The sequence below is a fragment of the Bradyrhizobium sp. HKCCYLS1011 genome (assembly GCF_051167795.1).
Classification (GTDB): Bacteria; Pseudomonadota; Alphaproteobacteria; order Rhizobiales; family Xanthobacteraceae; genus Bradyrhizobium.
Genome location: NZ_JBNPTT010000009.1, coordinates 1 through 57,671, shown reverse-complemented (window position 1 = coordinate 57,671; position 57,671 = coordinate 1). Strand labels below are relative to the sequence as shown.

Here is a 57,671-nt window from a genome sequence, read left to right as displayed (position 1 = left end):
GCGACGCCCGGCGGCGCCAAGGTCGGAGGCGGTTATCTCACCATTGAGAACAAGGGCAGCGCTCCGGACCGGCTGGTCGCAGTGTCCGGTGACATCGCCGGCAAGATCGAAATCCACGAGATGGCGGTCACCAACGGCGTCATGACGATGCGTCCGCTGGAGCAGGGGCTTGCGATCGAGCCCGGCAAGACGGTGACGCTCGCGCCGGGCGGCTATCACCTGATGATGATGGAGCTCAAGAGTCCCTTGAAGCAGGGCGACAAGCTGCCGCTGACACTTGAGTTCGAGAAGGCCGGCAAGGTCGCGGTCACGCTCGATGTTCAGGCCGTTGGAGCGAAGGGGCCCGGTGGCGAGGGCGGCAGCATGATGAACATGAAGAAAATGCCGGACCATTCGGGAATGAAGATGTAGCTCGGCCGTTCTCTTCCGGAGAGCGGAGGACTCCATGAAATGCCACGTCACCACCCGTGCGCTGGATGCTGCCTGTGGCAGCCGCCGTCGACGTGCAGGTGGTGTCGTCGCGTTGCGCTCATCCATGGAGCGTTTGCTGCCGATCGCGCTGCTTGCACTGCTGCTGCAGGTCCTCGCGCCCGTTGGCGCGTCCTGGATGGCGGCGGCTGCGATGGCCGATCCGCTTGGGCGCGCGGAGATCTGCCATACCGATGCTGGATCGCCCGCGCCCGATCATGGCAGCGATCGCGATGCCTGCAACCTCGATTGTCTGCTGTGCTGCGTGCTGCATGCGGGCGGCGCGCTTGATGTTCCTGCAGCGGCTGCTGCCGCTGCCCCACGACTCCAGACGACGCCGGTTACGTGGTGCGAGGCTGATCTCGGCCTTGTCTATGGCAAGCCCAACTCGATTGCCCAGGCGCGCGGACCTCCCATCCCCTTCCTGATCTGATCGTTGTCGGCGGTGCGGGCTCAGCCCGCGCCGTCAATCTCGTCAATCATTGATCTCAGGAAGACCGGCCGTCGTGCCGGCAATGGGAAGATTCAACCATGTTTGGTCGTCATGCGCTCGCGGGGACGAGCGTGATTGCTGTCGAGCTCGTGCTGATGCAACCGGCCGCAGTGTTCGCAGAGGACAGCAAGGAACTGCCGGCAGTCACGATCGACGCGCCGCGCACAACGGCGCACCGTGCCGTCCGCAAGCAAAGCCTGCCCGCGCAGCCGGCTGTTGCGCGTCGCTCCACGGCGGCCCAACTCGCCGCTGGTTCCGGCCCTGCGCAGGCCCAACCCGAGACGGGGCGGGGGACTGCGGGCGAGGCGCGGGCCAGGATCGATCAGGCCCCGACTGGCCAGACTGCGACCACGATCGACCGAAGCCGGTTCGAGGACAGGCCGGTGTTCTCGGTGAACGACATCCTGCGGGATAGTCCCGGCATTTCACTGAAGCAGGGCAACGGCCCGCGCGACTTTGGTATCTCGATCCGCGGATCGAATGCGCGTAACGGCTTCGCAATCCGCAACATCGTCGTGTTCGATGACGGCTTTCCCGTCACGCAGCCCGACGGCCTGTCGCGGACCGATCTGATCGACCCGCATGCCTATGGCGCAGTCGACGTGATCCGAGGGCCGTCCTCGGCGCTGTATGGCAACTACGCTACCGGCGGCGCGATCAATTTCCGCACCCGTCCGGGCGGGACCATCGACGGCGTCGAGATCGGCAGCGAGGGCGGCAGCTTCGGCTATCTCAGCAACTATCTCACCGCAGGGAAGAAGGTCGGCAATTTCGAAGCCTCGCTGTTTGCCAGCGACGCGCGAGGCGACGGCTTTCTCGGCAACGGCTGGTTCAACACCCAGACTGTCAATTTCCTGGGGACCTATCGCGCCACGCCGGACGATCGTTTCACGGTCAAGATCATCAACAATGATCTGGCCGCCCGGCTGCCGATCCGCTCGTCGTTGAACCAGTATTATCAGAATCCGTACCAGCTGGGCTGCACCAACGGGACGTCGCTGGCCGCGGGCTGCGGCACCGTCAAGCTGTTCAACAACGGGTTCAACGCGGCTGGCGGCACCGATACGGAGACGGCGCTCCAGGCCGGGCTTGGCCGTAACGATCGCCGCACCATCGTCGGTGGCCGTTGGGAGCACGATTTTGACAACACGATGACCTGGCGCAATCAGTTCGTGTTCGACGATCGCAACATCAGTCAGCCGACTGGATCGACCAGTGCGATCGGGGACTATCCGTCCTACAACTACATGAGCGACATCACCAAGCGCGGTGAGATCTTCGGCCTGGAATCAACCTCGTTTTTCGGGGCCTTCTACAATACGCTGGTCTCATCCGGCGATACCCGCAACGTGATGCCCGGCGGGAATGCGACGCTCGGCCGTCTCTCGAGCAACCTGTTCAGCGTCACCATGAACTACGGTCTGCGCGCCCGTGAAGAACTCAAGCTGACATCGGCGTTGACCGCCGTTGCTGGGGTGGGTTGGGAGACCACGCATCTCAGAGGGACGAATACCGCCTACACCTATTCGGGCCTGGCCGGTGTCGCGAGCACGGCGCTGACCTCGGCAGACCGCGCCTTCCAGAACACCGCGCCGGAGCTTTCGCTGCTCTACAAGGTCGACAGCGACTGGCTGCTGCGCGCCCGCGTCGCGACCGGCTACGGAACGCCGCAGGTCTCCAATTTGTTCGTGCTGCCGAACGGCGCCTCCGGCAACAACACGGGTCTGAATGCACAGACCAATCTCGGCTACGATCTCGGCGTCGACTGGACGCCGAACCGCACGCTGACGCTCAGTGCCACCGGATTCTACGAGTTCTTCCGCAACGAGATCGTCAATCAGGCAACCGCCATCTCTGGCGTGACCTACTCATTCAACGCACCTCGGTCGGAGCATCGCGGCTTCGAGCTCGCTGCCGACTGGAAGTTCTCTCCCGGCTGGCAGTTCACGGCAGCCTATACCTACCTTGACGAGATCTACACGGAATATACGGAGAACCTCGCGAGCGGCGCGACCGTGTTCAGCTTCAACCGCATCGGCAACAAGATCCCCGGCATCTCGCCGAACGAGCTGACCGCACTGCTCGGTTATGACCAGGAGACGGGCCGGTTTGCGGGGCTTGGCGCCTTCGTCGAGGTGCAGTGGAAAGACGCCTTCTACATGGACAATGCGAATTTGCTGAAGGCACCGGGTTACGAACTGGTCAATCTCAATATTCACTACAAGACCGAGCTGCCCTCCGACACGTTCAAGACGCTCAACCTGTTCTTTGAGGTCAGGAACCTGTTCGACCATACCTATGTCGCTTCGGCGAACAACATCTCGGATTCCGTGACCGGAGCCGGGGTGCAGAACCCGGCGAGCGTTCTCGCCAATACGACCAACTCGATTTACGCGGGCTCGCCCCGCGCCTTCGTGGCCGGCATGAAGGTGGCATTCAAATGAGGACGCTTGCAATGATCCGATCGATTGTCGGCGCCGGTCTCGCGGTTGCCTTCGCAGCCGCGCTGCAATCGCCCGCCGAGGCGCAGATGAGCCACCAGCATGCTTCTGAGGCGGCCTGCGAGGGGACGGAGTTGAGATGCGCGACCAAGGTGACGCCGTTTTTCGCCGCCGATGGGACGCTATGGCTGACCTGGATGGCGGGCGGGCTTGTCTCGGTCGCGAACTCTCAAGATGCCGGCCGGACGTTCTCGCAGCCGGTGCCAGTGACGACGCAAAAGCTCAATCTCGACTGGGGACCGGATGCTCGTCCGGCGGTCGTGGTCGACCGCAAGGGCGGCATTGCGGTGGCGTTCGCGACCTTCCGCGATCAGGCCTTCAACGGCGAGGTGCTTTACACGCGCTCCGATGATGGCGGTAAGACGTTCGCGCCGGTGAAGCCGATCACCGCCAACACCGAGAGCCAGCGTTTCCAGGCACTGGCGCTCGATGAGGACGGGACGTTGTTTGCAGCCTGGCTCGACAAGCGCAACCGCGTCCCCGCCAAGGAGGCGGGCAAGGCCTATGACGGGGCAGGGCTGTTCTTCGCGTCATCGCGCGATGGCGGCGCGAGCTACACCGAGGCCAAGCTCGCTCAGGACAACACCTGCGAATGCTGCCGGCTCGGCCTCGCCTTTGCCGGCCCGGGCCGGCCGGTGGTGGTGTTCCGCAACATCTTCGATGGCGGCGTGCGCGATCATGCCATCGTGACCTTCAACGATCTTGCGACGCCCGGGGAAGTCTACCGCGTCAGCGAGGATGACTGGCAGATCAAGGCCTGTCCGCATCACGGACCGAGCCTCGCGGTCTCGCCGACTGGCGCCTATCACGTCGCCTGGTACACCAACGGCAAGACGCGCAAGGGATTGTTCTACGCCCACTCACGCGATGGCGGCCACACCTTCTCCGCGCCGATCCCGATCGGACAGGCGGAAAGAAATCCGACGCGGCCTTATGTCCTGTCGACCAAGGCCGTAGCCACGCTGGCGTGGAAGGAGTTTGATGGCGAGACCACGACCGTCATGGTCATGCAATCTCGCGACGACGGCGACACGTGGTCGAAGCCGAGCGCCGTCGCCAGCACCAAGGACGCGTCGGATCATCCGCTGCTCGTCGCGGACGGCGAGCACATCTATCTGTCCTGGATGACCAAGGCGGACGGCTATCGATTCCAGCTTATCGGAGATCAATCGTGAGACGCGTCCATCTCGGCATCGTCGCGCTGGCCGGGTTGATGCTCGGCCTGTCCGCCATCTTCGCCGCAACCTCGCCGTTGAAGCCGTTCGAGCGCGGCAGCTGGCGCGAGGTGTTGCGCGCGCATGCAGGACGTCCCACGCTGGTGCATTTCTGGGGCGTCACCTGCGGGCCGTGCAAGGTGGAGCTGCCGCAACTCGGCGAGTTCATGAAGGCGCATCCCCGCATCGACGTGGTGACCGTCAGCGCCGATCTTGTTCCGGACCTGCCGGCCGCAACGCAAGCCACGCTCGACAGAGCGGGCCTGTCTGCGGCCGAGAACTTCATCTTCAACGACGGCTATGCCGAACGTTTGCGCTTCGAGATCGATCCGTCATGGCAGGGCGACATTCCGCGCACCATGCTGATCGGCCGCGATGGCGCGATCTCCACAATTGAGGGCTCGGCCGATCTTGCCGAGCTGGACAAGTGGTCTGCCGAGCAATTGGCAGCGGGTGCGCACCATTGATCCGTGCCCGGGGTGCGGCATTGCCAGTCCTGAATTGAACCTCCGTCTCAGCCAAACCGGTAAAATGATTGAAAATCCGGCAGTTTAGCTGCTTTTTCTTGAGTGTGGCCTTGTGTTTTGCCGCGTGATCCGGTTTGACTGCCCGGGCCAAAAGCGAATCTTCAAGGCTTCATCTCATGCGTTTGACGCGGTTCTTCCTGCCCATCCTGAAAGAGAATCCGAAGGAAGCGGAAATCGTCTCGCACCGGCTGATGCTGCGGGCCGGCATGCTGCGGCAGGAGGCGGCCGGCATCTATGCCTGGCTGCCGCTCGGCTTCAAGGTCTTGAAGAAGATCGAGCAGATCGTGCGCGAGGAACAGAACCGCGCCGGCGCGCTGGAACTGTTGATGCCGACGCTACAGCTCGCCGATCTCTGGCGCGAGAGCGGGCGTTACGATGCCTACGGTCCGGAGATGCTGCGCATCAGCGACCGCCACAAGCGCGAGCTCCTGTACGGGCCGACCAACGAGGAAATGATCACCGAGATCTTCCGCGCTTACGTGAAGTCTTACCGGAGCCTGCCGCTCAATCTCTATCACATTCAATGGAAATTCCGCGACGAGCAGCGTCCGCGCTTCGGCGTGATGCGCGGCCGCGAATTCCTGATGAAGGATGCCTATTCCTTCGATCTCGACGAGGCCGGCGCGCGGCGCGCCTACAACAAGATGTTCGTGGCCTATTTGCGCACGTTCGCGCGGATGGGACTGAAGGGCATTCCGATGCGTGCCGAGACCGGGCCGATCGGCGGCGACCTCAGCCATGAATTCATCGTGCTCGCCGAGACCGGCGAGTCCGGCGTCTATTGCGACCGCAACGTGCTCGACCTGCCGATCCCGCCGGCGGACGTCGATTATGACGGCGATCTGACGCCGATCATCAAGCAGTGGACCTCGCTCTATGCCGCCACCGAGGACGTGCACGACGCCGCGCGCTTCGAAAACGAGGTGCCGGAGGAGCGCCGCGTCCACACCCGCGGCATCGAGGTCGGCCAGATCTTCTATTTCGGCACCAAGTATTCGCAGGCGATGCAGGCGCTGGTGGCCGGGCCCGACGGCGCCGAGGTGCCGATCCATGGCGGTTCCTATGGTGTCGGCGTGTCGCGCCTCGCGGGTGCGATCATCGAGGCCTGCCACGACGAGGCCGGCATCAAATGGCCGGAGGCGGTGGCGCCGTTCCGGGCTGTGATCATGAATCTCAAGCAGGGCGGCAGCGACACCGATGCGGCTTGCGAGCAGCTCTATCGGGAGCTCCAGGCCAAGGGCGTCGACGTGCTCTATGACGACACCGAGCAGCGCGCCGGCGCCAAATTCGCGACCGCCGATCTGATCGGCATTCCCTGGCAGATCATGGTTGGGCCGAAGAGCCTTGCCGAGGGCAAGGTGGAGGTCAAGACGCGCGCTGACGGCGCGCGCGAGATGATGTCGCCGGCTGACGTTGTGGCGCGGCTGACCGGCTGATCTCCCCGCTTCGAGGGGGATATCCACCAGCGAGCTCCGACAATCCGGCCAATCCAGCCACAATTGGCCCGAATCATGGGATTATCGAGCAATGGATGCCACCATGACCGAACTCTCGCAGACACCACCCTTTGCGCCATTCGAATGGATGCTGTCGGGGCGGTATTTGCGCGCGCGGCGGCGCGAAGGCTTCATCTCGGTGATCGCGGGCTTCTCGTTCCTCGGCATCATGCTGGGGGTCGCCACGCTGATCATCGTGATGGCGGTCATGAACGGCTTCCGCAAGGAACTGCTGGACAAGATCCTCGGTCTCAACGGCCACCTGCTGGTGCAGCCGCTTGAATCGCCGCTCACCGATTGGAAGGACGTGTCCGAGCGCATCAGCCAGGTTCAGGGCATCCGCCTCGCGGTGCCTGTGGTCGACGGGCAGGGCCTCGGCTCATCGCCGTTCAACGCGGCGGGCGTGTTCATCCGCGGCATCCGAGCCCAGGACCTCGCCAACCTCCCTTCAATCGCCAAGAACATCAAGCAGGGCTCGCTGGAAAATTTCGATGAGGGCCAGGGCGTCGCGATCGGCCGGCGTCTGGCTGACCAGCTCTCGCTGCACGCCGGCGACATGATCACGCTGGTGTCGCCGAAGGGCGCGGTGACCCCGATGGGCACCACGCCGCGCATCAAGCCCTACCGGATCGCAGCCGTGTTCGAAATCGGCATGTCGGAATACGATTCCGGTTTCGTCTTCATGCCGCTGACCGAGGCGCAGGCCTATTTCAACCGCAACAACGACGTGACGGCGATCGAGGTCTTCACCAGCAATCCCGATCGCATCGAGGCGTTTCGCAAGACCGTGACCGAGGCTGCAGGGCGGCCGGTGTTCCTGGTCGATTGGCGGCAGCGCAATTCGACCTTCTTCAACGCGCTTCAGGTCGAGCGCAACGTGATGTTCCTGATCCTCACTTTGATCGTGCTGGTCGCCGCGCTGAACATCGTCTCCGGCCTGATCATGCTGGTGAAGGACAAGGGCCAGGATATCGCCATTCTGCGCACCATGGGGGCCTCGCAAGGCTCGATCATGCGGATCTTCCTGATCACCGGCGCCTCGATCGGCGTGGTCGGGACCCTGACCGGGTTCATGGTGGGACTTCTGATCTGCGCGAATATCGAGGCGATCCGGCAGTTCCTGTCGTGGCTCACGGCCACCGAACTGTTCGATCCGACGCTCTACTTCCTTTCCAAACTGCCGGCCGAGGTGGATTTCGGCGAGACCGCAGCCGTCGTGATCATGGCGTTGACCTTGTCGTTTCTGGCCACCCTCTATCCATCCTGGCGCGCCGCACGGTTAGATCCGGTCGATGCGCTCCGCTACGAGTGAGGCGTCGATGGCTGAAGAGGGGGCGCAGGATGTCCCGGTCATCTATCTGCACGAGATCAAGCGCCAGTACATGCAGGGAGAGGTGCCGCTGACCATTCTGGACGGCGCCAAGCTCGCGCTGTGGGCCGGACAATCGGTCGCGCTGGTTGCGCCGTCAGGCTCGGGCAAGTCGACGCTGCTCCATATCGCGGGACTGCTGGAGAGCCCGGACCAGGGCGAGGTCTACGTTGCGGGCGCGCCGACCTCGCAATTGACCGACATCGAGCGCACCCAGCTTCGGCGCACCGATATCGGCTTCGTCTATCAGTCGCACCGGCTGCTGCCGGAATTCACGGCGCTTGAGAACGTGATGCTGCCGCAGATGATCCGCGGCCTGAAGCGGACGGAGACCGTGAAGCGCGCCACCGAGATTTTGGCCTATCTCGGGCTCGGCGAACGCATCAAGCATCGTCCGGCTGAGCTGTCCGGCGGCGAGCAGCAGCGCGTGGCGATTGCACGCGCGGTCGCAAACGCCCCGCGGGCCTTGCTGGCGGACGAGCCCACCGGCAATCTTGATCCCGCCACCGCCGACCACGTGTTTCACGCCCTGATGCAGCTGATCAAGGCGACGCGGGTCGCGATGCTGATCGCGACCCACAACATGGAGCTCGCCGGCCGCATGGACCGCCGCGTCTCGATCGTCGGCGGCAAGGTGGTCGAACTGGACTAATTGCTACGGCTTGATCACAGTCATCCTGAACGGACCCGCATGTGCCGCGGCATGCGCGACGGCTTCGTTGGCGTGCGCGAGATCGAACGTCGTCACGTCCGAATGGTCGAGACGCAGCAGACCGCCACGGACCAATCCCACCAGCTTGATGGTCGCATCCGGCGGATACATCCAGACGCCATGGATGGTGACGCAATTGCGCATGATCCACGGATAGGGCAGGTCGAGCCCGGCGCCACCGAGCATGCCGACGCCGCCCATCAGCACGGCGCGGCCGTATGGGCGCACGGTCATGATTGCCGCCCGCACGACGCTCGTCGCCACTGACGGCGGCATGATGTCGAGCACGCAATCGATCGGTCCGGGCGCCACACGCTTCATCCGCTCGCGATCGTCATCCTCATGGCCTGAGAGCCTGACGGTACGCACGCGGTCGCCGAAACGGCTCTCCAGGTCCGCGAGGACGGCCTCATTGCGACCGGGCGCAACGACACAGGCGGCGCCCATGGCGAGCGCGACGGCTACGGCTGCGCTGCCGAAATTGCCGGTGGCGCCGCTCACCAGCACGGTTTCGCCTGCTTGCAGATTGGCGGCGAGAAAGCCGCCATAGGGCACGAGCAGGGTGTTGATTGCGCACCAACGCGCGGCGTCACTCTCGCTGATCTCGCCGATGGGTTTGGCGTTCTCAGTGGGCACCAGCACCTTTTCCGCGAAGGCGCCGTCGCCGAAATGACGCTGCAGCTTCAATGCGCCTGGACCGCGGGCGCTCCAGCCCTGCAGCGTGATGTCGGGCGCGATGGCGTTGTCGCGGGAACGAATGGTCGGATCGCAGAATACCCAGTCGCCGATCTTCAGATGCGTTGCGTCGGGGCCGACCGCGCTCACACGGCCGATGCATCCGGGACCTGGAACCACCGGCAGTTCGAGCTGATAGTTGCGTTCACCGCTAAAGACCTCATTGGCGTAGGACAATACGCCGGTCGCCACGACGTCGACCACGATCTCGCCTGTGCCCAGCACGGGATCGGGAACGGTTTCGATCGCGAGCGGCGAGCCAAACGCTCTTAATACGGCAGCTTTCATCATGTCCTCCGTCTTGGATGGTACACACGACCATGCCGGGATATGCTGCAGCCAAGAAGGCCTGGTATTATCCTAGGACTATATGGACCCAGCCTTGCGGGCTTGGTTCGACCATGGGTCATCGGGAGCAAAGAGATGAATGATCCGCGTCGGGCCGAATTCGGCAATTTCCTGCGCTCACGGCGTGAAAAGCTGACGCCGAAGGCGGTCGGGCTCGCGGCCGGACGGCGGCGCCGCACCGCGGGCCTGCGGCGCGAGGAAGTGGCTGAGCTCGCCGGGATCGGCGTCGACTGGTACATCCGGCTGGAGCAGGGCCGCAGCGTGAACCCGTCGGCATCGACTATCGAAGCGCTGGCGCGCGCATTGCGGCTATCCAAGGCCGAGCATGCGCATCTCAAGGCGCTGGTGCGCGACGCCGACCGCAAGCCGTTCGTGCGCGAAGACGTGCCTGTGCATTTGCGCAAGCTGGTGGAGGGCCTCAATCAGCCGGCCTACATCACCGGGCGGCGCTGGGACGTGCTGGCATGGAATGCGGCAGCCGACGAGATCTTCGGTTTCTCAGGGCTTGCCGAGCCGGAGCGCAACACGTTGCTCCTGGTGCTCTGCACCCCACATGCGCGAAAACTGTTTGGCGCGGGCTGGAAGGAGCAGGCGAGGCGCATGGTCGCGCAATTCCGCGCCACGCATGATTTGTGGGCCGGCGATCCCGCTTTCGTCGATCTCATCGATCGGCTCAATCGCGGCAGCCGCGAATTCCAGAGCTTTTGGGCCGCCCATGATGTTCGCGGGCCTGCCGCGGGACAGAAATTACTCGAGCATCCAAAGAAGGGACGCTTGCGGCTGCAATATGCAAGCTTCCAAGCCAATGATGATCCCGCACTCAAGCTCACCATCTACGATACGCAGATGTAGTTGCCTCACAAGCAAGCCGTATCGACGTCAAGCGCGTCCATGATTGAGACGCGATCGTGCCGACATCGTGGTGCAATATGTTTGATCGCGGCCATGCAATGTGACCGACGAAAGGCGTGCGCCACGAGTCCTTCACACATGAGTGCGGCTTTTGCATCACAGCGCATGCAACCCCCGCAATTTAGAGGGATTCTGCGAATCCCAGAAAAGCCGGAAACGCAGATCAATTCTTCCGCGGAGTGCTGATCGCGTGAGCTTGGTTCTGCCGGCGTTACGGGCGCGCTGATAGTTGAGAGACCAGGGTTTGGGGACTTTGGATCGAATGTACGGAGTTCGACAATGAAGAAGCTCTTTCTTGCAACCGTGTCGCTTGGCGCTGTGGCGTCGGCGTCCGCGGTCGCTGCCGACCTTCCAGTCAAGGGGCGCGCCTACACCAAGGCTCCCCCGGCCGTCGTGGAGGCGGTGTATGATTGGAGCGGCTTCTACGGCGGTATCAACGCCGGTGGCGGCTCCAGCCGCAATTGCTGGAATCTCCTGCAGAATGCCGGCGTCGCCGTCAATCCGGCGATGAATCGCGAGGGCTGCAGCGGTGGCGGCGGGGCGGCGGTTGGCGGCCAGATCGGCTATCGCTATCAGTTGACGAACTGGGTGTTCGGCCTCGAGGCTCAGGGGGACTGGGCGGACTTCAAAGGCACCAATCGCAACCTGATACTTCCGAACGTCAGCGACCGCTCACGCACCAACGCCTTTGGCCTGTTCACGGGCCAGGTCGGTTACGCCTTCAACAACGTGCTCGGTTATGTGAAGGGTGGTGCGGCGGTTGTCGGCGACAAATACGACACGTTCAACACGGCCACCGGCGCGATGCTGGACAAGGCCAATACAACGCGCTGGGGCGGAACGGTCGGTGCTGGCCTCGAATACGGCTTTGCGCCGAACTGGACGGTCGGCGTCGAATACGACCATATCTTCCTCGGCAACAAGACCTTGAACTTCACCAACGCGGCCGGCGCAGTGCAAATGCAGCGTAACATCAACGGGGATGTCGACATCGGGCTGGTGCGAGTGAACTACAAGTTTGGCCCCGGCTTCGGAATGGGCATGTTCCGTTAGCCACCCCGATAGGCTGGCCACCCCCGGCTGCAAGTGCCGGGGCGAGCCACCTCAATGTTATCGCCGATCATGGCGGCGCCGAGCGGGCGCCGTCGTCGTGAAATAGGGATTGAGTTCGCAGTCGGCTGGGCGGCCGACCGCATTGAACTTGCACTGCTCGAGTGATCGAAAACGGCAGTCGATATAGCCGTTCGGGCCATACGTGTGCAGGCAGACCGGAAAGTTCGGATCATAGGTCTGCGCATATCCTGCGCCGCCCGTGAGCAGCGCGGCTGACGCCAGCAGTTTCAGCGCAAGCTTACGCATCGTTCGACTGCCGACTCCGACAGGCGTGGTCGCGCCGCTGCCTGGGCTGCGAATCGCTCAGTCCTCCTCGAACACGAAGGGGTTCGGAAGCGGCGCGAATGGATTCGGGCGGGGCGGACGCTGCCGAATCCGCTGCCTCTGCGGATACGGGTAAGGCGTCGCCCGCGGGTCGTCACTGACACCCGCGAAATAAGGATTAGCGATGCAGTAGAGTCGGCGACCGGACGCGGTGGCCAAGCATTGGTCGTAGGTATCGAAGCTGCAATTGCTCAAGCCCGGATATTCGTCGCCCTGGATGCAGAACGGGTGCCGGATACCGACCGCATGGGCCGGCGCGTTGGCGACCGCCAGCAAACCGCCGGCAGCAAGGGCTGCGAAGAGTGCATTACGCATCTGGGGAGATTCTCCATGGACCACGCGTCGCGCCACTTGGAACCGGATGTTCGCGGAACATGCAAGGTCAAAACGAATGTCCCGGCGGGATCGCGGGCGACGTATCTTTCATGTCACGCGGGTTCCATCAACTCATTGTGAGATCACGTGAATTCGGTGTAATTTCGTCAGCCTTTCAGTCCGACCTGTGTCCCGCGCGCTACAGCAATTGTGGCCGAGCTTGCTAAGACGAGGCGAAGGCCTGGGGGCCTTGAGACCAAAACTGGACTGAGAGATGAAGAAACTTCTTTTGATTACGACCGCGCTTGTGGCGCTCGGTTCGCCGGCCATGGCCGCCGATCTCGCCGCGCGTCCGTACACCAAGGCGCCGCCGATGGTGGCTGCTGCGATCTACGATTGGAGCGGCTTCTACATCGGTCTCAACGGCGGTGGCGGCTGGACCCACAACACCTGGGATCTGGTCGGGGGCGGCCGTGAGGGCTCGAACGACGCGTCGGGCGGCACTGTCGGTGGCCAGATCGGCTATCGCTGGCAGACCGGTCCGATCGTGTTCGGCGTCGAGGCGCAGGGCAACTGGGCTGATTTCTCGGGCGATCATCTGAGCGCACTGTTCGCGACTCGGAATCGCACCAAAACCGACGCGTTCGGCCTGTTCACCGGTCAGATCGGTTATGCCTGGAACAACGTGCTGCTCTACGCCAAGGGCGGTGCGGCGGTTGTCGACAACAAGTACGATATCTTCTCCAGCGTGACCGGTGCGAACCTCGCGTCCACCAGCAACACGCGCTGGGGCGGCACCGTCGGGGCCGGCTTCGAGTACGGCTTCGCGCCGAACTGGTCGGTTGGCGCCGAATACGATCACATCTTCCTGGATCGGCAGACAGTCAGCTTCGGTGCGTTCGGTTCCGACAGCATCAAGCAGGACGCCGACCTCTTCACCGCCCGCCTGAACTACAGGTTCGGCGGTCCGATCATCGCCAAGTACTGATTCTCCCGATATCAAACGGCGGATCAAAAGAACCCCGACGCGCAAGCGCCGGGGTTTTTCTTTGCTGCGACCTGAGACATTAACCACGCCTGCAGGAGCGTGGCAGCGGCACGACCACGCTGGCTTGACCAAAGAACAAAAAAGGAACAATGTTCTTCCTATGTTCTAGGTCAAGGAGGCTCTCATGCTGAAGGTTTTCGTCGAAGAAGCCGCCGCATTGGCGTCGATTGCACTGTTCGTCGGGATGATCGCGCTGTGGGCGCAAATCATTCCGCAGCTTTGATTTTCGTCGCGGGACCGGGCGAGCGATTCGCTGCTGGGGACAATGGGGATCGGTCGCGGACGGGAGTCGGACTCTCGGAGCGAGTCTCCGATATCATAGAGGAGCGAGTCGGCTGGTTGGCGCATGGATGTCGACGGCGGGCTCGCCCCTTCACCGCATGATCCCGCAAACCGCAAGGCGAGCATGTCCAGCGCTGGATTCGTCCATCTCCACGTCCATTCCGCCTATTCGCTGCTGAAGGGCTCGATCAAGATCGCCAAGCTCAGCGAACTCGCCAAGGCCGACCGCCAGCCGGCGCTGGCCTTGACCGACACCGACAACATGTTCGGTGCGCTGGAATTCTCCGAAAAGCTGGCGGGCTATGGCATCCAGCCGATCATCGGCTGCGAGCTTGCGATCGATTTCGGCGATGTCGACCCGAATGCGCGCAGTGCGGCCGCGATCGTCACGCCGGCGCGAATCGTTCTGCTCGCGGCCCGCGAGGAGGGCTATCGCCACCTGATGCGGCTGAATTCGCGCGCGTTCCTGGAGACGCCGACGCACCAGGCGCCGCATATCAAGTTCGACTGGCTGCAAGACAATCACGAAGGCCTGATCGCGCTCACCGGCGGACCTGACGGGCCGATCTCGCTCGCGCTTCAACATGACCATGCTGCGCTGGCCGCACAACGCTGCGAGCGGCTGGCGAGTCTGTTCGGCGATCGGCTCTACATCGAATTGCAGCGCCACGGCATGGAAAAGGAGCGCCGTGTCGAGAGCGGGCTGATCGATATCGCCTATGCCAAGGGCCTGCCGCTGGTCGCGACCAACGAGCCTTATTTCGCAGCGGCTGAGGATTACGAGGCCCACGATGCGCTGCTGTGCATCGCCGGCGGGCACTTGATTGCCGACACCGAGCGCGAGCAGCTCACCTCCGACCACCGCTTCAAGACCCGTGCGGAAATGGCGGTGCTGTTCGCCGACATTCCGGAAGCCCTGGCGTCCACGGTCGAGATCGCCGAGCGCTGCTCGTTCCGGCCGCGGACGCGAAAGCCTATCCTGCCGCTGTTCACCGTCGGCGCCGGGACCGACGCGGCGGATGCCGCCAGCGCGGAGGCGGCCGAACTGAAGCGGCAGGCGGAAGAGGGGCTGGAACGCCGTCTGAAGGTTCACGGCCTCGCACCGGGCATGACGGAGGAGGACTATCAGAAGCGACTCGCCTTCGAGCTCGACGTCATCACCCGCATGAAATATGCGGGCTACTTCCTGATCGTGTCCGACTTCATCAAATGGGCCAAGGCGCACGGCATTCCGGTGGGGCCGGGCCGCGGCTCCGGCGCAGGCTCGCTGGTCGCCTGGGTGCTGACCATCACCGATCTCGATCCGATGCGATTCGCGCTGCTGTTCGAGCGCTTCCTCAATCCCGAGCGCGTCTCGATGCCGGACTTCGACATCGACTTCTGCCAGGACCGCCGCGGCGAGGTGATCTCCTATGTGCAGCAGCGCTACGGCCGCGACCAGGTGGCGCAGATCATCACCTTCGGTACGCTGCAGGCGCGCGGCGTGCTGCGCGACGTCGGCCGCGTGCTGCAGATGCCGTATGGCCAGGTCGACAAGCTGACCAAGCTGGTGCCGCAGAATCCGGCGGCGCCCATCACTTTGGCGGCGGCCATCGAAGGCGAGCCGAAGCTGCAGGCCTTCCGCGACGAGGACCCGGTGGTGGCGCGCGCCTTCGACATCGCGATGCGCCTCGAAGGCCTGACGCGCCATGCCTCGACCCACGCGGCGGGCATCGTGATCGGCGATCGCCCGTTGAGCGAGCTGGTGCCGCTCTATCGCGATCCGAAGTCCGACATGCCGGTGACCCAGTTCAACATGAAATGGGTCGAGCCGGCTGGGCTCGTGAAGTTCGACTTTCTCGGCCTCAAGACGCTGACCGTGCTCGATGTCGCGGTGAAGCTGTTGAAGCAGCGCGACATCCACGTCGATCTCGCGACATTGCCGATCGACGACGCGGAAAGCTATCAGATGCTGGCCCGCGGCGACGTGGTTGGCGTGTTCCAGGTTGAAAGTCAGGGCATGCGGCGGGCGCTGATCGACATGCGGCCCGACCGATTCGAGGACATCATCGCGCTGGTCGCGCTGTACCGGCCGGGCCCGATGGCGAACATCCCGACCTATTGCGCGCGCAAGCATGGCGAGGAGGAGCCGGAATATCTGCATCCGCTGCTGGAGCCGATGCTGAAAGAGACGTTCGGCGTCATCATCTACCAGGAGCAGGTGATGCAGATCGCGCAGCAGATGAGCGGCTATTCGCTCGGCGAAGCCGACCTGTTGCGCCGCGCCATGGGCAAGAAGATCCGCGCCGAGATGGACAAGCAGCGCGTCCGCTTCGTCGAGGGCGCGACCAAGAACGGCGTGCCGAAGAACCAGGCCGACACGATCTTCGACCTGCTGGCCAAGTTCGCCGACTACGGCTTCAACAAGTCGCACGCCGCGGCGTATGCGCTAGTGTCCTATCACACCGCCTATATGAAGGCGCATTATCCGGTCGAGTTCATCGCGGCGTCGATGACGCTCGATCTCAACAACACCGACAAGCTGTCCGAGTTTCGCGCAGAGGCGCAGCGCCTCGGTATCAAGGTCGAGCCGCCCTCGATCAACCGGTCGGGCCCGACCTTCGAGGTCAGCCCCAACACGATCTATTATGCGCTCGCCGCGCTTAAGGGAGTCGGGCCTCAGGCGATCGAGCTGATCGTCGAGGCCCGCAACAAGGGCGGCCCGTTCACCTCGCTTGCGGACTTTGCGGCGCGGGTCAATCCGCGTGCCATCAACAAGCGCATCATCGAGAGTCTCGCGGCCGCGGGCGCGTTCGACGTGCTCGACAAGAACCGCGCGCGGGTGTTTGCCGGTGCTGATGCGATCGTTGCCGCCTGCCAGCGGGCCCATGAAGCGGAGACCTCGGGCCAGAACGACATGTTCGGCAATGCCGCCGATGCGCCGACCATCGTGTTGCCGAATGTCGAGAACTGGCTGCCGGCCGAACGCCTGCGCCGCGAATATGACGCGATCGGCTTCTTCCTGTCGGGCCATCCGCTCGATGACTACGCGACCGCGCTGAAGCGGCTGCGGGTGCAGAGCTGGGCGGAGTTCTCGCGCGCCGTAAAGACCGGTGCCACGGCCGGCAAGGTGGCCGCCACGGTGGTCTCGCGGATGGAGCGGCGCACCAAGACCGGCAACAAGATGGGCATCATGGGCCTGTCCGACCCGACCGGCCATTTCGAGGCGGTGCTGTTCTCGGAAGGGCTCGCGCAATATCGCGACGTGCTGGAGCCCGGCGCGGCGGTACTGCTGCAACTCGGCGCCGAACTGCAGGGCGAAGATGTTCGCGCCCGTGTGCTGCATGCCGAGCCGCTCGATGACGCCGCGGCCAAGACCCAGCGCGGCTTGCGCATCTTCCTGCGCGATACCAAGCCACTGGAGTCCATCGTGCGGCGGCTGCAGGGGCCGGAGGCCCCGACCAGCAATGGCAACGGCGCGAACGCGAAAGGCGCCGCACCGCCGCTGGCGCCGCGTACGGCGGCCGGGGAGGGGGAGGTCTCGCTGGTGATGATGCTCGACATCGAGACAGAGGTGGAGATGAAGCTGCCCGGACGCTTCAAGGTTTCGCCACAAATTGCTGGCGCGATCAAAGCAGTCACCGGCGTGGTCGACGTGCAGACGCTATAATGTCTCCATGGCGGCGCTCTCGGCCGGTGCTCCCCGCTCGGCGCCGCCAAAAGAGGACGGACATCGCTTCGGGCGGCTCAGGCCTGTCACTGAGACCGTTGCGGTGCACCCGAAAGGTCGCGGGGAACCTCTCTGTTCAACTGCGGTTCAGCTGACAGATCGCTGAATCGCGCGCGTATGTTTGTTAAAGAGTTGGAGGGCCCCATGCGATTGGCCAGGACCTTGTCATTCAGGACGTTGTCATTCGCCGCCATCTGCCTGTTGTTGGGCATGGCCATGCAGCTCGTGCCGGCAGCCGCGCAGCAATCCGCCCAGGAAAAGCGCATTGCGCTCGTGATCGGCAATGGATCCTATGCCAAGGGACCGCTCGCCACCGCCGCCAACGATGCCGGGCTGATCGCACAGACCCTGCAGGCGGCAGGCTTCGACGTGATCGGCGCCCGCGATCTCGACGGCGACACCTTGCGCAAGAGCTTTCGCGACTTCATGCAGAAGGCGCAGTCTTCGGACAACAACACGGTCGCGATGATCTATCTCGCCGGTTACGGCGTGCAGCTGGCGGGGGAAAACTATTTCATCCCTGTCGACTCGACGATCGCGCATGACACCGACATCCCGATCGAGGGCTTGCGGATCAGCGACTATCTGCGGCAGCTCGCGGCGATCCCGCTGAAGGCGAGCATCGTCGTGCTCGACGCCGCACGCCAGCAGCCCTTCATCGAAGGCGGGCGGCCGCTCGCCGGCGGGCTCGCTCTGGTCGAGCCCGACAACAACATGCTGGTCGCCTTCAACGCAGCGCCCGGCACGGTGGCGCCGAACGAGAGCGGCACCTACGGCATTTACGCGCAATCGCTGGCGGAGATGATCCGCAGCGGCGGCCTGGCGCTGCCGGAGGTGTTCGATCGGGTGCGGCTGCGGGTCGACGAGGCGACCAAAGGCGCCCAGGTGCCGTGGGATGCGCAGAAGATCCAGACCGCCTTCAGCTTCTTCGAGCGCGCGCCGGACGCGCCGGCAGAGCAGGCGCAGCCGGCACAGGTTGCCGCCATACGCGATCGGCCGCTGCGCGAATTCTCCGTGCAGGAGGCCTATACGGCCGCGCTCGAGCGCGATTCGCTGCAGGCCTATGAGGAATTCCTGGCCGCTTTTCCGGACGATCCGCTGGCGAAACGGGTGAGGGCGCTGGTCGCTGCACGTCGCGAGGCGATCACCTGGCGTCGCACCTATCGCGCCGACACGCCCGATGCCTATTGGTCTTATCTGAGGCGTTACCCGCGGGGGCCGCATGCGGAAGATGCGCGGCGACGGCTCGCCATCCTGACCGCGCCGCTGGAGCCGCCGCCCTCGTTTGCGATGATGGACTATGACGTGCCGCCTCCGCCTCCGGACGAGATCGTCTATGTCGATCGGCCGGTGCTGGTGTTCTCCGATCCCGAATTCGCCTTCGCGCCGCCGCCACCACCGCCGATCTTCCTGCTGCCGCCACCGCCGCCGGATTTCGTCGTGCTGTCGCCCCCGATCGCGCCGGTCGCCCTGTTCGTGCTGCCGCAGCCGGTGTTCGTGCCGATCCCGGTCTATGTGCGGCCGCCGCGTTTCGTGGAGCCGCCGCCGAACAACATCATCTTCAACAACATCCACAACACCACGGTCATCAACACCGTGATCAACCAGCCCCCGGCAGCGGCGCCCACGCCTGGCGCTCCCGTACCAGCCGGACCGCGTCCGGTGGCCGCGGCGGCGTTACCGCCGGCCGTGGTGCAGCGCGCCACGCTGATCCAGCAGGGCAAGGCACCCGTGCCGCCGAGCGCCGCCATCAGCCCGGTGATGCGGCCCGGCACGCCGCCGCAGCCCGTGCCCGCCAACGTGTCGCCCAACGGCGCGCCGACACCGCCGTCGGCAGGACCGGCGGGAAACCTGCCGCACAACAACGCGCTGCCGGTGCCTGGCAGCCGTGGCACGCCGCCGGCGCCGACCGCCGCGACCGGTCCGGCAACACCGGGCGCGCATCCGGGTTCACCGCAAGGACAACCGTCGCCGCCCGTGAATGTGCAGGCCAACCGCACGCCGCCCGGTGCGCCGGCCGCGCCGCCGACCCGGCCGTCACCGGCCGCGGGCCAACGCCCGGTCATGCCCGCGACCGCGCCACCGCCGCGGCCGGAGGCGCATCCCCGGATCGAACACGCCGCGCCTCCAAACGCACGTCCGTTGCCGCCTGCAGCGCATGTCGGCGCGCCGCCAGCGGCGAGCCGGCCGGCCGCACCGATGGTCCGTGCGGCTCCGCCGCCGCAAGCGCCGCGGCCGCCGGCGCCGCCACCGATGGCGCGTCCCAATCCGCCGGCGACCGCGATGGTGCGGCCATCAGCGCCGCCACCGCCGCCGCGCCCTGCACCCCCGCCACAGATGGCGCGACCCGCTCCGCCGCCGCAGATGGCCCGGCCTGCGCCGCCGCCCAGGCCTGCGCCGGCTGCGCAACCGAAGAAATGTCCGCCGAACGTGCCGCATTGCTGATCCCGCGGGGATCGTGAGCCCGGCGGCGGAACGCGATGGCCCGTACGCCCCGCGATGATTCAGCCGCGGTTGCAACCGCGCGGTGTTTTCGTTAATGCCGGGCCGCCGGGTCATACGCCGTCGGTCTCTGGTGTGAAACGCCCGGGGCGACGGCGTCTTGCGGGGGCTTGTTTGGAACTGTCGATTGCTAGCGTTTTGCGCGCGCTTCGCGGCTGGGCCGCCGTCGCAGCCGTCCTCTGCAGCATCACCCAGGCTGCAGCCGAGGCTCCGTCCGGCGCTGAGGGCGTCTATGCGTCGGCGCCGCCGCGCCTGCTGCAGATCCGCACGCTGGTCGCAGACGCCGGGCGGCAGACCTCGACGGGCTCCGGATTTCTGGTCTCACCGGACGGGCTTGCGATCACCAATTATCACGTCGTCTCCGACGTGGCGCTCGAGCCGAAGACCTACCGGCTCGAATACACCGCGGCCGACGGAACTCATGGCGACGTCAGCCTGCTCGCCGTCGATCTGCCGAACGACCTCGCGCTCATTCGCGTCGACAAGCATGACGCGCCATATTTCAGCTTCGACAAGGCGGCGCTCGACGGCACCCTGCAGAAGGGCGAGCGGCTCTATTCGCTCGGCAATCCGCTCGACCTCGGTTTTACGATCATCGAGGGCACCTATAACGGCCTGGTCGAGCACAGCTATAACGAGCACATCCATTTCACCGGCGCGCTCAATCCCGGCATGAGCGGCGGCCCCGCGGTCAACGCGCAGGGGCAGGTGGTCGGCGTCAACGTGGCCACCCGCCGCGGCGGTCAGCTGATCAGCTTCCTGGTGCCGGCACGGTTTGCGGCTGCCTTGCTGGAACGATCGCGCGCGCGGAATCCGGCGCCTGCCGATCTGCGCAAGGACGTCACCGCGCAATTGGCGGCATGGCGCGCGGAGCTGTACCACGCGTTCGCCGAGCAGGGATTCCGCGCGGCCTCGCTTGGGACCTATCAGGCACCGGAAACCCGTGCATCGTGGTTCGAGTGCTGGAGCCAGACCAATGCCAGCGCCTCGCCAAAGCCGCGCGCCAGCATCAATTCGACCACCTGCACAGCTGACGCCAGCGTGTTCGTCGCATCCGATCTGAACACTGGCGCGGTCCAGATCAGCAACTCCTACGCCAAGTCGATCGATCTCAACGAATTCCAGTTCGCGACCGCGCTGACGCAGCTGGCGCAGCCGCGTCTGACCACGGGTGGTTCGTTCCGGAAATGGTACACGCCGCAGCGATGCGTGGAGGATTTCGTCGGCTTGGCCCCCAGCGCCGCGACGAACGACGGGAGTTCGGCGAACGCCGCGAATGAAGGCAAAATGCTTGTCGCCGCAAAGCCCCCATCAGCTCAATTGCCGTTGCGCGTGATCTGGTGTGCACAGGGCTATCGCGAGTTCGAGGGCCTGTATGACGTGGTGCTGGTTGCGGTGACGCAGGACCATGGTGACGAAGCGTTGGTCTCGCGCTTGAGCCTACAGGCGATCGCTTATGACGATGCGATGCGGCTCGGCCGGAGTTTCCTCAAAGGGCTGCAGGTCGTCCGATGATCTGGGTCGAGATTCTCTCCCGGCATCGCGACGTCGTTGGACGCTTTCGCGTCGATCGTACCGAGATCACGATCGGCCGCGGCTACGACAACGACGTCATCGTCGATGATCCCTATGTCGCCGCGCAGCACGTCCGCATCGTCAGGGACGACGCCGGACGGCTGGTGGCGGAGGATCTCGGCAGCGCGAACGGTCTTTATCTCGAGAAGAGCAGGAGCCGTTGTGCGCGCGTCGTGCTAGACGGGGTGCAGCCGATCCGGATTGGGCAGAGCCTGGTGCGCATCCGCGAGAGCGGCCATGCGGTCGAGCCCGAGCGGCTCGCAGGGTCAGAGCGCCGATCCCTGCAGGTCTGGGCCGCGGTCGGCCTGGGGCTCGTCCTGCTTGGCATCGATGCGCTACTCATCTGGTTCGGCCAGACCTCCGAGGCGCATCTGTCGGACTATCTGCTGCCTTCGCTGACCTTGGTCGGCACGGCGGCCGCCTGGGTCGGCATATGGTCCTTGCTGTCACGTCTGTTCGCCGGCCGCTCCATGTTTCTGCATCACGTCCTGATCGCGGAAGCGGGAATGCTGGCGTTCTGGCTCTACACCGCGTTTGCGCAGTTCTCCTCGTTTGCCCTGACCTTGCCCGGCGTGTTCTCCTACCAATACATCGCGTCCTGGCTGGTGCTCGCCGCCATCTGTTTCCTGCATCTGCGCGAGGTCGGCCGCACCCATCTGGTGGCAAAGGGCGTCGTGGTCGGGCTGCTGCTGGTGACCGCGATCGCCGTTCAGACGCTGCAGCGGTCGGAGGCATTTGCCAATTCCGGCCGGCAGACCATTTCCCACGTCCTCATGCCGCCATCCTTGCGCCTGGTCCCGCTGCGGGACGAGGCGGCCTTCATGGGCGACATCGAACAGCTGAAGTCCAAGCTGGACGCTGATCGCGCCGAGGTGCGCAAGACCAGCCCTGATCGTTGAGCTCATCAAAGCTGATGGAACTTCAAAGCCACACCTTCCGGCGCAAATCCGGACGTCGGTGTTGCCTTAGGTTGCAAAGGTCCTGGTTCCCGTCATACCGTGACTCCGGGGAACTACGGGGGTGGCAATGGAATGGCGTGCGGTTGCGGGGTTGGGCTTGGCGTTGCTGGTATCTGGGTGCCTGACCGGAAAGGAAGGCACCGAATATGCTGTCATGGCGCAGAAGATCGGCGCGCCACGCTCCGGGCAGTCGCGTATCGTGATCATGAGCCAGAAAGACGCTTGGCTGGATCGGACGTCGTGTGATGCCAAGGTCGACGGGGCGGCGCTGAGCCGGCTCTTGCCAGGCACCTATGTCTACATCGACCGACCAGCCGGGCCGCACCATCTGGTGGCCACCCAGACCCTGTTTCCTGGCGATTCGGTGCTTGATTTCAATACCGAGCCAGGGCGGACCTATTTCTTTTCGATCAGGCCGAGCGAGCGGTCCAGAGCGATGCTGGGTGGCGCACTGGCCTTGGGCATCGTCGGCATGGGCGTGATGGCGGCGGCTTCGTCGGGAGCCGACAATAAGGGTCCGGTCGATTTCGTTCCGCTCCAGGAGGCCCAGGCGAGACCCGCCCTGGCCGAGCTTTTGCAGGCCGAATAGGCCCAATTTCCTTGCGTTGCGCGAAAATCCAGCTATATAGCGCGCCATCTCACACGGAAACTTGGCTCTCTTGAGAGGGCGTCCGGTGGCAAACCGGGCCGCGAGGCTCGCATTTGCTCACGCGTTTCCGGAGGAACCAACCGGAGAATAGATCCATGGCGCTGCCCGATTTCACTATGCGTCAGCTGCTCGAAGCTGGCGTGCACTTTGGTCACCAGTCTCACCGCTGGAATCCGAAAATGGCCGATTTCATTTTCGGGACCCGTAACAACATCCACATCATCGACCTCGCCCAGACCGTGCCGCTGCTGCACACGGCGCTGCAGGCCGTCAGCGACACCGTCGCCAAGGGCGGCCGCATCCTGTTCGTCGGCACCAAGCGCCAGGCCCAGGACACTGTGGCCGACGCGGCGAAGCGTTGCGCGCAGTATTTCGTCAATTCGCGCTGGCTCGGCGGCACGCTGACCAACTGGAAGACGATCTCGGCCTCGATCAAGCGGCTGCGTCATCTCGACGAGGTTTTGTCCTCGGGCGAAGCCAACTCCTACACCAAGAAGGAGCGCCTGACCCTGCAGCGCGAGCGCGACAAGCTCGACCGTTCGCTCGGCGGCATCAAGGACATGGGCGGCCTGCCCGACATGATCTTCGTGATCGACACCAACAAGGAAGACATCGCGATCCAGGAGGCTCAGCGCCTCAACATCCCGGTCGCCGCGATCGTCGACACCAATTGCGATCCCAAGGGCATCACCTATGTGGTGCCGGGCAATGACGACGCCGGCCGCGCCATATCGCTGTATTGCGAGCTGATCGCGCGTGCTGCGATCGACGGCATTTCGCGGGCACAAGGGGAGCTCGGCATCGACATCGGCGCCTCCGCGACGCCGATCGAGGAGGAGCTGCCGACGGCGCCGACCGCCTCGACGTTCCAGGGCCTGCCTGGTCCGCGCGGCACCGCCGACGACCTCAAGAAGCTCACCGGCGTGTCCGGCACGATCGAGAAGAAGCTGAACGATCTCGGCATATTCCACTACTGGCAGCTCGCCGAGCTCAACCACGACACCGCGCACCAGGTCGCCGAGGAAGTCGGTCTTCCGAACCGGGCCGATGCCTGGGTCGCCCAGGCGAAGTCGCTGGCCGACGCTTAATTAGAGCCCATATGCTATGGCCGGCGTCACACGCCGGCCATCACGACCGATCTACGGATTTCCTGGAGACGGACGGCGCGCGCGATTCGGCGCGGCCCGCGCTCCGCCAGGCAAAAGGACGCTCACAATGGCTACTATCACCGCAGCGATGGTCAAGGACCTGCGCGAGTCGACTGGCGCAGGCATGATGGATTGCAAGGCCGCGCTCACCGAGACCGACGGCGATATCCAGGCCGCGCAGGATTGGCTGCGCAAGAAGGGCCTCTCCAAGGCGGCGAAGAAGGCCGGCCGCGTCGCGGCTGAGGGTCTGATCGGCGCGCTGACCTCGGGCAAGAAGGGCGTGCTGGTCGAGGTCAATTCCGAGACCGACTTCGTCGCGCGCAACGAGCACTTCCAGGGCCTCGTGAAGCTGATCGCGCAGGTCGCGCTCGACGTCGGCGCCGATGTCGAGAAGATCAAGGCGGCCAAGGTCGGCAGCATCACCGTGGAGGCTGCGATCGCGGACTCGATCGCGACCATCGGCGAGAACCAGACGCTGCGCCGTGCCGCCAGCCTCGAGGTCGGCCAGGGCGTGGTGTCGAGCTACGTTCATGGCGCCGTGATCGAAGGCGCCGGCAAGATGGGCGTCATCGTCGCGTTGGAATCGCCCGGCAAGACCGATGAGCTGGCGCTTCTCGGCCGTCAGCTCGCGATGCATGTCGCGGCCGCCAATCCGCAGGCGATCGAGCCTGCGGGCCTGGACGCCGACCTCGTGAAGCGCGAGAAGGACGTCCTCGCCGACAAGTACCGTCAACAGGGCAAGCCGGAAAACGTGATCGAGAAGATCGTCGAATCCGGCCTGAAGACCTTCTACAAGGAGGTCTGTCTGCTCGAGCAGGCCTTCATCCATGACAGCGGCAAGTCGGTCGCGCAGGCGCTGAAGGAAGCCGAGGGCAAGGTCGGTGGTCCGATCAAGGTCGCCGGCTTCGTGCGCTACGCGCTGGGCGAGGGCATCGAGAAGGAAGAGACCGACTTCGCCGCCGAAGTCGCCGCCGCCAGCGGCAAGAAGTAAGCAAAGGCGGACATGGGAAGGCCCGGCGCCATGCGGCGCCGGCTTGCGCGGGATAGGGAAGCATAGCACATGGCTGAGCCGGTCTATCGTCGCGTCGTGGTCAAGCTGTCCGGCGAATATCTCGCAGGACCCCATTCCTTCGGCATCGACCAGCCGACCGTCGACCGCATCGCCGGCGACCTGATCGAAGCGCAACAGCTCGGTGTCGAGATTGTCGTCGTCGTCGGCGGCGGCAACATGGTTCGTGGTGTGTCGGCCCAGGGGGTCTCGCGGACCACCGGCGACACCATGGGCATGCTCGCCACGATCATGAACTGCCTGGCTCTGGAAGCCGCGATCGAGCGCAAGGGTACGCCGGCCAAGGCGCTGTCGGCCTTCGTGATGCCGGAGATCTGCGAGCTGTTCACCCGCGCTGCAGCGCACAAGCATCTGGCCGAGGGCCGGATCCTGCTGCTCGGTGGCGGCACCGGTAACCCGTTCTTTACGACCGACACCACGGCCGTGCTGCGCGCCGCCGAGATCAATGCCCAGGCGGTGCTCAAGGCGACCAATGTCGACGGCGTCTATAGTGCCGATCCGAAGCAGGATCCCGCGGCGCAGCGATTTGACCGGCTGACCCATTCCCAGGCGATCGAGGGCGGCTACAAGGTGATGGATGCGACCGCATTCGCGCTTGCTCGCGAGACGTCGCTGCCTATCATTGTGTTCTCGATTGCCGAACCCGGCTCGATCGGTGCCATGTTGCAGGGCGCGGGTCGCGGTACCATCGTCGCCGGCTGACCTGCGCGGGCGGCCGCCGACCGGTTCGTCCGCTCGCAGCGAGCAGTCGAACCGAAAGCGAAACAAGGATTTGCTGATAGTCCTTCCGAATCCGAAGCAAGCGCGCGATGCGAGACTTAAAGACGCGCAAGTCGGATGCGAAGCGACGGGTTGCAGAAAGGAAAGCGTGATGTCCACCGGACCGTTCGACCTCAACGAATTGAAGCGCCGCATGCATGGCGCCACCCAGTCGCTCAAGCATGAACTCAACGGTCTGCGCACCGGCCGTGCCTCGGCCTCGATGCTCGAGCCGGTCCAGGTCGAGGCCTATGGCTCGCACATGCCGCTCAACCAGCTTGCGACTGTATCGGTGCCGGAGCCGCGGCTGTTGTCGGTCCAGGTCTGGGACCGCTCGATGGTGAAGGCGGTGGAGAAGGCGATCGTCGATTCCAATCTCGGACTGACGCCGGCGACCGAGGGGCAGGTGCTGCGCCTGCGCGTTCCCGAACTGAACCAGGAGCGCCGCAAGGAGCTCGTCAAGGTCGCGCATAAATATGCGGAAGCCGCGCGCGTTGCCGTGCGCCACGTCCGTCGTGACGGTCTCGATACCGTCAAGAAGCTGGAAAAGAATCACGAGATTTCCGAGGATGATCAGGAGCGCTTCGCTGCCGACGTGCAGAAGGCGACGGATGCCGTGATCGCCGAGATCGACCAGATGCTGGCGGCGAAGGAAAAGGAAATCCTGACCGTCTGAAGGGTGCATCTCATGTCCAATGCCGCGGCCCCGGTGACGGAGGCGTCGGGCCGGCCCGATGGGCCGGCTCATGTCGCCATCATCATGGATGGCAATGGCCGCTGGGCCGCGGCCCGCGGGCTGCCGCGCGCCGAGGGACATCGCCGCGGCGTCGATGCGCTGAGGCGCGTGGTCAGTGCATGCCCTGAGCTCGGCATCCGCCATCTCACGATCTATTCCTTCAGCTCGGAAAACTGGTCGCGCCCGGCCAGCGAGATCGGCGATCTGTTCGGTCTGTTGCGGCGCTTCATCCGCAACGATCTTGCGACACTGCATCGCGACGGGGTGCGGGTGCGGGTGATCGGCGAGCGAACCGGGCTGGAGGCCGACATCTGTGCGCTCTTGAGCGAGGCCGAGGAGCTGACCCGTCACAACACCAAGCTCACGCTGGTGGTCGCGTTCAACTATGGCTCGCGCCAGGAGATCGCGCGCGCCGCGCAACAGCTTGCGCGCGAGGTGGCCGAAGGCAAGCGCGACGTCGCGTCCATCGATGCCGAGGCGATCAGCAGCCATCTCGATACGCCCGACATTCCCGACCCCGATCTCATCATCCGCACCAGCGGCGAGCAGCGGCTGTCGAATTTCCTGATGTGGCAGGCTGCCTATAGCGAGCTGGTTTTTGTGCCCATTCACTGGCCCGACTTCGACAAGGCCGCGCTCGAAGGCGCGATCGCCGAGTTCGGTCGGCGGGAACGTCGCTTCGGCGGCCTCGTGGCGAAAACCGCATCGTGAGCAAAACCGACACCGCAAGCGCTGTCGACGCCGCCAAGGGGCCGCAGCCAAACAAGGGTGCGCAGCATAATTTGCTCATGCGCGTGGTGGCAGCCGTGGTGCTGATCCCGCTCGCCCTAGGCGCGGCCTATGCCGGCGGCGTGTTCTGGACGGCGCTCGTGACGGTGGCGGCTGTCGGGCTCTATGTCGAATGGCTGATGGTGGTCGGGGAGGTGCGGGCGGTCGGCGTCACCGTGACCGGCGCGTTGCTGCTCGCCATCTCCGGCGTGTGCCTTGCACTCGGCCTCGTCGATTTTGCAGTCGTCGTTCTCGGGCTTGGACTTGTCGTGGTCGTCGTGCTGGCTGCCGGCCATCGCAGCTGGGCCGCGGCTGGGTTCGTCTACACGGCGGCCGCACAGCTCGCTTCGGTGCTGGTGCGGCTTGATTACGACCATGGCTGGTTCGCCCTGGTGCTGGTTCTTCTGGTGGTGTGGGCGAGCGATATCGGCGGCTATGTTGCGGGACGCGGCATCGGCGGGCCGAAGCTTGCGCCGCGGATCAGCCCGAACAAGACCTGGGCCGGTGCGATCGGCGGCTTTGCCGGCAGTCTGGTTGTCGCTGCCGGATGGGCAGCGTCGGGCGCCGGCAATTTGGGACCGCTGCTCGCCGTTGCTGCCGTTCTGTCCGTTGTGTCACAGCTCGGCGACCTCTTCGAGTCCGCGGTCAAGCGGCACTTCGGGGTCAAGGATTCCAGTCACATCATCCCGGGCCATGGCGGCCTGTTGGATCGACTCGACGGTTACGTCGCCGCGATTGTGTTCGCGGCCATTTTAGGCTTGGTGCGGGGCGGCCTCGATGGCGTCGGCCGCGGTCTCTTGATGTGGTGAAACCATGAGCGCAGTTCCATTGCGGAATAACAAGGCCATGGCGGCGGCGGTGCGCAGCATCACCGTGCTGGGGGCGACCGGATCGATCGGCGACAGCACGATGGATCTGCTGCGGGCCTCGCCCGAGCGCTATCGGGTCGAGGCCTTGACCGGCAACAGCAACGTGCAGGGGCTGGCGAAGCTCGCCCGCGAATTCCGCGCCCGTTTCGTCGCGGTGGCCGATTCGTCGCGCCTGTCCGAATTGCGCGAGGCGCTGGCCGGGACGGGGATCGAATGCGGGGCAGGGGAGAGCGCCATCACCGAGGCCGGCGCACGCCCGGCCGACTGGGTGATGGCTGCCGTTTCCGGCGCCGCCGGATTGAAGCCGGCGCTCGCCGCCGTCGATCGCGGTGCGACGGTGGCGCTGGCCAACAAGGAATGCCTGGTCTGTGCCGGCGATATGTTCATGCAGCGGGCCGCCAAAGCCGGCGCCTGCATTCTGCCCGCCGATTCCGAACACAACGCGCTGTTCCAGGCGCTGTCGTCGGGCAATCGCGAGGAGCTTGTGCGGGTCATCATCACGGCGTCCGGCGGACCGTTCCGCACCTGGGCCGCGGCCGATATCGAGCAGGCGACCCTGGCGCAGGCTCTGAAACATCCTAACTGGAGCATGGGCCAGAAGATCACGATCGATTCGGCCTCGATGATGAACAAGGGCCTCGAGGTGATCGAAGCCTCCTATCTGTTCGCGCTTTCGCCTGACGAGATCGACGTGCTGGTGCATCCGCAGTCGATCATCCACGGCATGGTCGAGTTTTCGGATTGTTCGGTGGTGGCCCAGCTCGGAACGCCCGACATGCGCACCCCGATCGCCCACTGCCTGGGCTGGCCGGACCGGATCAAGGGACCGGCGGCGAAGCTCGACCTTGCCAAGATCGGCACCCTGACCTTCGAAGCGCCGGATTTCGCGCGCTTTCCCGCCCTGCGGCTGGCCTACGACTCGCTGCGCACCGGCCACGGCGCGACCACCGTGTACAACGCCGCCAACGAGGTGGCGGTGGCGGCGTTTATCGCTGGCCAGATCAGGTTCGGCGCCATCGCCCGCCTGGTCGAGGCGACCCTGGAGGATTGGACCCGGTCAGGTAATTTGGCACCGCTGACGTCGGCCGACGATGCCATCGCCATTGACCATAACGCGCGAAAATTGGCCGCATCCCTCTTGCCTCAAATTGCCTTAAAAGCATCTTAGAGGGTTGGGGGGCGCCGGCCCACGGGAAGGGAATCGGATGTCCGAATTTTTCCAGCATGTTTTCAATACGTTGAGCCATGGCCTGTTAGGCTATATCGTCCCCTTCCTGTTCGTGCTGACGATCGTCGTCTTCTTTCACGAACTCGGCCACTTCCTGGTGGCGCGCTGGGCGGGCGTGAAGGTCTTAACGTTTTCACTCGGATTTGGTCCGGAACTGATCGGTTTCAACGACCGCCACAACACCCGCTGGAAGATCTCCGCCATTCCGCTTGGCGGCTACGTCAAGTTCTTCGGTGATGAGAGCGAGGCCTCGACTCCGTCGGCCGAAGCGCTGGCGAAGATGACGGCCGAGGAACGGGCCGGCAGCTTCCACCACAAGAGGGTAGGGCCGCGGGCGGCGATCGTCGCCGCCGGCCCGATCGCCAATTTCATTCTCGCGATCATCATCTTCGCCGGCATGGCGCTGTATTTCGGCAAGCCGAGCTCGACCCCGCGGGTCGACGCGGTGCAGGCCGACAGCGTCGCGGCGGCAGCCGGCTTCAAGGTCGGCGACATCGTCACCTCGATCGACGGCGAAAAGATCGACAGTTTTGCCGACATGCAGCGCATCGTGTCGGTCAATGCCGGCTCGGAGCTGACCTTCAACGTCAAGCGGGACGGCGCCGATCTGACGCTGAAGGCCGCGCCGGCGCTGAAGGAGGTCAAGGACCTGTTCGGGAACACCCACCGAATCGGTCAGCTGGGCATCCAGTACAACGCGCGCCCTGACGAATCACGCTCGGTTCCGGTCGGCGTTGTCGAGGCGGTGAAGATCGGCTTCGAGCAGGTCTGGTTCATCATTTCGACCACCTTCAAGTTCGTCACCTCCATCTTCGTCGGGGCCGGCAGCGCCGGTGACGTTCGCGGGGTGATCGGGATTGCCCAACTGTCCGGCCAGGCGGCGAGCCTTGGTTTCCAGTTTATCGTGCAGCTGTGTGCGACCCTGTCGGTCTCGATCGGGCTCCTGAACCTGTTCCCGGTCCCGCTGCTCGATGGCGGCCATCTCCTGTTTTATGCGGTCGAGGCCGCCAGGGGCCGGCCTTTGTCGGAGCGGGCCCAGGAAATGGGGTTCCGAATCGGTTTGGGCCTTGTTCTAATGCTGATGGTGTTTGCAACCTATAACGACATCCTGCACCTCGCGGGGTCCTGACCGCGGCTTTTGTATGACGTGGCCGATGGGCAACGTTTTGAAACGAAAATGAAAATACGGAGACATCCAGCGTTTGCCGCCTAGGTGAAATTGGCTACAAGCGAAACGACCAAAATGGGAATCTGTCTGTTCCGTAGGGGTACGGAGCCGACAACGGAATGATAAGGGCGCGTTGCGCATGAAGTTTGGATTGCGAGTGCGGGGGGGCGTGCTGGCCGCTCTGATCATGTTCGCTGTGCCGGTGGCAATGCCGCTGGCGGGCGTGGTCATTTCGCCAGCTGCCGCACAGACGGTGAATTCGATCGAGGTCGTCGGCAATCGCCGCGTCGAGGTCGAGACGATCCGCTCCTATTTCAAGCCAGGTCCAGGCGGCGCGCTGGGGCCGGGCCAAATCGATGATGGCCTGAAGGCCTTGATCGAGACCGGCCTGTTCCAGGACGTGCAGATCAACCGACAGGGCGGGCGCATCGTCGTCACCGTGGTCGAGAATCCCGTGATCGGTCGCGTTGCCTTCGAGGGCAACAAGAAGATCAAGGACGAGCAGCTGACGGCCGAGGTGCAGTCCAAGCCGCGCGGCACCTTCTCGCGGCCGATGGTGCAGTCGGATGCCCAGCGAATCGCCGAGATCTACCGCCATTCGGGCCGCTACGACGTCCACGTCACGCCTGAGATCATCGAGCAGCCGAACAACCGCGTCGACCTGGTCTTCACGATCGAGGAAGGCGCCAAGACCGGCGTCAAGTCGATCGAATTCGTCGGCAACAATGCGTTCTCGGCCTATCGCCTGAAGGACGTGATCAAGACCCACGAATCCAACCTCTTGAGCTTCCTGGGCGGCAACGACGTCTACGATCCGGACCGCGTCGAGGCCGACCGCGATCTGATTCGGCGCTTCTACCTGAAGAACGGCTACGCCGACGTTCAGGTCGTGGCCGCGCTGACCGAATACGATCCGGAAAAGAAGGGCTTCCTGGTCACCTTCAAGATCGAGGAAGGCCAGCAATATCGGGTCGCGTCGGTCGACTTCCAATCGACCATCGCCGCGCTCGATCCCAACTCGCTGCGCTCCTTCTCGCGCGTCAATGTCGGCTCGCTCTACAACGTCGAGAACGTCGAGAAGTCGGTCGAGGAAATGCAGATCGAGGCGTCGCGGCGGGGCTATGCCTTTGCCGTGGTGCGTCCGCGTGGCGACCGCAATTTCGAGGCGCATACCGTGTCGGTCGTGTTCGCGATCGACGAAGGCCCGCGCACCTATATCGAGCGCATCAACGTCCGCGGTAACACCCGCACCCGCGATTACGTGATCCGCCGCGAGTTCGACATCTCGGAAGGTGACGCCTACAACCGCGCCCTGGTCGACCGTGCCGAACGGCGCTTGAAGAACCTCGACTTCTTCAAGAGCGTGAAGATCACGACCGAGCCGGGCTCCTCCAGCGACCGCGTGATCCTGATCGTCGATCTCGAAGAGAAATCGACCGGCGACTTCTCGGTCTCGGGCGGCTATTCGACCACGGATGGCGCGCTGGCCGAAGTCTCGATCTCTGAGCGCAACTTCCTGGGGCGGGGCCTGTTTGCCAAGGCGTCGGTGACCTATGGCCAGTTCGCGCGCGGCTACTCGCTCTCCTTCGTCGAGCCGTATCTGCTGGACTATCGCGTCGCGCTGGGCCTCGACCTCTATCAGCGCCAGCAGCTCGCCAACAACTTCATCTCCTACGGTACCAAGACGCTGGGCTTCAGCCCGCGGCTCGGGTTCCAGCTCCGCGAGGACCTCTCGCTGCAGCTGCGCTACTCGATCTACCAGCAGGAGATCACGCTGCCGGCGACGCTGGCGAACTGTAACAACATCGCCCCGAACAACGGCCAGATTCCCTTCAACCCGACGCCAGCCTTCATCAATGCCAATCTGGGCGGCGTCGATCCGACCGGGAATAATGGGTTGGGCTGTTTTGCCGACGGCGAGGCATCGCTGCCGGTGCGCAAGGAACTGGCGAATGGCCGCTCGCTGACCTCGGCGCTGGGCTATACGCTGACCTACAACACGCTCGACAACAACAAGAACCCGACCGACGGCCTCTTGATCGATTTCAAGCAGGACTTCGCGGGCGTGGGCGGCGACGTGTCCTACCTGAAGACCGCGCTGGACGCGAAATACTTCACGCCGCTGGTCTCGGATATCGTCGGCATCGTCCACCTCCAGGGCGGTATCCTGAACAAGGTCGGCAATACCGAACTGCGCATGCTCGACCACTTCCAGATGGGTCCGAACTTGGTTCGCGGCTTCGCCCCGAACGGCATCGGTCCGCGTGACATCAATCCGTTCGGAACGATGGACGCGATCGGCGGCACCAAGTACTGGGGCGCTTCGTTCGAACTGCAGATGCCGTTCTGGTTCCTGCCCAAGGAAGTGGGTCTGAAGGGCGCAGTCTATGCCGACGCCGGCGGCCTGTGGGGCTATCAGGGCCCGACGTCCTGGGCGCAGACCGGCGAAGTCAACACGCCCGGCTGTATCCGGCCGACGCCAGCCACCGCGACGGTGCCTGCCAATCCGGGAACCTGCCTTGGCCTCGTGTTCGACGACCAGAACAAGGTCCGGAGCTCGGTGGGTGTCGGTCTGGTGTGGCAGTCTCCGTTCGGTCCGCTGCGGTTCGACTACGCGGTCCCGCTCACCAAAGGTCAGTTTGACCGCACCCAGGAGTTCCGGTTCGGCGGCGGTACCAGCTTCTGATACTGAACGGGTTGACCCGCTACGTATTCGCGTGAATAACGCGCTGATGGTGTAGGATTGAGCTCGGCTCCGGGGCACCGGAGCCGAGCTTTTGATTCTTGATCACCTGCCGCATGATCACCTGCCGCACTGTGACGGATGGAATGGCTGAGCCGAGCTTCTTTCAACAACGCGCTCCGATGACGCTGGCTGCGATCGCGGCCGCCACCAAGGCCACCCTGGTCGATAGCTCCAGGGGCGAGCAGGTGGTCAGGGGGCTGGCTTCGCTCGACGAAGCTGGTCCTAAGCATCTGGCCTTCTTCGATAACCTCAAATATGTCGATCAGCTCGCCGCGACCAAGGCCGGGGCCTGTCTGGTCAGCCCGCGCTTCGAGGCGCGCGTGCCCGCCCACGTCGCGGTCTTGCGCATCGCGCAGCCGTTTCGGGCTTTCGTCCAGCTCGCGCGCGAGTTGCACAAGGATGCGCTGAGGCCGCAATCCTGGTTCGGCTGCGACGGCATCGCGCCGCAGGCGATCATCGATCCGACCGCACGGCTGGAAGATGGCGTGATCGTCGAGCCGCTCGCGGTGATCGGCGCCCATGTCGAGATCGGGACCGGCACCGTCGTGGGCGCCGGCGCCGTCATCGGGCCTCACGTCAAGATCGGTCGCGACTGCAATGTCGGCGCGCGGACGGTGATCCAATGCGCGCTGATCGGCAATGACGTGCTGATCCATCCCGGCTGCAGCATCGGGCAGGACGGTTACGGCTTCCTGTTCTTCGGACCGGATGGCCACCTCAAGGTGCCGCAGACCGGACGGGTGCTGATCCAGAACAACGTCGAGGTCGGCGCAGGCACCACCATCGACCGCGGCAGCCTGCGCGACACCGTGATCGGCGAGGGCACCAAGGTCGATAACCAGGTCCAAATTGGCCACAATGTCACAATCGGCCGGCATTGCCTGCTGGCGGCCCAGATCGGGCTGGCGGGAAGCCTCACGATCGGCGACAACGTTGCGCTTGGAGCCAAGGTCGGCATCAATAATCACCTGAAGATCGGTGATGGCGCGCAGGTAACCGCGATGAGCGCGGTCAAGGACGACATCCCGCCGAACGGGCGATGGGGCGGCCATTTCGCCAAGCCGACCAAGCAGTGGTTTCGCGAGATCGTTGCGGTGGAGCGGCTGGTGCGCGACATGACCGCGGCGAATCCGAAGGACGAAGGACAGGAGTGATGGAGGAGTCACCGATCAGGTTTGCGGACATCGACATCAACGAGATCCTGAAAACGCTTCCGCACCGTTATCCGTTTCTCCTGATCGACCGCGTCAAGAACATCCGCGCCGACTACAGCGGCATCGGCGTCAAGAACGTCTCGATCGGCGAGCCTTGCTTCCAGGGTCATTTTCCCGAGCGGCCGGTCTATCCGGGCGTGCTGATGATCGAGGGCATGGCGCAGACCGCAGGCGTGATCGGCATCAAATCGGTCGAGGGCACCGATAAGCCGCGCGCGGTCTATTTCCTCACCATCGACAAGTGCAAGTTCCGCAAGCCGGTGCTGCCCGGCCAGACCATCGAATATCACATGCGCTCGATCGGCCGCCGCAAGACCATGTGGTGGTTTCACGGCGATGCCAAGGTCGACGGCGTCACGGTGGCGGAAGCCGATGTCGGCGCCATGCTGACGGACTGATGTGCCGATACGAGTTGATTGCGTGAGACATGAGCAAGATTGATCCTACCGCCCGCGTCGAGGATGGCGCCATCATCGGCGACGGCACCGTGATCGGTCCCTATTGCATGGTCGGGCCGAACGTCGTGATCGGTGCGAACTGCAGGCTGATCTCCCACGTCCAGATCATGGGGCACACGACGATCGGCGACGACAACGTGATCTCGCCGTTTGCCGTGCTCGGCGGCGCGCCGCAGGATCTGAGCTATCGCGGCGAGCCGCACCGGCTCGTGATCGGCTCCGGCTGCACGATCCGCGAGGGCGTGACGATGAATATCGGCACCACCAAGGGCGGCGGTTTGACGACCATCGGCGACCGCGGCTTCTTCATGAACAACGCCCACGTCGCCCACGATTGCGCTGTCGGAAACGACGTGATCTTCGCGACCTCGGCCACGCTCGGCGGCCATGTCGAAGTCGGCGATGCCGTCTATATCGGCGGATTGTCGGCGGTGCACCAGTTCACCCGGATCGGCCACGGCGTCATGGTCGGCGGCGTCTGCGGCGTCCGCGGCGACATCATCCCCTACGGTCTCGTCAACGGCCAGTATGCGGTGTTGGAAGGGTTGAACATTATCGGCATGAAGCGCCGCAAATTCACCCGCGACCGGCTCGCCACGGTGCGCGCCTTCTATCAGAAGCTCTTCCATGGTCCCGGCGTGTTCGCCGAGCGCCTGGCCGCCGTGCGTCCGCTGGCCGGCGAGGATCCCGCGATCGCGGAGATCCTCGCCTTCATCGACGGCAGCAGGCATCGTGCGCTCTGCCTTCCTGAGACCGACCGGCCCACGGCCGAGAATTAGCGCGTCATGAGCGAAGCGACTGTCGAGATTGCGTCGCCGGTCGGTTTGATTGCCGCCGGCGGTGTCATGCCGTTTGCGGTCGCCGATGCGATGGTCGCGCGCGGATTGACGCCGGTTCTGTTCGCGTTGAAGGGCATCTGCGATCCGAAGCCACTTACCCGCTTTCGCCATCACTGGATCGCGCTTGGCCAGCTTGGCCACGCCGTGAAGCTCTTGAAGGCCGAAGGCTGTCGCGACCTGTTGTTCATCGGCAATCTGGTCCGCCCCGCATTGTCGGAAATCCGGATCGATCTGGGCACGCTGCGCGAACTGCCGCGCATCTGGGCCTCGTTCCGAGGCGGCGACGACCATTTGCTGTCGGGGGTCGCACGCATCTTCGAGCGTCACGGCTTTCGCATGGTCGGGGTCAAGGACGTCGCGCCCAGCCTGTTCGTTCCTGAGGGACGGCTCACACGCCGTCGGCCGGACGACCTTCTGGTGGAGGACATTGCCAAGGGGCTCACCGTGCTGCGAGCGCTGGCGCCGTTCGATGTCGGCCAGGCCGTGGTGGTGGTCGACGGGCATGTCGTTGCGGTCGAAGATATCGAGGGCACGGACGGGCTTCTGGCGCGCATTGCCCGCCTGCGCACCAGCCGCCGCATTCGCGCGGCTGCCGGGCGGGGCGTGCTGGTGAAGGCGCCCAAAGCCGGCCAGGATCTCCGGTTCGATCTGCCGACGATCGGTCCGCGCACGATCGAGGGCGTTGCCGCCGCGGGTCTCGCCGGCGTGGCGGTCGCTGCCGGCCACACGCTGATTGCCGAGCCGCAGCAGACCATCGCGGCCGCCGATCGTGCCGGCCTGTTCGTGATGGGCGTGGTGGCATGATGGCGCGGATGCCCGACGGTCCGGCGCTGCGCAAGATCTGCCTGGTCGCGACGGAGGAGTCCGGCGACCGGCTCGGCGCCAGCCTGATGAAGGTGCTGCGGCAGCGCCTTGGTGATGCGGTGGAGTTCTCCGGCGTCGGCGGTCGCGGCATGGCGCGAGAAGGATTGACGTCGCTGTTTCCGATCGAGGAACTGTCGATCGTCGGCTTCTCGGCGGTGGTGAAGCAGCTGCCGAAGATCCTGCGGCTGATCGGGCAGACCGTCGATGCGATCCTGACGTCGACGCCTGATATCCTCGTCATCATCGACAGCCCCGACTTCACCCAACGCGTGGCGCGGCGCGTGCGCGCCCGCAACGCTGCGATTCCAATCGTCAATTATGTGGCGCCGACGGTGTGGGCGTGGCGGCCGGGCCGGGCGCGCGCGATGCGCGCTTACGTCGACCACGTTCTGGCGCTGCTGCCGTTCGAGCCGGAGGAATTCCGCAAGCTCAATGGCCCGCCTTGCACTTACGTCGGCCATCCCCTGATCGAGCAGCTTTCAATGCTGCGACCGAATGCGGACGAGCAGGAGCGGCGCAATGCACAGCCGCCGGTGCTGCTTGTCCTGCCCGGCAGCCGGCGCAGCGAAGTGGCGCGGCACATGGCGGTGTTCGGGCAGACCCTGGATGCTCTGCGTGCGAAGGGGCTGGCCTTCGAGGCATTGTTGCCGACCACGCCACACCTGGAAAGCGCTGTCAGGGATGGACTGGCGAGCTGGCAGGTTACCCCGCAGATCGTGATCGGCGAGGCGGAGAAGCGCCAAGCCTTTCGGATCGCGCGCGCGGCGCTCGCCAAGTCCGGCACCGTGACCCTGGAGCTTGCGATCTCCGGCGTGCCGATGGTGACCGCCTATCGCGTCGGCGAGCTGGAAGCCTTCATCCTGCGCCGCGTGATCCGTGTGCAATCCGTCATTCTCGCCAATCTCGTGATCGGCGAGAACATCATCCCGGAATATCTGCAGGAGGCCTGCACGGCCGAGAATCTCGCGCCTGCCTTGGCCGAGGTGCTGGCCGATAGTCCGGCGCGGACACGGCAGTGCGAGGCCTTTGCCAGGCTCGATCAGATCATGGCCACTGGTGCTGCGTCTCCGAGCGTGCGCGCCGCCGATATCGTGCTGCAGGTGATGCGCCAGGGTAGGCTGCCGAGTTAGTTCGGCTCGAGGTACTTAGAGCCCGGTTCGGGAAATTGGAAACCGGTTTTCCGAAGAGATAATGCTGCATCAACTGCACAGTCTCGCTTTGGTCATTGCGAGGAACGAAGCGACGAAGCGCTCGCAATGACGGCCGATACAGAAAACAAAAACGGCGCCGTCAGGGTTGACGGCGCCGTTCGCGAACCGGATGCAGTGAGCGCTTACTTGCGCTTGTCCATGGCGACGTATTCGCGGGTGGTGAGGCCGGTGAAGAGTTGGCGCGGACGGCCGATCTTCTGCTGCGGATCCTCGATCATCTCGCTCCACTGGCTGATCCAGCCTACGGTACGGGCGACCGCGAACAGCACGGTGAACATCGAGACCGGGAAGCCCATCGCCTTCAGCGTGATGCCCGAGTAGAAGTCGACGTTCGGATACAGCTTGCGCTCGATGAAGTAGGGGTCGCTCAGCGCGATCTTCTCCAGCTCCAGCGCGACCTTCAGCATCTGGTCGTCGGCGTGGCCGGTCTCCTTCAGCACCGCGTGACACATCTTCTGCATGATGCGCGCGCGCGGATCGTAGTTCTTGTAGACACGATGGCCGAAGCCCATCAGCCGCACGTCGCTGTTCTTGTCCTTCACCTTGGCGATGAATTCCGGAATTTTGTCGACGGTGCCGATCTGGGCCAGCATGTTCAGCGCGGCTTCATTGGCGCCGCCATGCGCCGGACCCCAGAGGCAGGCGATGCCGGCCGCGATGCAGGCGAACGGGTTGGCGCCCGAGGAGCCAGCGATGCGCACGGTCGAGGTCGATGCGTTCTGCTCGTGGTCGGCGTGCAGGATGAAGATCTTGTCGAGCGCGTCGGCGAGCACCGGGTTCGGCTTGTACTCCTCGCACGGCACCGCAAAGCACATGTTGAGGAAGTTCTCGGTGAAGGACAGCGCGTTCTTCGGATACACGAAGGGCTGGCCGATCGTATATTTGTAGGCCATCGCCGCGAGCGTCGGGATCTTCGCGATCATCCGCATCGAAGCGATCATGCGCTGCTGCGGATCGTTGATGTCGGTGGAGTCGTGATAGAACGCAGCGAGCGCACCGACCGAAGCGACCATCACCGCCATCGGGTGGGCATCGCGGCGGAAGCCCTGGAAGAAGCGGGCCATCTGCTCGTGCACCATGGTGTGATGGGTCACGCGATAGTCGAAATCCTGCTTCTGCGCCTTGGTCGGCAGCTCCCCGTAGAGAAGGAGGTAGCAGGTTTCGAGGAAGTCGCCGTGCTCGGCGAGCTGCTCGATCGGGTAGCCGCGATATTGCAGCACGCCGGCGTCGCCATCGATATAGGTGATTTTGGACTGGCAGCTCGCGGTCGAGGTGAAGCCCGGATCATAGGTGAACATGCCGGTCTGGGCGTAGAGCTTGCCGATATCGATGACATCGGGGCCCACGCTGCCGCTCAGGATCGGAAGATCGTAGGTCTTGTTGCCGAGGGTGAGCGTGGCGGTTTTCGTAGCGGAATCTGCGTCCATCGTGGTGTCCCCGAGGAGATCGTTAGGCGCCCTTTCTTCTAGATGGCAGGGCGAGTGGACTTGTCTAGTGCGGTGCCGCGCAAATGCGTATCGTATTGCCCTGTGCGCTGCAAGATGGGGTCAATTCGACCTTATACGGTAACCTGGTCCTTAAGTCGGCCTAAGGATTCATCACGCCCGAGCACCGCCAGCACTTCGAAAATGCCGGGCGAGGTGGTCCGCCCGGTCAGCGCTGCCCGCAGCGGCTGCGCCACGGCGCCGAGCTTCAGATCGTTGGCCTCGGCGAACTTGCGCAGCGCCGCCTCCGTCGCCTGGCCGCTCCAGGGTTCGACGGTCTCCAGTGCCTGGTACAGCCGCCCGATCAGGGCACGATTATCAGGCGTCAGCAGGGCTGCCGCCTTGGCGTCGATCGGGAGCGGCCGCTCGGCGAAGATAAAGCCGGCCGCGTCGATCAGCTCCAGAAGCGTCTTGGCGCGCTCTTTCAGGCTCGGCATCGCCATCAGGAGCTGGGCGCGTGTCCGATCGTTGAGCTTGGGCTTCAGCGCCGCTCCCTGCGGGGCATAGTTCAGCACGTCCTCGAACATCGCCACCAGCGCCGGATCGTCGGTGTGACGAATGTAATGCCCGTTCAGATTTTCGAGTTTGGCGAAGTCGAAGCGCGCCGCCGAGCGGCCGATGGCCGGCAGATCGAAGGCCTTGATCATCTCCTCGGTGGAGAAGATCTCCTGGTCGCCATGGCTCCAGCCGAGCCGCACCAGGTAATTGCGCAGCGCTGCCGGCAGATATCCCATCGCACGGTAGGCATCGACGCCAAGCGCGCCGTGCCGCTTGGACAGCTTCGAGCCGTCGGGCCCGTGGATCAGCGGAATGTGGGACATCGACGGCACGGCCCAGCCCAGCGCATCGTAGATCTGCTTCTGGCGCGCAGCATTGATCAGATGATCGTCGCCGCGGATGATGTGGGTGACGCCCATGTCGTGGTCGTCGACGACCACCGCCAGCATATAGGTCGGATTGCCGTCGCCCCGGAGCAGCACGAGGTCGTCGAGGTTCTCGTTCTGCCAGACCACGCGGCCCTGCACCTGGTCCTCGATCACGGTCTCGCCGGTCAGGGGCGCGCGCAGCCGGATCGTCGGCTTGACGCCGTCAGGCGCATCCTTCGGGTCGCGGTCGCGCCACATGCCGTCGTAGAGCCGGGTGCGGCCTTCCGCGCGTGCCTTTTCGCGCATGGCTGCCAACTCCTCCGGGCTGGCATAGCAGCGGTACGCCATGCCGCCGGCGAGCAGCTGTTCGGCGACCTCGCGATGGCGCGCGGCGCGACTATATTGGTAGATGACCTCGCCGTCCCAATCGAGCCCGAGCCATTTCAGCCCGTCCAGGATGGCGTCGATCGCCGCCGCGGTCGAACGCTCCCGGTCGGTATCCTCGATTCGAAGCAGCATCTTGCCGCCGCGACCGCGCGCGTAGAGCCAGTTGAACAGGGCCGTCCGGGCGCCTCCGATGTGGAGAAAACCGGTCGGCGAGGGGGCAAAGCGCGTGATGATGGGAGCGGTCATGGGCGGCAGCGGCAGCAATTTCGGGGCTTAAGGGGCGGGGGGTGTATAGCAGGCCCTGCGCATAACTAAAGCCTTCCGTGGGGATGGCGGATTTGGCACATACTGTTTCACGATCCGAAGCAGGACAGGTTTGATGACGACGACAGACACGACGGCCGAGACCGGGCGCGATTTCATCCGCGACATCGTTCAGGCCGATCTCGACAGCGGCAGGCACAAGACGGTCGTGACCCGGTTCCCGCCGGAGCCGAACGGCTATCTGCATATCGGCCATGCCAAGTCGATAGCCCTCAACTTCGGTATCGCCCAGGAGTTCGGTGGCCGCTGCCATCTGCGCTTCGACGACACCAACCCGGCCAAGGAGGAGCAGGAATATATCGATTCCATCCAGGCCGACGTGCGCTGGCTCGGCTATGACTGGGCCGACAACCTGTTCTACGCCTCGGATTATTTCGACCGGCTCTACGACTGGGCGGAGGGGCTGATCAAGGCCGGCCTCGCTTATGTCGACGACCAGTCGCAGGAGGAGATCCGGACCTCGCGCGGCACCCTGACCGAGGCCGGCAAGAACAGCCCGTTCCGCGACCGTCCGGTCGAGGAGAATCTCGATTTGTTTCGGCGGATGAAGGCGGGCGAATTCCCGAATGGCGCGCGTGTGCTGCGCGCCAAGATCGACATGGCGGCCGGCAACATCAATCTGCGCGATCCCGTGCTCTATCGCATCCTGCACGCGCACCATCCGCGCACCGGCGATGCATGGTCGATCTATCCGAGCTACGATTACGCCCACGGCCAGTCGGACGCGATCGAAGGCATCACCCATTCGATCTGCACGCTCGAATTCGAGGACCATCGGCCGCTCTACGACTGGTTTCTGGACAAGCTGCCGGTGCCGTCGCATCCGCATCAGTACGAATTCGCGCGCCTCAATCTCACCTACACGCTGCTGTCCAAGCGCGTGCTGACGCGGCTGGTCCAGGAGGGCCATGTCTCCGGCTGGAATGACCCGCGCATGCCGACGATTGCGGGGCTGAAGCGCCGCGGCGTGCCGCCGGCGGCGGTCCGCGAATTCGTCAAGCGGATCGGGGTCGCCAAGTCCAACAGCGTCGTTGATGTCGGCATGCTGGAGTTCTGCATCCGCGAGGAGCTCAACCGCACGGCGCTTCGCCGCATGGCGGTGCTGCGCCCGCTGAAGGTGGTGATCGAGAATTATCCGGAAGGACAGGTGGAAGAGCTCGAGGCCATCAACCACCCCGATGATCCCTCGGCCGGCACGCGCAAAATCGCGTTCGGCCGCGAGCTCTATATCGAACAGGACGATTTCATGGAGAACCCGCCGAAGAAGTTCTTCCGGCTGTCTCCGGGCACCGAGGTCCGGCTGCGCTATGCCTATTTCATCAAGTGTCGCGAGGTGATCAAGAACGCCGCGGGCGACATCGTCGAGCTCCGCTGCACCTATGATCCCGCAACAAAGGGTGGCAACGCGCCCGACGGACGCAAGGTCAAGGCAACCATGCACTGGCTGCCGGCGGCACAGTCGAAGCCGGCCGAGATCCGGATCTACAATCAGCTGTTCGCGAACCCTGCACCCGATGCGGCGAATTTCGCGGCCGACCTCAATCCGAACTCGCTCGAGATTCTGGAGGACGCGCGGATCGAGCCGGCGATCGCAGAGAGCAATTCCGATGCGCCGATGCAGTTCGAGCGGCAGGGTTATTTCGTGCGCGACCCCGACTCGCGGCCTGACAAGCTCGTGTTCAACCGCACGATCGGCTTGCGCGACAGCTTTGCCAAGGAAGTGGCGAAGGGCTGAGGGCTGCCATCACCGCCGTCAATCCGTGTGGTCGCACCCGAGCGGCGACCGCGCGAGATGGCTTGCCATCTTGCACGTGACTTGTTGCTGACGGGGTGTGCGTGTTGCTTGTGGGGAGCGACCGAGCGGCGGCGGCGCGCTTAAGTCCTATCCTCACTCGATCGTGTCGAGGCCGGCTTGCGTCAGCACCGGCCCGCCGTCCGCGACCTCGACGAGACCACGCTCGGTCAAGAGCCGCAGATCATCATCGCTTACAGGCGCGAGCGATAGACGTCGCGCCTTGATGTCGCGCAACGCCCAGCGGAGATGAATCGCCTGCTCGAGACCGAGATCGGCGAATGGATTATCCTGGTCGACCATGCCGTCACTAACCGCCGAGCACGAGGAAAGTTCCTCGACCTCCTGAAGGGGCCGATCACCCCCCCCTTTAAGATTCCCGTTCCGTTCCGCTAGCCGCCTGCTTGCACCTTCCGGTAGCTTTTGCCGGAGTTCAGGAGTGCGAGTGTGATGGCGGAGCCGGACAGGCCGCCGGGCCGGGGGCGCGGCTTTGCCGCGGCCGTCGCGGATGTCTGGCCGCCCCGCCGGGCGGCGCAGGCCGGCGCTTATCTCGCGGACACCGAGACATGGTCGTCGTGGCTTGCGAAACTCAAGGCCTGGGCGCGTGCCGAGTCCGGGGCAGGGCGGCTCCTGCCCTGGGTGCCGGTCGCCTTTGGTGCGGGGATCGCGCTCTACTTCACGGCCGATCACGAGCCCGTGCTGTGGGTGGCGGCGACACTGGCGCTGATACTCTCTGCCGCGGCCTTCCTGCTGCGGCGTCACCGGCTGTTTCCGATCGCGGTGATGATCGCGGCCACCGCCGCGGGCTTCGCCGTCGCGACGGCGAGGACGGCGCGGCTCGCGCATACGGTGCTGGCGCGGCCGCTTTATTCGGTCGCGCTGTCTGGCTTTGTCGAGACCCGCGACATCCGCGAGCGCTCGGACCGCTTCGTGCTGCGCGTCACCGAGATGGAGAGCCCGCGCGGCGAGATCACGCTGGCGCGGGTGCGGCTGTCGGTGAAGAAGGGCATGGCGCCCGATGTCGGCAGCTTCGTAGAACTGAAGGCGCGGCTGTTGCCGCCGCTCGCGCCATTGCGGCCGGGCGCCTACGATTTTGCGCGCGACATGTTCTTCCAGGGCATCGGTGCATCCGGCTTCGTGATGGGCGCGATCAAGACGGTCGCCCCGCCCCAGGAGGGCGGCTTTGGCTTGCGCTACGCCGCCTTCATGCAGGACCTGCGCGACACGATCGACGCGCGCATCCGCGCCCGGCTCGATGGCGATGAGCGCGCCATCGCGACCGCGCTGCTGACCGGGCGCCGGGATGCCATCACCACCCCGGTGAACGATGCGATGTTCATCTCCGGGCTCGGCCATGTGCTGTCGATCTCGGGCTATCACATGGCGGTGGTCGCCGGCGTCGTGTTCTTTGCGGTTCGCGCGCTTCTCGCGTTGATCCCCGGGCTCCATGTCAGCCATCCCATCAAGAAATGGGCTGCCATTGCGGCGCTGATTGCGGCGGCGTTCTATCTGCTGCTGTCGGGTGCTGAGGTCGCCACCCAAAGATCCTTTTACATGACGGCGGTCGTGCTGATCGCGGTCATGGTCGACCGCCGCGCCATCACCTTCCGCACGCTTGCGGTCGCCGCGATGATCGTGCTGGTGATCGCGCCGGAGGCGCTGGTGCATCCGAGCTTTCAGATGTCGTTCGCTGCCACCTTGGGATTGGTCGTGCTGGTGCAGTTGGGTCTGCCGCAGCTGTTCGCGACGCCGGACAGCTCGAGCGCCGCGCGCGTCGCGATGTGGGGCGGCCGCGAGCTCATGATGCTGCTGTTCGCCTCCCTGGTCGCGGGGCTCGCGACCACGCCTTACGCCGCCTTCCATTTCCATCGCGTGACGCCTTATGGCGTGCTCGCCAATCTCGCGGCGATGCCGGTCGTTTCGGCCCTCGTGATGCCGGCGGGACTGTTGGGGCTCGCGGCCGCGCCGCTCGGCCTCGATGGTCCGTTCTGGTCGCTGATGGGATGGGGCATCGACTGGATGATCGCGGTGACGCGCTGGGTCGCAGCCTTGCCGGGTGCGGTCGGGCGTGTCACCGCGTTCGGCATCGGCCCTCTGATCGCGGCAAGCCTCGGCCTGGTCGTGATGGGGTTCCTGCGCACGCCGCTGCGCTGGTCCGGCGCCGTTGTGCTCGCAGGCTCGATCCTCTGGGCGATGATGACGCCGCAGCCCGATATCATGATCTCCGGCGATGCCCGCAATGTCGCGGTGCGTGGCCGCGACGGCCGGCTGCATCTGATGCGGACTGGCAAGGATGTCTTTCTGGTCCAGGAATGGCTCGCCGCGGATGCGGATGCACGCACGTCGGCCGATGCCTCGCTTGCTGACGGCGTCTCCTGCGATGACGCAGGCTGCGTGGTGCCGTTTGCCGATGGGCGCTTCGTCTCGCTCGCGCTGCGCGCCGAGGCGCTGGAGGACGATTGCGCACGGGCCGCTTTGATCATCACCATCAGGCCGGCGCCGTCGGACTGCGCCGCGTCGGTGGTCGATCGCGACCGGCTGCAGCATCAGGGCGCGCTGGTACTGACGCAGCGCGGGCCAGGCTTTGCCGTCGAGGCCGTCCGGCCTCAGGGCACGCAGCGTCCGTGGTGGCCTGCCGCGGCCGATGCAACCGATTTCGAGACGACCCTCACGCCGCGTTCGCCTGCGTCACGCTCCCAGGACGCAACGCCGCCGGAGACGGAGCAGCAGCAGGAAGACTGACGTGTGAGCAAGCGACATTGCTGCAATGTTGGAGATCTGTTTGATGGCAACTTGAGGTTCGGCCACGCATGATAGGTCGATGGAGGTTTTGAAGATGCATATTGGCCTCATCGGAGGAATTGGTCCGGCCGCGACGGACTTCTACTACCGGCGATTGATTTCGACCTTCGCAAGCAGGAAGGCGGCGCTGGAGCTGACAATTGTGCACGCCGATACGCCAACGCTTCTCAAAAATCTGTCAGCCAATGACGTCGAAGCGCAGGTGGCGATCTATACGAGGCTCACCAATCGCCTCGTTGCCGCGGGCGCTGCTTGCGTCGTTGTCACCTCGATCGCGGGACACTTCTGTATTGAGGCCTTCAAAGCGTTGTCGCCCCTGCCGGTTGTCGACATGATTCCGAGGTCAGTGCGGCTGTCGAAAAACGTGGCCTCAAGCGGATCGGAATTCTCGGAACTCGCACGGTCATGGAAACGCTTCTATGGTGGCGTCCGCAGCGCCGACATCATCCCGCCAAGCGGAAGCGACCTGGACGATGTGCATCAGGCCTATGTTGCGATGGCGGCGTCCGGTGTCGTGACGGAGGCGCAGCGTTCAATCTTCAATCATGTGAGCCGGAAGTTGCTCGATGAGGACGGCGCCGAGGCCATCATGCTCGGCGGGACCGATCTTGCGTTGGTCTTCAGCCAGGACGCCGCGCCGTTCCCGCTGGTCGACTGCGCTGCCATTCATGTCGACGCGATTGCGCGACTGGCTATTGCGTGACGGCGGTTCGGCATCAAGGGACGGGCGAGATGCTGGGATCACGATCCGGATGATGATGTCAGTACTTGCGCGCTCGTACCTCCGCACAGAGGTCTTGACCGGTTGGCGGTGAAACCAAGTGTTGATGCCCACTCTGTTCCAGATAGCTGACGATTTCATGCAGCGCCGCAAATCGGCGGCCTTGAGCCGACAGACGATACGAACGGCTACGTCCTAATGGTAGCCCCCGGCCGCCTTCCTGTATCAGCCCAGCAACAATGCCACCCGGAAACATCCACAGCATGCACGTGACTTCAACCCGGATAGTCCAGAGCCGATAAAATTGTCCCCGTAAAGCTTTCCGGGCTGGTTAGAAATGTAAATCCACGTCCCCACCAGAACCGGCTCATGAGTTTTGTCCCAGGAGCACGGCAGTTCATCATTTTGGATTTCAAAAGCTCCGCACAGATCATCAGTGCAAGGGTCACGCCCAGCCAAATGTAGAGAATCGTCGGAGACCTACGCTGCCTAAAGAAGGCAGATCAGTGACAAACCAGATCGGATCTGAGTGCGAACCGAGGGCTGCTTCTGGTCGCAAGCGACCCTTCGGTTCTTCGACAGCCTGCTTCCAGTTGAACCCGAACAGCAGACCTGCTTGGCATAGAGCGAGAGGTCGAAGACGGGCCAAGAGGTGACATTCGAGACGGCACAAAAACAGTTAAAGTCCTCTCGAGGCTAACGATCTGTAAAATGGATCGTAAAAAAGCTCGGATGTAGCCGATGACTTACACAACCTTCGCATGCTACCGGCATAACTTCACTTCATACGGCTCGATCCGAACGACGGGACATAAGATGTCAGATAAACTCCAAGCGAATGATTGCCTGGAAATCTATGAATCGCGCGTCCGACTCAGCTTCTTCCTTGCCGGTGGGGTGCTTCTCACTCTCGGTGCATTGTTCATGACCGGAGCTTGCCTCGGCGTGCTTTTTGGCTTCCTTGGCCCTCCTCAAACAACGGCTCGCCAGATTGTTTCGCCGTCCCTAGCGTTGCTGATTGGGGTGGTAGGCATCATCATGTTCGGACCGATTACTATTCAGTCAGCGGGTAGGCTGTTCGGTCCGCGCCGGCCGGTTCTCTTTTTGACCCCGGATGGCTTCAAGGATAGCCGGATCAGCTCCGACTGGATTCCGTGGTCTACGATCCTGTCTGCGAAGGACTATCGTGGTAAAGGCCTTGTTCTGGACGTGGATCCTCAATTCGTGAGTACGCTACGAACAAATTTTGTAGGCCGGTTCTTGGGCACGGCAAATCGGCTCTTCGGCTATCGAGGCTTATGGATCGCAGCATTCCCGCTTGAGAACACATCCACGCGCGCACTTCTCGAAATCATGCGTGGCCGAATTTAGAGGGTTGAGGCCATGGCAGCGGGCCCGGAGTCCGGATTGCTCGTAGTTCTACATCTGCCGAATGTCCGCCTTGGATCAGAACCAGTGGTTTTGACCCGTGCAAGCCGCTTCCGGTCTATAACTCGACAGCCGACGCTTCGATGAGCATCGGGCTAGGCAGCATGGGGCCCGAAGCCGCCATGTGAAAGTGAAAGTCGCAGCTCCAGTATGATTGTTTTACGGAGTTCTCTGGGCCAATAGTTTCGACCCGCTTCGTCAAACCTCACGTGTGGTAGATTGCGTCAGTTGGCGGTCTGCGGGCACGGCTGCTCCGGTGGAGGCGCGCGAATTGGTATGTTTGTTCGGTTTGTGGTCGGCGCCGACGGTGAGAACCACCGCTGGCTGACGGGTATCATTACTGAGGCGCGGCTTCTTCGCGACCGGGGACAACTCGCCTCCTATCAGACGGAGTGGCTTGAGGACACCTACGCTTGGCTAAATGACCATCTCCCTTGTCCGCCATTCTCGACGAGCAACTGGGGACCAGAAGCAGTTTCGTGGTTTAAGGACACGGCGGAGCCATCGATCAAAAAGATGTGGGAAATCGCGGCACTCCTTGAGGAGCACGGCACCGCAGTGCGGCTGCTCCGATCGAAGAACCCGGGAAAGATTGTCTATGAGGACGACTTCCAGATCGTAGTCCAGGAGTGGAGGCGTCTCTAGACCAGCACCAACGTCGGCTTCGGGTTCAAAAGCGGCGATTCGCTTCCACGTCGCTTACTTCTGGTTTCACCCCCGGAGCGGACATCATCGGAGCCGATCGAGGATGTCCGAGATGGGGCCATATCCAGTCATGCGACACGCGCGACCTATGCAGTTCGATCGGACCACAACCTCTGCGTAGAGGTGCTAGCTCTGACCGGACTCCGACGGCAGCTCGAACGTGCCGAGATGATATTCGGAGGTCTCGTCCTCCTCGTCATCGTCAGACGGGGACTGCGCTGGCGGCGGAAGTTCCACCAGCGTGAAGAGCGCATCGGGATGTCGCTGCCAGATGGCGAGATCGTCGGCCGTCACGGTCAGCCACCCGAACGTAAACATGTAACGACCGGGCTCAGTGATGCGCCCGGCCTTCTGCCAACTGATCTTGTTGACCACGGTCCACTCTCCCCCCGGCGAACCACAACTTCCGCCGAGGGCTGAATGTTCCTATTTGTTTGTCTTCGCTTCAGCTCAGGTAATCGAGATCCGTCGCACCGGCGTCACTTCGCTTCCGCTCGCTGCCTCCGTGCCCAACGGCTTGCGCTCGGCAGGCTGCTTGGCGACCGGGAGCTGCAGCACGGTCACGCGCTGTCCTTCGCAGAGCTGCGTTACCAGCACGTGGCGGCCGTCAGCGAATTCGATTGCGTCGTGATGGCGATCGGGCACGTGCTTCTCGATCGCGTTGAACTTGGCCACGCGTTCGCGGATCGTGCGCGTCCAGATCCAGCGGCTGTCGTAGCGGACGTCGTCAGCAAACGCCAATTCCGTTCCGGGCAGCATACACACGGCGACATTCGGCTCGCTCTCGGAGGCGAAGCCGCGGGTCGAAGTTCCGCGGAACGTCGTCGAGATCAGCGTTTCCCCGACCTTCGCAGGGCGGGACGCAACGGCATGCAGGCTATAGTCACACATCGGATCGCTCCTCGTTCGAGATAGCAACCCACGCTCCCCCCGGACAGGCGCAGGCCTCTATCAGAGTGGACATCAAACCCGATGTTAGCGCGTGCTTAACGGCAATTCTGCGCTGATCTGCACCGTCTACGGCCGTTCGTGATCACAACCGTTTGAGCGCATTGCTTCACTCTCAGAGCGCACAATCACCACCGTCGTCGGAGCAGGCGTCCAACGCGTCAGATCAAATCTGGTCTCGGCGCAATCGAGCCTGTGAGAAGCTCGCGCGCGAAACAATCAGTATTTTCGGTAAAGTCCGACCAGCTTGCCCTGAATCTTGACGCGGTTGGGCGGCAGGATGCGGACTTCATAAGCAGTATTGGCCGGCTCGAGCGCAATCGAAGCGCCGCGACGGCGAAAACGTTTCAGGGTGGCTTCCTCGTCGTCGATCAGGGCCACGACGATGTCGCCGGTATCGGCTGAGTCATTGCGCTGGATCAGCGCCATGTCGCCGTCGAGAATGCCGGCATCGACCATCGAGTCGCCGCGCACCTCCAGCGCATAATGCTCACCGGTGCCGAGCATGTCGGCGGGCACGCTGATGGTGTGGCTGCGAGTCTGCAAAGCTTCGATCGGCGTGCCCGCGGCAATGCGGCCCATCACCGGAACCGCGACCGGACGCTCACCGTCGTCGATCGCAGGCGTGCTGGTCCGCACCTTGCCGAGATTGCCTTCGATCACCGAGGGTGTGAAGCCGCGCCGATTGTTCGCCGCTTGCGACAGCTCGGGCAGCTTGATCACCTCGATGGCGCGCGCGCGATTGGGCAGGCGACGAATGAAGCCGCGCTCCTCGAGCGCCGTGATCAGGCGGTGGATGCCGGACTTGGAGCGCAGATCGAGTGCGTCCTTCATCTCGTCGAAGGAGGGCGGCACGCCAGCTTCCTTCAGACGTTCGTTGATGAACCGCAGAAGTTCGTACTGTTTGCGCGTCAGCATCTCGACCAGATCCCCAGGGTTGACGTGTCGTCCTTGTTCGAGACGACCTTTTTCACGGCGCCCGCAACATCTTCGAAACAAATCATGAACGGACACTATCTGTTCGATATGTGTTCTGCAATCCTTAATTTGTAGTGAAGATGGCGCGCACGATGCCTGTCAGAATCTGCCCGGTTTATTCCGGCAGACGCAGAATCTCGCAGGTGGAGCCGGCACTTGCTGCGGATGCAAAAGCGGGGCGGATCACCAAAGCCTGGGACAGCGCGAGATTTCCGAGCAGCGAGGAGTCCTGATGCGTGACGGGAGTGGCGACCAGCGTGCCGTCTTCGCGCTCTTCGAGTCGCGCGCGCAAATAGTCCTCGCGGACGTCATTGGCGCCGAGGTCGCGGCCGAGCAGAGCGGTCTCGCGGGCGGGGTGGATCTGCGCCAGCCCCAACAGCTTCCGAATCAGCGGCACCAGAAACAACAGGCTGCAGACATAGGAGGAGACGGGATTGCCGGGCAGACCGATCACGCGCATAGCGCCGAGGCGCCCATGCATCATCGGCTTGCCCGGGCGCATCGCGATCTTCCAGAACGCCATCTCCACGCCTTCAGCATCCAGCCCCTGCTTGACCAGGTCGTGATCGCCGACCGAAGCGCCGCCGGTCGTGATCAGGATGTCGGCTTGCGCCTCGCGCGCGCGGCGAATGCCGGCGACCGTCGCGTCCAAGGTATCCGCGGCGATGCCGAGGTCGATCGGTTCTGCGCCTTCGGCGCGCGCCAGCGCGCGCAGAGCATAGCCGTTGGAGTAGACGATCTGCCCAGGCTCGGGGCTGGAGCCCGGCATCACCAGCTCGTCGCCGGTGGCGAGCAGCGCCACCTTCGGCCGGCGGCGCACCGGAAGCTCCGGATAGTTCATGCTGGCTGCGAGCGACAGGTCGCGATCGCTCAGGCGGCGCCCGGACTGGAGCAGCACGTCGCCCTCGCGGAAATCCGCACCCGCGGGACGGATGTGGCGGCCCTGTCTGGCCGCTTCGGTGAGGGTGACGTGATCGCCGTCAGCGATGGTGTCTTCCTGGATTACGACCGCATCGGCCCCGTCAGGCACCACGCCGCCGGTGAAGATGCGCGCGGCTTCGCCCGCTCTGAGCGCACGTTCGAACGGCCGACCGGCCGCGATCTCGCCGATCACCTTGAGCCGCGCCTGCGCGCGGTCGGCATCCGCGGCGCGGACCGCATAGCCGTCCATCGCCGACATCGCCTGCGGCGGCTGCGTGCGCAGCGCGGCGACATCGCGCGCCAGCACCCGATGATAGGCCTGGTCCAGCGCGATCTGCTCCTCGGGCAGCGGGACGGCGCCGTCGAGGACCAGGGCCAGAGCTTCGGAGACCGGCATCAGCGCCATGAGAGTTCCTTCCGGGAGGAGCCGGCGCAGCGCCGACCGAATTCGCCTTCTAACCGAAGCTCTAACGCAAGGCCAAGCGCTTCGGCTGCGAGGCGGTCGCGGCAGAGTGATCGGTTGCTATCCGGCCACCGCGCGACAGGCGGCGCGCTCTGTCGTCTGCAGGATCTCGGCGACCAGGGTCCTGAGCCAGACCGAGGCCGCATCGCGATCGAGCTGCAGCGGCCAGACCATGGAGACTGCCGGCAGTCGCAGCTTCAAGGGGACCGGGCTGAGCGTCAGGCCGAAGCGCGGCCCGTAAAGCCGCGCCATGCGCGCCGGTATCGTCGTGATCACGGGCGAGGCGGCGACGGTCGCCAGCACGCTCAGAAATTCCGAGGACGCCGCCACCACGTTCAGCTCGGTCCCGATCTCATCCAGTGCGGCGGCGAAGCACCCCTGCAGGCTGTTGGTGAACGTGACCAGCACCTGCGGCAGCGCCATGTAATCGGCAAGCGCGATCGGCGCCTTCACCGGCACGCGGTTGGGGTTGAAGGCGCAGCTCAGCGCCTGCTCGAACAGGAACTGCGACTTGTGCCGCTGCACCTCGGCCTCGAAACAGCCGACGGCGAGATCCAGCGATCCCTCGTCGAGCAGGCGGTGAACCTGGTCTCGTTCCGCCGGCTGGCTGATCAGCCGCAAGCCAGGGGCGGCGCGGCGGAGCGCCGCCGTGAGTTCGGGGATCAGCAAGAGCTCCACCTCGCTGGAAAAGCCGAGGCGGATGGTGCGCTGCTCGGTCGCCGGATCGAACGCCGGCGCGGCGTGCAACGCGGTCTGCATCTGCGCCAGCGCGCTACGCACCGGTCCTGCCAGCGCAGCAGCGCGAGGCGTGGGCTGCATCGCCGTGCCGATCCGGACGAACAGCTCGTCCTGCAGCAGCACGCGCAGCGTCGACAAGGTGTGGCTCATGGCGGGCTGCCCGACTTTGAGCCGGGCCGCGGCGCGCGTGACACTGCGTTCCTGCATCAGCGCGTCGAACGCGACCAGCAGGTTCAGGTCGAAGGAGCGAAGATCGAAGTGATCGATGGACTGCATGAGCTGGATCGATTTGAGCAATGTAACAGCTAGTCCTAGATCTCGATCCAGACAAGATGATCGTTCGGATCGAGGCAGCCAGATATGCACGACATCACGACCTACCGCGTTGGCGACGCCACCGTCACCAAGCTGTTCGAACTCACCCTGGACGGGGTGGATGCGTCCTTTCTCTATCCCGGTGCCGACGCCGCCAGCGTCGCGCGGGAACGAGCCGCGTTCGGGCCCGGCTCGGTCGACGCGTCCACCGGGTTGCTCCGCCAGAGCATCCATAGCTGGTTGGTGCGGACGCCGGAGCGGGTGATCCTGATCGATACCGCGACCGGCAATGACAAGGAGCGGCCGAGCGTCCCGATCTTTCACCGCCTGAACGAACCGTTTCTCGAGCGGCTGAAGGCGGCCGGCGTCGGCCCTGAAGATGTCGACCTCGTCCTGATGACACATCTGCACGCCGATCACGTCGGCTGGAATACGCGCCTCGTCAATGGACGCTGGATGCCGACCTTTCCGAATGCGCAATACATCTTTTCCGGCCGCGAGCGCGCCTATCAGGCGGCGCTGTCGGCGCAAGACGGCTCAGACGCCGCGATCCGGGATGCAGCGAAACTCGGCCCGATGACGCATCCGCCGCTGGCGGGCGTCTACGAGGACAGCCTGCTGCCGATCATTGGGGCTGGCCTCGCGCGGGAGATCGTGGTCGACGGCTCTGAGGTCGTCGACGGCTTCCGCTATTTGCCGAGCGCGGGTCACAGCATCGATCATGCCTGCATCAGCTTCACGTCGCGCGGCGAGCGTGCGCTGTTCTGGGGCGACGTGATGCATCATCCGCTGCAGGTCGCGCGCCCCGACTGGAACTCGGTCTATTGCGAATTCCCGCAAGCCGCGCAGGCGTCGCGCCGATGGGCGATGAACCACGCCGCCGAGACTCAATCGCTCGTCTTCACCACCCATTTTGCCGAGTCCTCCGCCGGCCGCATCAGCCGCGACGGCGACCGGTTCGCCTGGCAGTTCGTTTGAGATGGCCCGCACGATGATCGGAAGCGTGTCATCCTCTCAGCGGATCGTTTCGGACCGCCGCCTGATTGCCGGCCCGGCGCCGGACGTGCAGCTTCATCTCATCAACAAGCGCCCGGACGATCAGCAGGACTTCTCGCCGGAGCGCACGGTCGTGATGATGCACGGCGCGACCTTCTCGTCCGCAAGCCTGTTCGATGTCGCGGTTGGCGGCGCGTCCTTCATGGATGTCCTGGCGCAGGCCGGCTATGACGTCTGGGCGGTCGATGCGCGTGGTTATGGCGGCTCCAGCCGGCCGGTTGAAATGTCGCGCGCGCCTGGGGATGGGGCGCCGCTGGTGACGGCGCGCACCGCGATCGATGATTTTGGTGCAGCTGTCGACTTCATCTGCCGCCATCGCGACATTCCCCGCCTCAATATGCTCGGAATGTCCTGGGGTGCGACGGTGGCAGGCGCGTTCGTGAGCGAGATGTGTGCAAAGGTCGAGAAACTGATCCTGGTGACGCCGTTGTGGCTCTCCAAACAGCCGCTGCGGATCGATGCCGGCGGGCCGCTCGGCGCCTACCGCATCGTCAGTCCGGCGGCGTTCGAGGCCGCATGGCGCAGCGCGGCTCCGGAATATGCGCGACAACAGCTGATCCCGGACGGCTGGTTCCAGGCCTGGGAGAAGGCGACCCTGGCCACCGACCTGGACTCGCCGCAGCCCGGCACGGTCCGCGCGCCCTCCGGCGCGGTGCAGGACGTGCGCATGTACTGGACCGCCGGCAAGCCGCTCTATGATCCCGGCGCGATCGCCCGTCCGGTGCTCGTGATATCGGCGGAATGGGACGTCGATGTCCGCTTCGACATGGCGCACGATCTGTTCGTGCGCCTGGTGAACGCACCTTACAAGCGCTTGGTCGAGATCGGGCAGGGCACCCACATGATTCTCATGGAGAAGAATCGCCGACAGGCGTTCGACGCGGTGATCGGCTTTCTCGACGAGCGCATGGTACCGGCAAGCTGAGGCTTAGTTATCCGCCAGATGCCCCGTGACGGCGCTGATGTCGCGCGGCGCCGGAGCGACATTTTCGCTTCAAAGGGCTCATTGATCTCAACGTGCGGCTATCAGCTTATAGGCAGCAATGGCACGCTTGAGATCGTCATATTCGTTGCACGAAAGCAAACAGACATTTTCCAATGCGGCGAGTTGTTGCTCAGCTTTGATGGAGTCGCCGAGAACCAGATAGGCCTCGCCAAGATGCTCGTGCGCGCTGCGATGACGCGGGTTGAGTATCAACGCTCGCTGATAATGTCCGATAGCCGGACCAAGCTGACGTAGCCGCCGATAGGCATAGCCAATGTAGTTTTGGATATCTGCGTTCTGGGGGTCACGCAGCGCGGCGAGTTCGAACGCTGTGATTGCACCGTTCCAATCCTCTGCCGCGAGCGCCCTCTTGCCTGCACTGAAATCAGGATCGAGTTGCGCCCAGTCAGCATCCGACGCGACCAACACCATAGTGGTGCAAATCGGCCAAGCTTCGGGCGTGATGGCGGTGTCAGCTCTAGCGCCGGGTCCACTGAGCGGTGGCGGAGACCGCCAATCGGGCAGGCCTTTGGTGCAGACGCCGTAACCCGCGACTAGCGCACCGAGCATGACGGCCACTGCGATCGCGCGGATCATCGTCGTATCTTCTCCTCCGTCGGGGCCGCCGGACGAGGTCAGACGGCCCTTCATCTACCGATTAGTCCCGACAGTCACATCTCGTTGCAAGTAAGCCTTGGCCTCTCGGATTTCTGGCCGCTCAGTATCGGCGTTCTTGGCCAGCTCCACGAGCTTGCCGAAATATTCGACTGCCTTCTGACGGTTGCCCAAGCCATCCGCTGCGCGGGCGGCTCCCCAGAAGCCGCGGAAGCGGTTGGGGGTTTGCTTGAGCGCGGTCTCGAATTCGCTCAGTGCCGCCGCGGGCTGCCCGATTTCGAGCAGCATTTCCCCGAGCAGTTCGCGGAACGGAAAGAGGCGGTTTTCCATCGCCACGTGTTTGAGGCTGCCGTCCTCACTGTCGGCGGCTGCGCGCATGTATCGTAACGCCCGATCGCGATCGCCTTCCTTGAGTGCCACCCACGCCGAAACGGCAAGCATCTGCTCTTCCGTGCGGTCGGCCCAGTAGGACTGGTCGGCATCCTGTAGAGTCGTGCGCAACACCTTCATCGCGTCGATCTCTCCCCTGGCGCCGGCGAGATCGCCGGTACGCGCCATGCCGAGCCCGCGGGTGAAGCGGATCAGAGAATCCGCCATGGGATATTTGGTCGGAATCATCGGCAGCGCAGCAGCGCCGGCCCAATCTGCCCGCTCCAAGACATAACGGGCCGGCATAGCAGCCTTGGCGGTGAAGTTGACGAAGTTAATCGGTCGATCGCCGCGATCGGCGGTGGCAAGTGATTTCCTGATCATCGCATCAGCCTTGGCATCCTGCGCGAGCTGCAGATACGCATAGACGGTAAAATCTGACGCGTGATAGTAGTCGGGCTGGATCTCAAGCGCTGAAGCGTTCGAAGCGATGGATTCTTCCCAGAGCCCGACCATGGAATAGATGTGTGACGGCATGTGCCGCGCATGCGGCACGGCCGGCGCAATGCCGGCATAGCGCCGCGCCGACGCGACTCCCTTTTCGGCAAGCGGCGCAAAGTCGTAGGCGTGAATGAGGTAGTGCGTCACGCCCGGATGCTGCGGGTTCTGCTCGAAGAGCTTTTCCAGGAGTGCTGCGGATTTGAGCTGCTGGGCGTAGGTGAGGTCGCTCTTCGGTGCTGAGGCTTGCAGCGTCAGCGCGTAGTAAGTCTGCACCTCGTAGTCGTCAGGATAGGTCTGCGCCATTCGCTCCATCGCGGCATTGTAGGCCGCCAATCGGGCATCCACCGGTCTGTTGTCATAATCGCGGAAATAGGCACTCAGTGCCTCGATCCAGTCGCGCTCGCGTTGGGTCTTCGGCCCCGCGGTCCGTGCTTTTTCAAGGGCGTCCCAAGCCGCCTGCGCCTCCGCTCGCGTCGGCGTGGTTGCCAGCGTGTTGCCGAGGAGGTCCATCGCCACACCCCAATATGCCATGGCACAGTCGGGATCCTGCTGCAGTATGGCTTCGAACTTCCGGCGGGCGATCAGGAACCAATACGAATGCAGCATGGCGACGCCGCGGTCGAACTCGGCCTGCACAGTGGGGGCGCAGGATGTCGGGAAGCTCACTTTGCCGAGTTGTTGGTCCTGCTGGCCGAACGAGCCGCTTGCCATGGCTGCGGTGATCAGGCCAGCTGCAAACAATGTCCGTGTCGAGTGAGTGCTCATAGTAACTCCCCCTCAAAATTGCTGGCGATAGCCTCCGTCCCGAAAACAAATGAAAATCCACGTCCTCGCCCGCGCTGATGCTGCTCATCGATTTCGGGCAACGTCCGGCTGGCAGCTCGCCCCGAATATTACGCCAACCCAAATCCCGGAAAGAGCAGTAAGACTTCCATACTTGGCCCA

50 protein-coding genes (1 of these 50 running past the window's edge) are annotated in these 57,671 nt (G+C 64.1%); 37 read left to right on the top strand and 13 right to left on the bottom strand.

Going from position 1 to position 57,671, the window contains the following annotated elements; translation table 11 throughout:
* The 8 genes from ACQR1W_RS27750 to ACQR1W_RS27715 form a co-directional block, all read left to right on the top strand.
* Nucleotides 1-411: the 3' portion of a copper chaperone PCu(A)C gene (locus ACQR1W_RS27750; protein WP_434853786.1), read on the top strand. It extends 132 nt beyond the left edge of the window; 411 of the gene's 543 nt are visible here — the last part of the coding sequence; its start codon lies off the left edge, out of view; it ends in the stop codon at nt 409-411.
* Between the two features lie 34 nt (nt 412-445).
* Nucleotides 446-901, top strand: coding sequence for a DUF2946 family protein (locus ACQR1W_RS27745; RefSeq protein ID WP_434853785.1), 456 nt, complete (start codon nt 446-448; stop codon nt 899-901).
* A 98-nt stretch (nt 902-999) separates the two neighbouring features.
* Nucleotides 1,000-3,405, top strand: coding sequence for a TonB-dependent receptor family protein (locus ACQR1W_RS27740; RefSeq protein WP_434853784.1), 2,406 nt, complete (start codon nt 1,000-1,002; stop codon nt 3,403-3,405).
* 11 nt (nt 3,406-3,416) lie between these two features.
* The gene (locus ACQR1W_RS27735; RefSeq protein WP_434853783.1) at nt 3,417-4,637 is read left to right on the top strand and encodes a sialidase family protein; all 1,221 of its coding nucleotides are present in this window, start codon (nt 3,417-3,419) and stop codon (nt 4,635-4,637) included.
* Nucleotides 4,634-5,143 (top strand): TlpA family protein disulfide reductase, encoded by a 510-nt coding sequence (locus ACQR1W_RS27730; protein ID WP_434853782.1) that lies wholly within the window; start codon nt 4,634-4,636, stop codon nt 5,141-5,143. Before ACQR1W_RS27735 ends, ACQR1W_RS27730 begins: the two co-directional genes overlap by 4 nt.
* Nucleotides 5,144-5,319: 176 nt before the next feature.
* Complete coding sequence (gene proS, locus ACQR1W_RS27725) at nt 5,320-6,639, top strand: proline--tRNA ligase (RefSeq protein ID WP_434853781.1); 1,320 nt, start codon at nt 5,320-5,322, stop codon at nt 6,637-6,639.
* A 91-nt stretch (nt 6,640-6,730) separates the two neighbouring features.
* Entirely contained in the window at nt 6,731-8,011 is a 1,281-nt protein-coding gene (locus ACQR1W_RS27720; protein WP_035981161.1) for a lipoprotein-releasing ABC transporter permease subunit, read from the top strand.
* Nucleotides 8,012-8,018: 7 nt separating this feature from the next.
* The gene (locus ACQR1W_RS27715) at nt 8,019-8,720 is read left to right on the top strand and encodes an ABC transporter ATP-binding protein (protein ID WP_008968427.1); all 702 of its coding nucleotides are present in this window, start codon (nt 8,019-8,021) and stop codon (nt 8,718-8,720) included.
* Between the two features lie 3 nt (nt 8,721-8,723).
* Here ACQR1W_RS27715 and ACQR1W_RS27710 read toward each other — a convergent pair whose 3' ends face one another.
* Nucleotides 8,724-9,803 (bottom strand): alcohol dehydrogenase catalytic domain-containing protein, encoded by a 1,080-nt coding sequence (locus ACQR1W_RS27710; protein WP_434853780.1) that lies wholly within the window; start codon nt 9,801-9,803, stop codon nt 8,724-8,726.
* Between the two features lie 135 nt (nt 9,804-9,938).
* Between ACQR1W_RS27710 and ACQR1W_RS27705 the strand changes: the two genes are divergently transcribed.
* On the top strand, nt 9,939-10,715 hold the full coding sequence (locus ACQR1W_RS27705; protein ID WP_434853779.1) for a helix-turn-helix transcriptional regulator: 777 nt from the start codon (nt 9,939-9,941) through the stop codon (nt 10,713-10,715).
* Nucleotides 10,716-11,054: 339 nt separating this feature from the next.
* Nucleotides 11,055-11,828 carry an outer membrane protein gene (locus ACQR1W_RS27700; RefSeq protein WP_008968424.1) on the top strand — a complete coding sequence of 258 codons (774 nt, stop codon included), beginning with the start codon at nt 11,055-11,057 and terminating at the stop codon, nt 11,826-11,828.
* A 57-nt stretch (nt 11,829-11,885) separates the two neighbouring features.
* Here the strand turns inward: ACQR1W_RS27700 and ACQR1W_RS27695 are convergent, their stop codons facing one another.
* Both ACQR1W_RS27695 and ACQR1W_RS27690 read right to left on the bottom strand, forming a co-directional pair.
* Nucleotides 11,886-12,134, bottom strand: coding sequence for a DUF3551 domain-containing protein (locus tag ACQR1W_RS27695; protein WP_434853778.1), 249 nt, complete (start codon nt 12,132-12,134; stop codon nt 11,886-11,888).
* Nucleotides 12,135-12,191: 57 nt separating this feature from the next.
* A complete protein-coding gene (locus ACQR1W_RS27690; RefSeq protein WP_008968422.1) occupies nt 12,192-12,527 on the bottom strand; it encodes a DUF3551 domain-containing protein in 336 nt (111 codons plus the stop codon).
* Nucleotides 12,528-12,801: 274 nt separating this feature from the next.
* On the opposite strand from ACQR1W_RS27690, the gene ACQR1W_RS27685 reads away from it, so the two are divergent.
* The 20 genes from ACQR1W_RS27685 to lpxB all read left to right on the top strand — a co-directional run bounded on the left by ACQR1W_RS27685 (nt 12,802) and on the right by lpxB (nt 38,247).
* Entirely contained in the window at nt 12,802-13,515 is a 714-nt protein-coding gene (locus tag ACQR1W_RS27685) for an outer membrane protein (RefSeq protein ID WP_434853777.1), read from the top strand.
* Nucleotides 13,516-13,981: 466 nt separating this feature from the next.
* Nucleotides 13,982-17,506: a DNA polymerase III subunit alpha gene (gene dnaE, locus ACQR1W_RS27680; protein ID WP_434853776.1), complete on the top strand. Its 3,525-nt coding sequence runs from the start codon at nt 13,982-13,984 to the stop codon at nt 17,504-17,506.
* A 204-nt stretch (nt 17,507-17,710) separates the two neighbouring features.
* The gene (locus ACQR1W_RS27675) at nt 17,711-20,011 is read left to right on the top strand and encodes a caspase family protein (RefSeq protein WP_434853775.1); all 2,301 of its coding nucleotides are present in this window, start codon (nt 17,711-17,713) and stop codon (nt 20,009-20,011) included.
* Nucleotides 20,012-20,182: 171 nt separating this feature from the next.
* A complete protein-coding gene (locus tag ACQR1W_RS27670; RefSeq protein WP_434853774.1) occupies nt 20,183-21,583 on the top strand; it encodes a S1C family serine protease in 1,401 nt (466 codons plus the stop codon).
* Nucleotides 21,580-22,542 carry an FHA domain-containing protein gene (locus ACQR1W_RS27665; protein WP_434853773.1) on the top strand — a complete coding sequence of 321 codons (963 nt, stop codon included), beginning with the start codon at nt 21,580-21,582 and terminating at the stop codon, nt 22,540-22,542. Before ACQR1W_RS27670 ends, ACQR1W_RS27665 begins: the two co-directional genes overlap by 4 nt.
* A gap of 214 nt (nt 22,543-22,756) precedes the next feature.
* Nucleotides 22,757-23,191 carry a DUF2846 domain-containing protein gene (locus ACQR1W_RS27660; RefSeq protein ID WP_434853772.1) on the top strand — a complete coding sequence of 145 codons (435 nt, stop codon included), beginning with the start codon at nt 22,757-22,759 and terminating at the stop codon, nt 23,189-23,191.
* Nucleotides 23,192-23,346: 155 nt separating this feature from the next.
* The gene (locus ACQR1W_RS27655; protein WP_008967855.1) at nt 23,347-24,339 is read left to right on the top strand and encodes a 30S ribosomal protein S2; all 993 of its coding nucleotides are present in this window, start codon (nt 23,347-23,349) and stop codon (nt 24,337-24,339) included.
* 127 nt (nt 24,340-24,466) lie between these two features.
* Entirely contained in the window at nt 24,467-25,390 is a 924-nt protein-coding gene (gene tsf, locus ACQR1W_RS27650; protein WP_434853771.1) for a translation elongation factor Ts, read from the top strand.
* A 69-nt stretch (nt 25,391-25,459) separates the two neighbouring features.
* Nucleotides 25,460-26,170: a UMP kinase gene (gene pyrH, locus ACQR1W_RS27645; protein WP_434853770.1), complete on the top strand. Its 711-nt coding sequence runs from the start codon at nt 25,460-25,462 to the stop codon at nt 26,168-26,170.
* Nucleotides 26,171-26,339: 169 nt separating this feature from the next.
* A complete protein-coding gene (gene frr, locus ACQR1W_RS27640) occupies nt 26,340-26,903 on the top strand; it encodes a ribosome recycling factor (RefSeq protein WP_008967858.1) in 564 nt (187 codons plus the stop codon).
* Nucleotides 26,904-26,915: 12 nt separating this feature from the next.
* Nucleotides 26,916-27,674, top strand: a complete 759-nt coding sequence (locus ACQR1W_RS27635; RefSeq protein WP_434853769.1) for an isoprenyl transferase — start codon at nt 26,916-26,918, stop codon at nt 27,672-27,674.
* Entirely contained in the window at nt 27,671-28,540 is an 870-nt protein-coding gene (locus ACQR1W_RS27630) for a phosphatidate cytidylyltransferase (RefSeq protein ID WP_434853768.1), read from the top strand. Before ACQR1W_RS27635 ends, ACQR1W_RS27630 begins: the two co-directional genes overlap by 4 nt.
* Nucleotides 28,541-28,544: 4 nt before the next feature.
* Nucleotides 28,545-29,768: a 1-deoxy-D-xylulose-5-phosphate reductoisomerase gene (dxr, locus tag ACQR1W_RS27625; protein ID WP_434853767.1), complete on the top strand. Its 1,224-nt coding sequence runs from the start codon at nt 28,545-28,547 to the stop codon at nt 29,766-29,768.
* Between the two features lie 37 nt (nt 29,769-29,805).
* The gene (gene rseP / locus ACQR1W_RS27620) at nt 29,806-30,957 is read left to right on the top strand and encodes an RIP metalloprotease RseP (RefSeq protein ID WP_008967862.1); all 1,152 of its coding nucleotides are present in this window, start codon (nt 29,806-29,808) and stop codon (nt 30,955-30,957) included.
* Between the two features lie 178 nt (nt 30,958-31,135).
* Entirely contained in the window at nt 31,136-33,682 is a 2,547-nt protein-coding gene (gene bamA, locus ACQR1W_RS27615; protein ID WP_434853766.1) for an outer membrane protein assembly factor BamA, read from the top strand.
* A gap of 143 nt (nt 33,683-33,825) precedes the next feature.
* Nucleotides 33,826-34,896, top strand: coding sequence for a UDP-3-O-(3-hydroxymyristoyl)glucosamine N-acyltransferase (gene lpxD, locus ACQR1W_RS27610; RefSeq protein ID WP_434853765.1), 1,071 nt, complete (start codon nt 33,826-33,828; stop codon nt 34,894-34,896).
* On the top strand, nt 34,896-35,354 hold the full coding sequence (gene fabZ, locus ACQR1W_RS27605) for a 3-hydroxyacyl-ACP dehydratase FabZ (protein ID WP_008967865.1): 459 nt from the start codon (nt 34,896-34,898) through the stop codon (nt 35,352-35,354). Before lpxD ends, fabZ begins: the two co-directional genes overlap by 1 nt.
* A gap of 29 nt (nt 35,355-35,383) precedes the next feature.
* Nucleotides 35,384-36,193 (top strand): acyl-ACP--UDP-N-acetylglucosamine O-acyltransferase, encoded by an 810-nt coding sequence (gene lpxA, locus ACQR1W_RS27600; protein ID WP_434853764.1) that lies wholly within the window; start codon nt 35,384-35,386, stop codon nt 36,191-36,193.
* Between the two features lie 6 nt (nt 36,194-36,199).
* Nucleotides 36,200-37,057, top strand: coding sequence for an LpxI family protein (locus tag ACQR1W_RS27595; protein ID WP_434853763.1), 858 nt, complete (start codon nt 36,200-36,202; stop codon nt 37,055-37,057).
* Nucleotides 37,054-38,247 carry a lipid-A-disaccharide synthase gene (gene lpxB / locus ACQR1W_RS27590; RefSeq protein ID WP_434853762.1) on the top strand — a complete coding sequence of 398 codons (1,194 nt, stop codon included), beginning with the start codon at nt 37,054-37,056 and terminating at the stop codon, nt 38,245-38,247. The genes ACQR1W_RS27595 and lpxB overlap by 4 nt, the downstream gene beginning before the upstream one ends.
* A 203-nt stretch (nt 38,248-38,450) precedes the next feature.
* Here lpxB and gltA read toward each other — a convergent pair whose 3' ends face one another.
* Complete coding sequence (gene gltA / locus ACQR1W_RS27585; protein WP_434853761.1) at nt 38,451-39,755, bottom strand: citrate synthase; 1,305 nt, start codon at nt 39,753-39,755, stop codon at nt 38,451-38,453.
* A gap of 131 nt (nt 39,756-39,886) precedes the next feature.
* Nucleotides 39,887-41,311 (bottom strand): glutamate--tRNA ligase, encoded by a 1,425-nt coding sequence (gltX, locus tag ACQR1W_RS27580; protein ID WP_434853760.1) that lies wholly within the window; start codon nt 41,309-41,311, stop codon nt 39,887-39,889.
* Nucleotides 41,312-41,444: 133 nt separating this feature from the next.
* Between gltX and ACQR1W_RS27575 the strand changes: the two genes are divergently transcribed.
* Entirely contained in the window at nt 41,445-43,124 is a 1,680-nt protein-coding gene (locus ACQR1W_RS27575) for a glutamine--tRNA ligase/YqeY domain fusion protein (RefSeq protein WP_434853759.1), read from the top strand.
* A gap of 153 nt (nt 43,125-43,277) precedes the next feature.
* Here the strand turns inward: ACQR1W_RS27575 and ACQR1W_RS27570 are convergent, their stop codons facing one another.
* Nucleotides 43,278-43,484 carry a hypothetical protein gene (locus ACQR1W_RS27570; RefSeq protein WP_008967873.1) on the bottom strand — a complete coding sequence of 69 codons (207 nt, stop codon included), beginning with the start codon at nt 43,482-43,484 and terminating at the stop codon, nt 43,278-43,280.
* A gap of 147 nt (nt 43,485-43,631) precedes the next feature.
* Between ACQR1W_RS27570 and ACQR1W_RS27565 the strand changes: the two genes are divergently transcribed.
* The 4 genes from ACQR1W_RS27565 (at nt 43,632) to ACQR1W_RS27550 (ending at nt 48,777) form a co-directional block, all read left to right on the top strand.
* Nucleotides 43,632-45,923 carry a ComEC/Rec2 family competence protein gene (locus ACQR1W_RS27565; protein WP_434853758.1) on the top strand — a complete coding sequence of 764 codons (2,292 nt, stop codon included), beginning with the start codon at nt 43,632-43,634 and terminating at the stop codon, nt 45,921-45,923.
* Nucleotides 45,924-46,017: 94 nt separating this feature from the next.
* Nucleotides 46,018-46,686 carry an aspartate/glutamate racemase family protein gene (locus ACQR1W_RS27560; RefSeq protein WP_434853757.1) on the top strand — a complete coding sequence of 223 codons (669 nt, stop codon included), beginning with the start codon at nt 46,018-46,020 and terminating at the stop codon, nt 46,684-46,686.
* A gap of 834 nt (nt 46,687-47,520) precedes the next feature.
* On the top strand, nt 47,521-48,075 hold the full coding sequence (locus ACQR1W_RS27555) for a hypothetical protein (RefSeq protein ID WP_434853756.1): 555 nt from the start codon (nt 47,521-47,523) through the stop codon (nt 48,073-48,075).
* Between the two features lie 333 nt (nt 48,076-48,408).
* Nucleotides 48,409-48,777, top strand: coding sequence for a hypothetical protein (locus tag ACQR1W_RS27550; RefSeq protein ID WP_434853755.1), 369 nt, complete (start codon nt 48,409-48,411; stop codon nt 48,775-48,777).
* A 186-nt stretch (nt 48,778-48,963) separates the two neighbouring features.
* Here the strand turns inward: ACQR1W_RS27550 and ACQR1W_RS27545 are convergent, their stop codons facing one another.
* The 5 genes from ACQR1W_RS27545 to ACQR1W_RS27525 all read right to left on the bottom strand — a co-directional run bounded on the left by ACQR1W_RS27545 (nt 48,964) and on the right by ACQR1W_RS27525 (nt 53,161).
* Nucleotides 48,964-49,212, bottom strand: a complete 249-nt coding sequence (locus tag ACQR1W_RS27545) for a hypothetical protein (protein ID WP_434853754.1) — start codon at nt 49,210-49,212, stop codon at nt 48,964-48,966.
* A gap of 75 nt (nt 49,213-49,287) precedes the next feature.
* The gene (locus tag ACQR1W_RS27540) at nt 49,288-49,728 is read right to left on the bottom strand and encodes a hypothetical protein (protein ID WP_434853753.1); all 441 of its coding nucleotides are present in this window, start codon (nt 49,726-49,728) and stop codon (nt 49,288-49,290) included.
* 276 nt (nt 49,729-50,004) lie between these two features.
* Complete coding sequence (gene lexA / locus ACQR1W_RS27535; RefSeq protein ID WP_434853752.1) at nt 50,005-50,703, bottom strand: transcriptional repressor LexA; 699 nt, start codon at nt 50,701-50,703, stop codon at nt 50,005-50,007.
* A 175-nt stretch (nt 50,704-50,878) separates the two neighbouring features.
* The gene (locus ACQR1W_RS27530) at nt 50,879-52,090 is read right to left on the bottom strand and encodes a molybdopterin molybdotransferase MoeA (protein ID WP_434853751.1); all 1,212 of its coding nucleotides are present in this window, start codon (nt 52,088-52,090) and stop codon (nt 50,879-50,881) included.
* A 117-nt stretch (nt 52,091-52,207) separates the two neighbouring features.
* Entirely contained in the window at nt 52,208-53,161 is a 954-nt protein-coding gene (locus ACQR1W_RS27525) for a LysR substrate-binding domain-containing protein (protein ID WP_434853750.1), read from the bottom strand.
* 84 nt (nt 53,162-53,245) lie between these two features.
* On the opposite strand from ACQR1W_RS27525, the gene ACQR1W_RS27520 reads away from it, so the two are divergent.
* Nucleotides 53,246-54,178, top strand: a complete 933-nt coding sequence (locus ACQR1W_RS27520; protein ID WP_434853749.1) for an MBL fold metallo-hydrolase — start codon at nt 53,246-53,248, stop codon at nt 54,176-54,178.
* A 25-nt stretch (nt 54,179-54,203) separates the two neighbouring features.
* Entirely contained in the window at nt 54,204-55,181 is a 978-nt protein-coding gene (locus tag ACQR1W_RS27515; protein ID WP_434853748.1) for an alpha/beta hydrolase, read from the top strand.
* An 87-nt stretch (nt 55,182-55,268) separates the two neighbouring features.
* On the opposite strand, the gene ACQR1W_RS27510 is transcribed toward ACQR1W_RS27515, so the two are convergent.
* Together ACQR1W_RS27510 and ACQR1W_RS27505 are read right to left on the bottom strand one after the other, a co-directional pair.
* Nucleotides 55,269-55,892, bottom strand: a complete 624-nt coding sequence (locus tag ACQR1W_RS27510; RefSeq protein ID WP_434853747.1) for a hypothetical protein — start codon at nt 55,890-55,892, stop codon at nt 55,269-55,271.
* Nucleotides 55,893-57,467, bottom strand: coding sequence for a hypothetical protein (locus tag ACQR1W_RS27505; protein ID WP_434853746.1), 1,575 nt, complete (start codon nt 57,465-57,467; stop codon nt 55,893-55,895). It abuts the gene before it with no gap.
* Nucleotides 57,468-57,671 lie beyond the last annotated feature (204 nt).

Coding starts and splice junctions, on each gene's coding strand:
- tsf (WP_434853771.1), top strand. CDS start 24,467: ATGGCTACTATCACCGCAGCGATGGTCAAGGACCTGCGCGAGTCGACT.
- ACQR1W_RS27675 (WP_434853775.1), top strand. CDS start 17,711: ATGCGATTGGCCAGGACCTTGTCATTCAGGACGTTGTCATTCGCCGCC.
- ACQR1W_RS27690 (WP_008968422.1), bottom strand. CDS start 12,527: ATGCGTAATGCACTCTTCGCAGCCCTTGCTGCCGGCGGTTTGCTGGCG.
- ACQR1W_RS27635 (WP_434853769.1), top strand. CDS start 26,916: ATGTCCAATGCCGCGGCCCCGGTGACGGAGGCGTCGGGCCGGCCCGAT.
- pyrH (WP_434853770.1), top strand. CDS start 25,460: ATGGCTGAGCCGGTCTATCGTCGCGTCGTGGTCAAGCTGTCCGGCGAA.
- gltX (WP_434853760.1), bottom strand. CDS start 41,311: ATGACCGCTCCCATCATCACGCGCTTTGCCCCCTCGCCGACCGGTTTT.
- gltA (WP_434853761.1), bottom strand. CDS start 39,755: ATGGACGCAGATTCCGCTACGAAAACCGCCACGCTCACCCTCGGCAAC.
- ACQR1W_RS27575 (WP_434853759.1), top strand. CDS start 41,445: ATGACGACGACAGACACGACGGCCGAGACCGGGCGCGATTTCATCCGC.
- ACQR1W_RS27745 (WP_434853785.1), top strand. CDS start 446: ATGAAATGCCACGTCACCACCCGTGCGCTGGATGCTGCCTGTGGCAGC.
- ACQR1W_RS27520 (WP_434853749.1), top strand. CDS start 53,246: ATGCACGACATCACGACCTACCGCGTTGGCGACGCCACCGTCACCAAG.
- frr (WP_008967858.1), top strand. CDS start 26,340: ATGTCCACCGGACCGTTCGACCTCAACGAATTGAAGCGCCGCATGCAT.
- ACQR1W_RS27685 (WP_434853777.1), top strand. CDS start 12,802: ATGAAGAAACTTCTTTTGATTACGACCGCGCTTGTGGCGCTCGGTTCG.
- ACQR1W_RS27565 (WP_434853758.1), top strand. CDS start 43,632: ATGGCGGAGCCGGACAGGCCGCCGGGCCGGGGGCGCGGCTTTGCCGCG.
- ACQR1W_RS27530 (WP_434853751.1), bottom strand. CDS start 52,090: ATGGCGCTGATGCCGGTCTCCGAAGCTCTGGCCCTGGTCCTCGACGGC.
- ACQR1W_RS27705 (WP_434853779.1), top strand. CDS start 9,939: ATGAATGATCCGCGTCGGGCCGAATTCGGCAATTTCCTGCGCTCACGG.
- ACQR1W_RS27570 (WP_008967873.1), bottom strand. CDS start 43,484: ATGGTCGACCAGGATAATCCATTCGCCGATCTCGGTCTCGAGCAGGCG.
- dxr (WP_434853767.1), top strand. CDS start 28,545: ATGAGCGCAGTTCCATTGCGGAATAACAAGGCCATGGCGGCGGCGGTG.
- ACQR1W_RS27710 (WP_434853780.1), bottom strand. CDS start 9,803: ATGAAAGCTGCCGTATTAAGAGCGTTTGGCTCGCCGCTCGCGATCGAA.
- ACQR1W_RS27510 (WP_434853747.1), bottom strand. CDS start 55,892: ATGAAGGGCCGTCTGACCTCGTCCGGCGGCCCCGACGGAGGAGAAGAT.
- ACQR1W_RS27735 (WP_434853783.1), top strand. CDS start 3,417: ATGATCCGATCGATTGTCGGCGCCGGTCTCGCGGTTGCCTTCGCAGCC.
- lpxD (WP_434853765.1), top strand. CDS start 33,826: ATGGCTGAGCCGAGCTTCTTTCAACAACGCGCTCCGATGACGCTGGCT.
- ACQR1W_RS27550 (WP_434853755.1), top strand. CDS start 48,409: ATGTTTGTTCGGTTTGTGGTCGGCGCCGACGGTGAGAACCACCGCTGG.
- ACQR1W_RS27665 (WP_434853773.1), top strand. CDS start 21,580: ATGATCTGGGTCGAGATTCTCTCCCGGCATCGCGACGTCGTTGGACGC.
- lexA (WP_434853752.1), bottom strand. CDS start 50,703: ATGCTGACGCGCAAACAGTACGAACTTCTGCGGTTCATCAACGAACGT.
- ACQR1W_RS27595 (WP_434853763.1), top strand. CDS start 36,200: ATGAGCGAAGCGACTGTCGAGATTGCGTCGCCGGTCGGTTTGATTGCC.
- dnaE (WP_434853776.1), top strand. CDS start 13,982: ATGTCCAGCGCTGGATTCGTCCATCTCCACGTCCATTCCGCCTATTCG.
- lpxA (WP_434853764.1), top strand. CDS start 35,384: ATGAGCAAGATTGATCCTACCGCCCGCGTCGAGGATGGCGCCATCATC.
- lpxB (WP_434853762.1), top strand. CDS start 37,054: ATGATGGCGCGGATGCCCGACGGTCCGGCGCTGCGCAAGATCTGCCTG.
- ACQR1W_RS27695 (WP_434853778.1), bottom strand. CDS start 12,134: ATGCGTAAGCTTGCGCTGAAACTGCTGGCGTCAGCCGCGCTGCTCACG.
- ACQR1W_RS27555 (WP_434853756.1), top strand. CDS start 47,521: ATGTCAGATAAACTCCAAGCGAATGATTGCCTGGAAATCTATGAATCG.
- bamA (WP_434853766.1), top strand. CDS start 31,136: ATGAAGTTTGGATTGCGAGTGCGGGGGGGCGTGCTGGCCGCTCTGATC.
- ACQR1W_RS27700 (WP_008968424.1), top strand. CDS start 11,055: ATGAAGAAGCTCTTTCTTGCAACCGTGTCGCTTGGCGCTGTGGCGTCG.
- proS (WP_434853781.1), top strand. CDS start 5,320: ATGCGTTTGACGCGGTTCTTCCTGCCCATCCTGAAAGAGAATCCGAAG.
- rseP (WP_008967862.1), top strand. CDS start 29,806: ATGTCCGAATTTTTCCAGCATGTTTTCAATACGTTGAGCCATGGCCTG.
- ACQR1W_RS27540 (WP_434853753.1), bottom strand. CDS start 49,728: ATGTGTGACTATAGCCTGCATGCCGTTGCGTCCCGCCCTGCGAAGGTC.
- ACQR1W_RS27720 (WP_035981161.1), top strand. CDS start 6,731: ATGGATGCCACCATGACCGAACTCTCGCAGACACCACCCTTTGCGCCA.
- fabZ (WP_008967865.1), top strand. CDS start 34,896: ATGGAGGAGTCACCGATCAGGTTTGCGGACATCGACATCAACGAGATC.
- ACQR1W_RS27560 (WP_434853757.1), top strand. CDS start 46,018: ATGCATATTGGCCTCATCGGAGGAATTGGTCCGGCCGCGACGGACTTC.
- ACQR1W_RS27740 (WP_434853784.1), top strand. CDS start 1,000: ATGTTTGGTCGTCATGCGCTCGCGGGGACGAGCGTGATTGCTGTCGAG.
- ACQR1W_RS27525 (WP_434853750.1), bottom strand. CDS start 53,161: ATGCAGTCCATCGATCACTTCGATCTTCGCTCCTTCGACCTGAACCTG.
- ACQR1W_RS27715 (WP_008968427.1), top strand. CDS start 8,019: ATGGCTGAAGAGGGGGCGCAGGATGTCCCGGTCATCTATCTGCACGAG.
- ACQR1W_RS27655 (WP_008967855.1), top strand. CDS start 23,347: ATGGCGCTGCCCGATTTCACTATGCGTCAGCTGCTCGAAGCTGGCGTG.
- ACQR1W_RS27660 (WP_434853772.1), top strand. CDS start 22,757: ATGGCGCAGAAGATCGGCGCGCCACGCTCCGGGCAGTCGCGTATCGTG.